This window comes from Acidovorax sp. GW835-FHT14B10 (genome assembly GCF_058793725.1).
This window is the reverse complement of record NZ_JBXAGC010000001.1, coordinates 1-55,001: the sequence shown is the minus strand read 5'-3', so window position 1 is coordinate 55,001 and position 55,001 is coordinate 1. Positions and strand designations below refer to the sequence as shown.

General features: G+C 62.6%; 57 protein-coding genes, 1 tRNA gene and 2 pseudogenes (1 of these 60 running past the window's edge). 24 read left to right on the top strand and 36 right to left on the bottom strand.

The features are described from left to right. A protein-coding gene (locus AC1Q5S_RS00300) for a [protein-PII] uridylyltransferase (RefSeq protein ID WP_492238198.1) crosses the window boundary here: on the top strand, nt 1–2,334 show its 3' portion. The gene continues 258 nt to the left of window position 1, outside the view; only the last 2,334 of its 2,592 coding nucleotides appear in the window; its start codon lies beyond the left edge, outside the window; it ends in the stop codon at nt 2,332–2,334. Nucleotides 2,335–2,389: 55 nt separating this feature from the next. On the opposite strand, the gene AC1Q5S_RS00295 is transcribed toward AC1Q5S_RS00300, so the two are convergent. The 11 genes from AC1Q5S_RS00295 to aceA form a co-directional block, all read right to left on the bottom strand. Beyond that, the gene (locus AC1Q5S_RS00295; protein WP_287877402.1) at nt 2,390–2,707 is read right to left on the bottom strand and encodes a single-stranded DNA-binding protein; all 318 of its coding nucleotides are present in this window, start codon (nt 2,705–2,707) and stop codon (nt 2,390–2,392) included. A 106-nt stretch (nt 2,708–2,813) separates the two neighbouring features. Next, a tRNA-Pro gene (locus AC1Q5S_RS00290) sits at nt 2,814–2,890 on the bottom strand. A 30-nt stretch (nt 2,891–2,920) separates the two neighbouring features. Next, the gene (locus AC1Q5S_RS00285) at nt 2,921–3,343 is read right to left on the bottom strand and encodes a MerR family transcriptional regulator (protein WP_303833512.1); all 423 of its coding nucleotides are present in this window, start codon (nt 3,341–3,343) and stop codon (nt 2,921–2,923) included. Between the two features lie 92 nt (nt 3,344–3,435). Continuing rightward, entirely contained in the window at nt 3,436–3,768 is a 333-nt protein-coding gene (locus tag AC1Q5S_RS00280) for an integration host factor subunit alpha (protein WP_034712216.1), read from the bottom strand. 20 nt (nt 3,769–3,788) lie between these two features. Further along, entirely contained in the window at nt 3,789–6,236 is a 2,448-nt protein-coding gene (gene pheT / locus AC1Q5S_RS00275; RefSeq protein ID WP_422202715.1) for a phenylalanine--tRNA ligase subunit beta, read from the bottom strand. 121 nt (nt 6,237–6,357) lie between these two features. Next, nucleotides 6,358–7,410 carry a phenylalanine--tRNA ligase subunit alpha gene (gene pheS, locus AC1Q5S_RS00270; protein ID WP_303833510.1) on the bottom strand — a complete coding sequence of 351 codons (1,053 nt, stop codon included), beginning with the start codon at nt 7,408–7,410 and terminating at the stop codon, nt 6,358–6,360. Between the two features lie 101 nt (nt 7,411–7,511). Further along, on the bottom strand, nt 7,512–7,871 hold the full coding sequence (rplT, locus tag AC1Q5S_RS00265) for a 50S ribosomal protein L20 (RefSeq protein WP_027475500.1): 360 nt from the start codon (nt 7,869–7,871) through the stop codon (nt 7,512–7,514). Nucleotides 7,872–7,895: 24 nt separating this feature from the next. Beyond that, nucleotides 7,896–8,099: a 50S ribosomal protein L35 gene (gene rpmI / locus AC1Q5S_RS00260; RefSeq protein WP_024814879.1), complete on the bottom strand. Its 204-nt coding sequence runs from the start codon at nt 8,097–8,099 to the stop codon at nt 7,896–7,898. 172 nt (nt 8,100–8,271) lie between these two features. Further along, a complete protein-coding gene (gene infC, locus AC1Q5S_RS00255; protein WP_092696646.1) occupies nt 8,272–8,877 on the bottom strand; it encodes a translation initiation factor IF-3 in 606 nt (201 codons plus the stop codon). Between the two features lie 80 nt (nt 8,878–8,957). Then, nucleotides 8,958–10,877 (bottom strand): threonine--tRNA ligase, encoded by a 1,920-nt coding sequence (gene thrS / locus AC1Q5S_RS00250; protein ID WP_422202716.1) that lies wholly within the window; start codon nt 10,875–10,877, stop codon nt 8,958–8,960. Nucleotides 10,878–11,158: 281 nt separating this feature from the next. Then, complete coding sequence (gene aceA, locus AC1Q5S_RS00245; RefSeq protein ID WP_303833508.1) at nt 11,159–12,490, bottom strand: isocitrate lyase; 1,332 nt, start codon at nt 12,488–12,490, stop codon at nt 11,159–11,161. A gap of 487 nt (nt 12,491–12,977) precedes the next feature. On the opposite strand from aceA, the gene AC1Q5S_RS00240 reads away from it, so the two are divergent. Beyond that, nucleotides 12,978–13,940 carry a DMT family transporter gene (locus tag AC1Q5S_RS00240; RefSeq protein WP_303833507.1) on the top strand — a complete coding sequence of 321 codons (963 nt, stop codon included), beginning with the start codon at nt 12,978–12,980 and terminating at the stop codon, nt 13,938–13,940. Here the strand turns inward: AC1Q5S_RS00240 and rraA are convergent. Then, nucleotides 13,926–14,438 carry a ribonuclease E activity regulator RraA gene (rraA, locus tag AC1Q5S_RS00235; protein WP_303833506.1) on the bottom strand — a complete coding sequence of 171 codons (513 nt, stop codon included), beginning with the start codon at nt 14,436–14,438 and terminating at the stop codon, nt 13,926–13,928. The two genes, AC1Q5S_RS00240 and rraA, sit on opposite strands and share 15 nt — an antisense overlap. A gap of 282 nt (nt 14,439–14,720) precedes the next feature. Between rraA and AC1Q5S_RS00230 the strand changes: the two genes are divergently transcribed. The 8 genes and pseudogenes from AC1Q5S_RS00230 to hemP all read left to right on the top strand — a co-directional run bounded on the left by AC1Q5S_RS00230 (nt 14,721) and on the right by hemP (nt 18,691). Further along, nucleotides 14,721–15,053 carry an SWIB/MDM2 domain-containing protein gene (locus AC1Q5S_RS00230; RefSeq protein WP_086912608.1) on the top strand — a complete coding sequence of 111 codons (333 nt, stop codon included), beginning with the start codon at nt 14,721–14,723 and terminating at the stop codon, nt 15,051–15,053. 349 nt (nt 15,054–15,402) lie between these two features. After that, nucleotides 15,403–15,540: a hypothetical protein gene (locus AC1Q5S_RS00225; RefSeq protein ID WP_492238197.1), complete on the top strand. Its 138-nt coding sequence runs from the start codon at nt 15,403–15,405 to the stop codon at nt 15,538–15,540. An 86-nt stretch (nt 15,541–15,626) separates the two neighbouring features. Further along, nucleotides 15,627–15,944, top strand: a pseudogene (locus tag AC1Q5S_RS00220) (alpha-hydroxy-acid oxidizing protein); the annotation flags it as partial. A 112-nt stretch (nt 15,945–16,056) separates the two neighbouring features. After that, on the top strand, nt 16,057–16,329 hold the full coding sequence (locus tag AC1Q5S_RS00215; RefSeq protein ID WP_303833505.1) for a (2Fe-2S)-binding protein: 273 nt from the start codon (nt 16,057–16,059) through the stop codon (nt 16,327–16,329). 100 nt (nt 16,330–16,429) lie between these two features. Continuing rightward, nucleotides 16,430–17,116, top strand: coding sequence for an energy transducer TonB (locus tag AC1Q5S_RS00210; protein WP_303833504.1), 687 nt, complete (start codon nt 16,430–16,432; stop codon nt 17,114–17,116). A 25-nt stretch (nt 17,117–17,141) separates the two neighbouring features. Then, a complete protein-coding gene (locus tag AC1Q5S_RS00205) occupies nt 17,142–17,858 on the top strand; it encodes a MotA/TolQ/ExbB proton channel family protein (protein ID WP_303833503.1) in 717 nt (238 codons plus the stop codon). Between the two features lie 3 nt (nt 17,859–17,861). Beyond that, entirely contained in the window at nt 17,862–18,272 is a 411-nt protein-coding gene (locus AC1Q5S_RS00200) for an ExbD/TolR family protein (RefSeq protein WP_303833502.1), read from the top strand. 203 nt (nt 18,273–18,475) lie between these two features. Continuing rightward, entirely contained in the window at nt 18,476–18,691 is a 216-nt protein-coding gene (gene hemP / locus AC1Q5S_RS00195) for a hemin uptake protein HemP (protein WP_303833501.1), read from the top strand. 291 nt (nt 18,692–18,982) lie between these two features. Here the strand turns inward: hemP and AC1Q5S_RS00190 are convergent, their stop codons facing one another. Beyond that, nucleotides 18,983–19,390 (bottom strand): GlcG/HbpS family heme-binding protein, encoded by a 408-nt coding sequence (locus tag AC1Q5S_RS00190; RefSeq protein ID WP_026436152.1) that lies wholly within the window; start codon nt 19,388–19,390, stop codon nt 18,983–18,985. Nucleotides 19,391–19,607: 217 nt separating this feature from the next. Here AC1Q5S_RS00190 and AC1Q5S_RS00185 point away from each other — a divergent pair, with 217 nt between their 5' ends. Continuing rightward, nucleotides 19,608–20,303, top strand: a complete 696-nt coding sequence (locus tag AC1Q5S_RS00185; protein WP_303833500.1) for a Bax inhibitor-1/YccA family protein — start codon at nt 19,608–19,610, stop codon at nt 20,301–20,303. 308 nt (nt 20,304–20,611) lie between these two features. On the opposite strand, the gene rlmD is transcribed toward AC1Q5S_RS00185, so the two are convergent. The 3 genes from rlmD to AC1Q5S_RS00170 all read right to left on the bottom strand — a co-directional run bounded on the left by rlmD (nt 20,612) and on the right by AC1Q5S_RS00170 (nt 23,009). Next, the gene (gene rlmD / locus AC1Q5S_RS00180) at nt 20,612–22,075 is read right to left on the bottom strand and encodes a 23S rRNA (uracil(1939)-C(5))-methyltransferase RlmD (RefSeq protein ID WP_303833499.1); all 1,464 of its coding nucleotides are present in this window, start codon (nt 22,073–22,075) and stop codon (nt 20,612–20,614) included. 81 nt (nt 22,076–22,156) lie between these two features. Beyond that, on the bottom strand, nt 22,157–22,450 hold the full coding sequence (locus AC1Q5S_RS00175) for a hypothetical protein (protein WP_303833498.1): 294 nt from the start codon (nt 22,448–22,450) through the stop codon (nt 22,157–22,159). Between the two features lie 91 nt (nt 22,451–22,541). Further along, complete coding sequence (locus AC1Q5S_RS00170) at nt 22,542–23,009, bottom strand: Lrp/AsnC ligand binding domain-containing protein (protein WP_303833497.1); 468 nt, start codon at nt 23,007–23,009, stop codon at nt 22,542–22,544. A 132-nt stretch (nt 23,010–23,141) separates the two neighbouring features. On the opposite strand from AC1Q5S_RS00170, the gene putA reads away from it, so the two are divergent. Next, nucleotides 23,142–26,927: a trifunctional transcriptional regulator/proline dehydrogenase/L-glutamate gamma-semialdehyde dehydrogenase gene (gene putA / locus AC1Q5S_RS00165; protein ID WP_303833496.1), complete on the top strand. Its 3,786-nt coding sequence runs from the start codon at nt 23,142–23,144 to the stop codon at nt 26,925–26,927. Nucleotides 26,928–27,029: 102 nt separating this feature from the next. On the opposite strand, the gene AC1Q5S_RS00160 is transcribed toward putA, so the two are convergent. The 9 genes from AC1Q5S_RS00160 to mads1 all read right to left on the bottom strand — a co-directional run bounded on the left by AC1Q5S_RS00160 (nt 27,030) and on the right by mads1 (nt 39,531). Then, a complete protein-coding gene (locus tag AC1Q5S_RS00160) occupies nt 27,030–28,100 on the bottom strand; it encodes a DUF6352 family protein (RefSeq protein WP_422202721.1) in 1,071 nt (356 codons plus the stop codon). A gap of 217 nt (nt 28,101–28,317) precedes the next feature. Beyond that, on the bottom strand, nt 28,318–28,935 hold the full coding sequence (locus AC1Q5S_RS00155; protein ID WP_492238196.1) for a 2'-5' RNA ligase family protein: 618 nt from the start codon (nt 28,933–28,935) through the stop codon (nt 28,318–28,320). A gap of 227 nt (nt 28,936–29,162) precedes the next feature. Next, nucleotides 29,163–29,360 (bottom strand): transcriptional regulator, encoded by a 198-nt coding sequence (locus AC1Q5S_RS00150; RefSeq protein ID WP_015039749.1) that lies wholly within the window; start codon nt 29,358–29,360, stop codon nt 29,163–29,165. 62 nt (nt 29,361–29,422) lie between these two features. Continuing rightward, a complete protein-coding gene (locus AC1Q5S_RS00145; RefSeq protein ID WP_015039748.1) occupies nt 29,423–30,598 on the bottom strand; it encodes an RNA/DNA-binding domain-containing protein in 1,176 nt (391 codons plus the stop codon). Beyond that, nucleotides 30,580–33,249, bottom strand: coding sequence for a TrlF family AAA-like ATPase (locus tag AC1Q5S_RS00140; protein ID WP_492238195.1), 2,670 nt, complete (start codon nt 33,247–33,249; stop codon nt 30,580–30,582). Before AC1Q5S_RS00140 ends, AC1Q5S_RS00145 begins: the two co-directional genes overlap by 19 nt. Continuing rightward, on the bottom strand, nt 33,246–34,457 hold the full coding sequence (locus AC1Q5S_RS00135; protein ID WP_492238194.1) for a GIY-YIG nuclease family protein: 1,212 nt from the start codon (nt 34,455–34,457) through the stop codon (nt 33,246–33,248). Before AC1Q5S_RS00135 ends, AC1Q5S_RS00140 begins: the two co-directional genes overlap by 4 nt. Then, nucleotides 34,450–36,504: a DEAD/DEAH box helicase gene (locus AC1Q5S_RS00130; RefSeq protein WP_492238193.1), complete on the bottom strand. Its 2,055-nt coding sequence runs from the start codon at nt 36,502–36,504 to the stop codon at nt 34,450–34,452. Before AC1Q5S_RS00130 ends, AC1Q5S_RS00135 begins: the two co-directional genes overlap by 8 nt. Beyond that, entirely contained in the window at nt 36,501–39,272 is a 2,772-nt protein-coding gene (locus AC1Q5S_RS00125) for a class I SAM-dependent DNA methyltransferase (protein WP_492238192.1), read from the bottom strand. Before AC1Q5S_RS00125 ends, AC1Q5S_RS00130 begins: the two co-directional genes overlap by 4 nt. 58 nt (nt 39,273–39,330) lie before the next feature. After that, nucleotides 39,331–39,531, bottom strand: a complete 201-nt coding sequence (gene mads1, locus AC1Q5S_RS00120; RefSeq protein ID WP_010378957.1) for a methylation-associated defense system helix-turn-helix domain-containing protein MAD1 — start codon at nt 39,529–39,531, stop codon at nt 39,331–39,333. A gap of 328 nt (nt 39,532–39,859) precedes the next feature. Between mads1 and AC1Q5S_RS00115 the strand changes: the two genes are divergently transcribed. Both AC1Q5S_RS00115 and AC1Q5S_RS00110 read left to right on the top strand, forming a co-directional pair. After that, nucleotides 39,860–40,228, top strand: coding sequence for a helix-turn-helix domain-containing protein (locus tag AC1Q5S_RS00115; RefSeq protein WP_492238191.1), 369 nt, complete (start codon nt 39,860–39,862; stop codon nt 40,226–40,228). After that, nucleotides 40,225–40,584, top strand: a complete 360-nt coding sequence (locus tag AC1Q5S_RS00110) for a helix-turn-helix domain-containing protein (protein WP_492238190.1) — start codon at nt 40,225–40,227, stop codon at nt 40,582–40,584. The genes AC1Q5S_RS00115 and AC1Q5S_RS00110 overlap by 4 nt, the downstream gene beginning before the upstream one ends. 245 nt (nt 40,585–40,829) lie before the next feature. On the opposite strand, the gene AC1Q5S_RS00105 is transcribed toward AC1Q5S_RS00110, so the two are convergent. From AC1Q5S_RS00105 to AC1Q5S_RS00060, 10 genes are all read right to left on the bottom strand, one after another. Beyond that, entirely contained in the window at nt 40,830–41,060 is a 231-nt protein-coding gene (locus AC1Q5S_RS00105) for a type I toxin-antitoxin system ptaRNA1 family toxin (protein ID WP_492238189.1), read from the bottom strand. A 62-nt stretch (nt 41,061–41,122) separates the two neighbouring features. Next, on the bottom strand, nt 41,123–41,395 hold the full coding sequence (locus AC1Q5S_RS00100) for a hypothetical protein (RefSeq protein WP_492238188.1): 273 nt from the start codon (nt 41,393–41,395) through the stop codon (nt 41,123–41,125). A gap of 2 nt (nt 41,396–41,397) precedes the next feature. Next, entirely contained in the window at nt 41,398–42,969 is a 1,572-nt protein-coding gene (trbL, locus tag AC1Q5S_RS00095; RefSeq protein ID WP_492238187.1) for a P-type conjugative transfer protein TrbL, read from the bottom strand. Beyond that, on the bottom strand, nt 42,966–43,235 hold the full coding sequence (trbK, locus tag AC1Q5S_RS00090) for an entry exclusion lipoprotein TrbK (protein ID WP_492238186.1): 270 nt from the start codon (nt 43,233–43,235) through the stop codon (nt 42,966–42,968). Before trbK ends, trbL begins: the two co-directional genes overlap by 4 nt. 15 nt (nt 43,236–43,250) lie before the next feature. After that, nucleotides 43,251–44,036 carry a P-type conjugative transfer protein TrbJ gene (gene trbJ / locus AC1Q5S_RS00085; RefSeq protein ID WP_033996778.1) on the bottom strand — a complete coding sequence of 262 codons (786 nt, stop codon included), beginning with the start codon at nt 44,034–44,036 and terminating at the stop codon, nt 43,251–43,253. Between the two features lie 265 nt (nt 44,037–44,301). Then, entirely contained in the window at nt 44,302–44,673 is a 372-nt protein-coding gene (gene traJ, locus AC1Q5S_RS00080) for a conjugal transfer transcriptional regulator TraJ (RefSeq protein WP_309258639.1), read from the bottom strand. Between the two features lie 319 nt (nt 44,674–44,992). After that, nucleotides 44,993–45,271 carry a TraK family protein gene (locus tag AC1Q5S_RS00075; RefSeq protein WP_309258638.1) on the bottom strand — a complete coding sequence of 93 codons (279 nt, stop codon included), beginning with the start codon at nt 45,269–45,271 and terminating at the stop codon, nt 44,993–44,995. A gap of 717 nt (nt 45,272–45,988) precedes the next feature. Then, a complete protein-coding gene (repC, locus tag AC1Q5S_RS00070; RefSeq protein ID WP_015039731.1) occupies nt 45,989–46,858 on the bottom strand; it encodes a replication protein C, IncQ-type in 870 nt (289 codons plus the stop codon). Then, the gene (locus tag AC1Q5S_RS00065; protein ID WP_284448461.1) at nt 46,848–47,723 is read right to left on the bottom strand and encodes a helicase RepA family protein; all 876 of its coding nucleotides are present in this window, start codon (nt 47,721–47,723) and stop codon (nt 46,848–46,850) included. Before AC1Q5S_RS00065 ends, repC begins: the two co-directional genes overlap by 11 nt. A gap of 3 nt (nt 47,724–47,726) precedes the next feature. Then, complete coding sequence (locus AC1Q5S_RS00060) at nt 47,727–47,960, bottom strand: Plasmid-related protein (RefSeq protein WP_015039729.1); 234 nt, start codon at nt 47,958–47,960, stop codon at nt 47,727–47,729. A gap of 90 nt (nt 47,961–48,050) precedes the next feature. Between AC1Q5S_RS00060 and AC1Q5S_RS00055 the strand changes: the two genes are divergently transcribed. Together AC1Q5S_RS00055 and AC1Q5S_RS00050 are read left to right on the top strand one after the other, a co-directional pair. Next, nucleotides 48,051–49,061: a LuxR family transcriptional regulator gene (locus AC1Q5S_RS00055; protein WP_492238185.1), complete on the top strand. Its 1,011-nt coding sequence runs from the start codon at nt 48,051–48,053 to the stop codon at nt 49,059–49,061. A gap of 103 nt (nt 49,062–49,164) precedes the next feature. After that, nucleotides 49,165–49,410 (top strand): helix-turn-helix transcriptional regulator, encoded by a 246-nt coding sequence (locus AC1Q5S_RS00050; RefSeq protein ID WP_026437060.1) that lies wholly within the window; start codon nt 49,165–49,167, stop codon nt 49,408–49,410. Between the two features lie 57 nt (nt 49,411–49,467). Here the strand turns inward: AC1Q5S_RS00050 and merR are convergent, their stop codons facing one another. Further along, nucleotides 49,468–49,902, bottom strand: coding sequence for a mercury resistance transcriptional regulator MerR (merR, locus tag AC1Q5S_RS00045; protein WP_003131969.1), 435 nt, complete (start codon nt 49,900–49,902; stop codon nt 49,468–49,470). A gap of 71 nt (nt 49,903–49,973) precedes the next feature. Between merR and merT the strand changes: the two genes are divergently transcribed. The 8 genes and pseudogenes from merT to AC1Q5S_RS00005 all read left to right on the top strand — a co-directional run. Continuing rightward, nucleotides 49,974–50,324 (top strand): mercuric ion transporter MerT, encoded by a 351-nt coding sequence (merT, locus tag AC1Q5S_RS00040; RefSeq protein WP_003131974.1) that lies wholly within the window; start codon nt 49,974–49,976, stop codon nt 50,322–50,324. A 12-nt stretch (nt 50,325–50,336) separates the two neighbouring features. Then, complete coding sequence (merP, locus tag AC1Q5S_RS00035; protein WP_003131987.1) at nt 50,337–50,612, top strand: mercury resistance system periplasmic binding protein MerP; 276 nt, start codon at nt 50,337–50,339, stop codon at nt 50,610–50,612. Nucleotides 50,613–50,683: 71 nt separating this feature from the next. Beyond that, nucleotides 50,684–52,369: a mercury(II) reductase gene (merA, locus tag AC1Q5S_RS00030; protein ID WP_003158917.1), complete on the top strand. Its 1,686-nt coding sequence runs from the start codon at nt 50,684–50,686 to the stop codon at nt 52,367–52,369. Nucleotides 52,370–52,386: 17 nt separating this feature from the next. Beyond that, complete coding sequence (merD, locus tag AC1Q5S_RS00025; protein ID WP_000995360.1) at nt 52,387–52,752, top strand: mercury resistance co-regulator MerD; 366 nt, start codon at nt 52,387–52,389, stop codon at nt 52,750–52,752. Continuing rightward, nucleotides 52,749–52,985, top strand: a complete 237-nt coding sequence (gene merE / locus AC1Q5S_RS00020; RefSeq protein WP_003132004.1) for a broad-spectrum mercury transporter MerE — start codon at nt 52,749–52,751, stop codon at nt 52,983–52,985. Before merD ends, merE begins: the two co-directional genes overlap by 4 nt. Then, on the top strand, nt 52,982–53,971 hold the full coding sequence (locus tag AC1Q5S_RS00015; RefSeq protein WP_003132006.1) for a DUF3330 domain-containing protein: 990 nt from the start codon (nt 52,982–52,984) through the stop codon (nt 53,969–53,971). The genes merE and AC1Q5S_RS00015 overlap by 4 nt, the downstream gene beginning before the upstream one ends. 129 nt (nt 53,972–54,100) lie before the next feature. Next, a complete protein-coding gene (locus tag AC1Q5S_RS00010; protein WP_011239984.1) occupies nt 54,101–54,661 on the top strand; it encodes a recombinase family protein in 561 nt (186 codons plus the stop codon). 2 nt (nt 54,662–54,663) lie between these two features. Next, a pseudogene (locus AC1Q5S_RS00005) lies at nt 54,664–54,924 on the top strand (DUF4158 domain-containing protein); the annotation flags it as partial. Nucleotides 54,925–55,001: the final 77 nt, after the last annotated feature.

Here is a 55,001-nt window from a genome sequence, read left to right as displayed (position 1 = left end):
GAAGGCAGCACGCCCGAGGCAGGATGCGAGCTGCGCACCCGGCTGGAAAGCTTCATTGGCAGTTGCTGGGATGCGGGCCTGGAAATCGGCTCCAGCGTGCGCACGGTGGCAGAGTGCCTGGCCGAGGCAGCGCTGGATGTGACGGTGCAGACCTCGTTGCTGGAGGCGCGCCTGGTCTGTGGCAACCCAGCCCTGTTTGCGCGCTTTCGCCAGCAGTACGGCGCCCAGATGGACGCGCAGGCCTTTCTGGTGGCCAAGACGCTGGAAATGCACCAGCGGCATACCAAATACGAAAACACGCCCTACGCGCTGGAACCCAACTGCAAGGAGTCGCCCGGAGGGCTGCGCGACCTGCAGATGATCCTGTGGGTGGCGCGCGCCGCAGGCCTGGGCAGCACCTGGAAAGAGCTGGCGGCCAGCGGCCTGGCCACGGCGTTCGAGGTGCGCCAGATCGAACGCAACGAGGCCCTTCTGTGCCTGATCCGCGCCCGCCTGCACGCCGCCGCCGGCCGGCACGAGGACCGGCTGGTGTTCGACCTGCAGACGGCCGTGGCCGAATCGTTTGGCTACCGGTCGCAAGCGCCCGATGGCACGCGCTTAGCCCTGCGCGCCAGCGAAACCCTGATGCGCCGCTATTACTGGGCGGCCAAGGCCGTGTCGCAGCTCAGCCAGATCCTGCTGCTCAACATCGAAGAGCGCCTGAGTCCATCGACCTACGAACCGCGGCCGATCAACGCGCGCTTTTTCGAGAAAGCCGGACTCATCGAAGTGGCCAGCGATGACCTGTATGAGCGCGACCCGCACGCGATCCTGGAGACCTTCCTGCTCTACCAGACCACGGTGGGGCTCAAGGATCTCTCGGTGCGCACGCTGCGCGCGCTGTACAACGCACGCGGCGTGATGGACGGCGCCTTCCGGCGCGACCCGGTCAACCGCGCCGCCTTCATGCGCATCCTGCAGCAGCCCTCGGGCATCACGCACGCCATGCGGCTCATGAACCAGACCTCGGTGCTGGGGCGCTACCTGTGGGCTTTTCGCGGCATCGTGGGACAGATGCAGCACGACCTGTTCCACGTCTATACCGTGGACCAGCACATCCTGATGGTGCTGCGCAACATGCGCCGCTTCTTCATGGCCGAGCACGCGCATGAATACCCGTTCTGCTCACAGCTCGCCGCGGGCTGGGACAAGCCCTGGATCCTGTACATCGCCGCGCTGTTCCATGACATCGGCAAGGGCCGCGGTGGCGACCATTCGCTGATAGGCGCCACGGAAGTGCGCCGCTTTTGCCGCCAGCATGGTGTGGCCCGGGAAGACGCCCGGCTCATCGAGTTCCTGGTGCGCGAGCACCTCACCATGAGCACCGTGGCGCAAAAACAGGACCTGAGCGACCCCGACGTGATCGCCGCCTTTGCGCAGCGCGTGGGTGACGAGCGCAAGCTCACGGCCATGTACCTGCTCACGGTGGCCGACATCCGCGGCACCAGCCCCAAGGTCTGGAACGCCTGGAAAGGCAAGCTGCTCGAAGACCTGTACCGCGCCACCTTGCGCACCCTGGGCGGGCGCGCACCCGACGCGGCGGCCGAAATCGAGGCCCGCAAGCGCGAAGCGTTGGTGCTGCTGGCACTCAACGCCCTGCCCTTCGAGGCCCACAAAGCGCTGTGGGCCACGCTGGATGTCAGCTACTTCATGCGCCACGAGGCCACCGACATCGCCTGGCACACCCGCCACCTGTCTCGCCATGTGGGCGCGACCCACCCGGTGGTGCGCGCACGCCAGTCGCTCGCGGGCGAAGGGTTGCAGGTAATGGTGTACGCCCCCGACCGGGCCGACCTTTTTGCCCGCATCTGCGGCTACTTCGATCGTGCGGGATTCAGCATCCTGGATGCGCGCGTGCACACGGCCAACAATGGCCACGCACTCGACACCTTCCAGGTCGTTGCCTCCAACCAGCCCGGCCATTACCGCGAACTCACGCACATGGTCGAAAACGATCTGGTGCGCGCCATCGAAACCGGGGGACCGCTGCCCGACCCCGCCGCCCGGCGCGTGTCACGCCGTGTCAAGAGCTTTCCGGTGGCGCCCCGCGTCACGCTGCGTCCGGACGAAAAAGCACAGCGCTGGCTGCTGGCCATCTCGGCGAGCGATCGCGCCGGCTTGCTCTACCTGGTGGCTCGCATCCTGGCCCGCCACCAGTTGAGCGTGCAGCTGGCCAAGGTGAGCACGCTGGGCGAACGTGTCGAGGACACCTTCCTGATCCAGGGCCCGGAACTGCAAAGCAACGCCCGGCAGATCGAGATCGAGACCGAGTTGCTGCAAGCCCTTTCGGCCTGAGTGACGGCCCATGGCCTGAGGGGTGGCGGTCGATTCCCCCGCCGCCTCCAGGCGATCACGCCCTGCGGCCGTCGCCTGCGTCGCAAGCCGTCAGCACACGGTGTGCCACCATGTCCAGCGCGGGCCGGGTGTTGCCCTGCTTGTCTGTCCATACCCGGGGCGTAAGGCCGCCGGCCAGGGCAACGGGCTCGCCCTCACCCAGCGCCTGCAAGGCAGCGCACAAGGCAGGCTCGAAGCCGATCACATTCACGATCAGCGTTTCACCATCACCGCTGGTGGCCAGCACCTTGGCCACGGCAAAGGGCTTGCCCGCCTTGTCGGTGCGCAGTTCTACCGAACCAAAAAGCTTGCCTGCAACGAGTCCACTGATCATGGGATTTCCGGTAGGGAAGGATAAGAACAAGCCAAGACCCGCGGGCCCCGCGCCTGCGCACAGCAAAAAAGCCCAGAACCTTTCGGCTCTGGGCTTTTGCTGTCAATGGTCGGCGTGGCGGGATTCGAACTCGCGACCCCTTGCACCCCATGCAAGTGCGCTACCAGGCTGCGCTACACGCCGACAAGACTTAGATTATATACAGATAATTCATCAGTCCCGGGAAAGCAGTGCACGAATTTCAAATAATTCCTGGCGCACCCCATGGCTGTCGAGCCAGACGCTGGCGGAATCGGCGCACAGGCCTTCCATGGCGTCGTCGGTCACGACACCGTGCACCGATTCCGGCACCTGCGGTGGTGCGTCATCGTGCGCAGAAGATGCCGGTTCCTGCAAGCGATTGCGGGCCCCGCTGATGGTGAAGCCCTGGTCATACAGCAGATCACGGATGCGCCGGATCATGAGCACCTCGTGGTGCTGGTAATACCGGCGGTTGCCGCGGCGCTTCATGGGCCGCAGCTGGGTGAATTCCTGCTCCCAATAGCGCAAGACATGTGGCTTGACGCCGCACAGCTCTGCCACCTCACCAATCGTGAAGTACCGCTTGGCGGGAATCGAAGGAAGCGGGGTGCCCATAGGTGCTGGTTCGGACGGAAAGCTGGCTAGCGTACTGCAGACAGGCTGCGAACGCCAGAATGAAACAACCATGGAGTCAAGCTGTTCACGCTTCACCCGGCCACCGAAGCAGCCGACTGGATCTGCTCCTTGAGCTTGCTGCTGGCATGGAAAGTCACCACCCGGCGTGCCTGGATGGGGATGGCCTCACCCGTGCGCGGGTTGCGCCCCGGCCGTGGCGCCTTGGTCCGGATCTGGAAATTTCCAAAACCCGAGAGTTTGACGTCCTTGCCATCCACCAGGCGCTGGGCGATGAGGTCGAAGAAAGCGTCGATCATGTCCTTGGACTCGCGCTTGTTCAGCCCGATCTGATCGAACAGGAGATCGGCCAGCTGCGCCTTGGTCAGCGCAGGGGTTTCGATACTGTCTACCGCAAATTCAATCACGCAGGTGCTCCCGTTCCAGATCAAACACGCAACCGTCCACCGGTGTCGGCCACCCAGCGGGCCACCACCGCTTGCACCGCAGCCTCGATCTCGGCTTCGGTCAGCGTGGCCTCGTCGCGTCCCAGCGTGAGGCGCACCGCCAGGCTTTTTTCGCCGGCAGCCAGGCCGCCTGCGGGCGCAGTTTCACCGGCGCGCAAAGGCTTGGGACGGTACACGTCAAACAGCACGGCAGAGCGCAACATGCCGCCGGGGATGGCCGCCGTGATGGCATCCATCACCTGCGCATGCGTCACCCGCTCGGCCACCACCACGGCCAGATCGCGCTCGACCGCCTGGTGCTTGGCCACGGGCTTGAACTGGGGCACCACGCGCTGCAGCACGGCATCCAGCTCCAGCTCGAACATCACCGGCGCCTGGGGCAGATCCCACGACTGGCGCCACCGCGGATGCAGCTCGCCCACGAAGCCGATGGGGCGCCCGTTCACCAGCACGCGGGCGCACCGCCCGGGGTGCATGGCGGGGTGGCTGCCCGGCTCGAAGGTGGCGCGCAGCGGCGCCAGCAAGGCCTCCACATCGCCCTTCACATCAAAGAAGTCGATGGCCTGTTCCTTGCGGCCCCATTGCAATGCATCGTTCGGGCCATAGGCCAGGCCGGACACGCGCATGGGTTGATGGAAGCCTTCCACCGTGGTGTCCGTGTTGCGCACGCCGGCGTCGCGCAGGAACACCCGGCCCAGCTCAAACACGCGCACGCGCTCGGCCTTGCGGTCCAGATTGAACTTCAAAACCTGTAGCAAAGAACCCAGCAAACTGGAACGCATGACGCTCATGTGGCTTGCAATCGGGTTGAGCAGCCTGATGGGTTGCGCATTGCCAGCCAGCTCCAGCTCCCAGCACTCTTCCACAAAGCTGAAGTTGATCGTTTCCTGATAACCCAGCCCCGCCAGGGCGCGGCGCACCGCAAACGGGCTGCGCGTGGCCTCGGGTGAAAGCTTGGGAGTGATGGGCGCCAGCGGCGGTGTGGTCGGCAGGTGGTTGTAGCCCACCATGCGCGCCACTTCCTCGATCAGGTCTTCCTCGATCGTGATGTCGAAACGGAACGATGGCGGCGTGACGGTGAGTGTGCCGTCGCCCTGCACCACGGGCAGCCCCAGGCGCTGCAATGCATCGGCGCACTGCACCTGCGTGAGCGGCATGCCGATGACCTTGGCAGCACGCGCCACGCGCAGCGTGACGGGCGGAAGCACGGGCAGGTTCACCGCCTGGTCGTCCATCGGGCCGCACAGGGTGTCGGGCGTGCCGCAGATGTCGATGACCAGCTGCGTGATGCGTTCGATGTGCTCCACCGTCAGGCTCGGGTCCACGCCGCGCTCGAAGCGGTGGCCCGCATCGGTCGAGAAGTTGAAGCGGCGCGAGCGCCCTGCCACGGCCTTGGGCCACCAGAAGGCGGCCTCGATGTAGATGTGCCGGGTGTCGTCGGACACCGCCGTGGCGTCGCCACCCATGATGCCAGCCAGCGATTCGACCTGGCGGTCATCGGCGATCACGCCCACCTTCTCGTCCACCGTGATGGTGTTGCCATTGAGCAGCTTGAGCTGCTCGCCCGGCTTGCCCCAGCGGACTTGAAGGCCGCCATGGATCTTGTCCAGGTCAAAAATATGCGAGGGGCGGCCCAGCTCGAACATCACATAGTTGGAAATGTCCACCAGCGGCGACACGCCGCGCTGGCCGCAACGGGCCAGGCGGTCCAGCATCCACTGCGGGGTGGCGGCGCGCGTGTTGACGTTGCGCACGATGCGACCGGAAAAGCGGCCGCACAGATCGGGGGCGCTCACCTTCACGGGCAGCTTGTCGGACAGCTTCGCGCCCACAGCAGGGAACGACGGTTGCTGCAACGGCGTGCCCGTGAGTGCCGACACTTCGCGCGCAATGCCATAGACGCTCAGGCAATGCGCCAGATTGGGCGTGAGCTTGAGGGTGAACAGCATGTCATCCAGATTCAGGTGCGCGCGGATGTCCTGTCCCATGGGCGCCGAAGCATCCAGCTCCAGCAGGCCGCCGTGGTCTTCCGACAGCTTGAGCTCGCGCGCCGAGCACAGCATGCCCTGGCTCTCCACGCCGCGCAGCTTGCCGACCTTGATCAGGAACGGCTTGCCGTCGTCGCCCGGTGGCAGCTCTGCGCCCACCAGCGCGCAAGGCACCTTGATGCCCACGCGGGCATTGGGCGCACCACACACGATGTTGAGCAAGGCGCCCTGCCCCACGTCCACCTGGCACACGCGCAGGCGGTCGGCGTCAGGGTGCTGCACGGCCTCTTTGATTTCGCCCACGACAATGTGGGTAAACGGCGGCGCGACGGGGCGCAACTCTTCGACCTCCAGGCCGGCCATGGTCAGCGTGTCGGCCAGTTCTTGGGTGGTCAGCGGTGGATTGCAGAATTCGCGCAACCAGGACTCGGGGAATTGCATAGGAGATTCTTTGGCGTTAGCTCTTAAAAATATAGCTGGTTGCGCTTTTTAACAATAGATTTCAGTATAAAAATGCTTTGAAACCCAATGAATGCAGGCGCTGGCAGCTCACTTTTTTGCGTTATTGAAACTGCGACAGAAAACGGATGTCGCCATCAAAGAACAAACGCAGATCGTTGACGCCGTAGCGCAGCATCGTCAGGCGGTCAGGCCCCATGCCGAAGGCGAAACCGATGTACTTTTCGGGGTCGAGTCCCATGTTGCGCACCACATTGGGGTGCACCTGGCCGGAGCCCGCCACCTCCAGCCAGCGGCCGGCCAGCGGGCCTGCCTGGAACTGGATATCGATCTCGGCGCTGGGCTCGGTGAACGGGAAGAAGCTGGGCCGAAAGCGCAATACAAGATCATCGCTTTCAAAGAAAGTGCGGCAGAAGGCCGTGAAGATGACCTTCAGGTCCTTGAAGCTCACGTTCTCGCCAATCCACAGGCCTTCGCATTGGTGGAACATGGGCGAATGCGTGGCATCGCTGTCCACGCGGTAGGTGCGGCCCGGCACGATGACGCGAATCTCGGGCATCGGCTGGCCCGCGTCCAGCAGCGCGCGGTGCTTCTTGACATGCTGCACGGCATGGCGCACCTGCACGGGACTGGTGTGCGTGCGCAGCAGGTTGGGCGCGCCGGGAGCACCGCCCTCCACATAAAAGGTGTCGTGCATGGACCGCGCGGGATGGTCCTCGGGCGTGTTCAGTGCAGTGAAATTGAACCAGTCGGTCTCGATCTCGGGGCCTTCGGCCACGTCAAAACCCATGGAGCCGAAGATGCCCTGGATGCGTTCGAGCGTGAGCGATACCGGATGCAAACCGCCCTGCCCGCGCTGGCGGCCCGGCAGGCTCACATCCAGCGCCTCGGCCTGGAGCTGCACCTGCAGTTCCGCATCGGCCAGCGCCTGGCGGCGCGCCGTGAGGGCCGCCTCGATGGCCTGCTTGGCGACATTGATGGCTGCGCCGCGAGATTTTTTTTCCTCGACGGAAAGCTGCGCCATGCCCTTCATGAGCTCGGTCACGCGACCCGACTTGCCCAGAAACTGCGCCTTGGCGTTTTCCAGATCAGCGGGGGTGACGCTTTGGGCAAACAGTTGCGCCGCGCTTTCGACCAGGGAATCCAACTCGTTCATATCGACTCTTGAAAATGAACAAGGGCTAGTGCCTTTTCAAGCCCTAGCCCTTGCTGTTATTGCGCAAGCGGCTATCAGAACGATAGCCACTCATCGTGAACTCAAGCAGCCAGCTTGGCCTTGACTTGGTTCACGATGCTGCCGAAGGCAGCCTTGTCGTGCACGGCGAGGTCGGCCAGCATCTTGCGGTCGATCTCGATGGAAGCCTTCTTCAGGCCGTTGGCGAACTGGCTGTAGGTCAGGCCCAGTTCACGGGCAGCGGCGTTGATACGGGCGATCCACAACTGGCGGAACACGCGCTTCTTGGTGCGGCGGTCACGGTAGGCATATTGCCCAGCCTTCATTACCGCCTGTTTGGCGATCCGGAAGACGTTACCGCGGCGACCACGGAAACCCTTGGCAAGGGCGAGAACTTTTTTGTGACGGGCACGGGCCGTTACACCACGTTTGACGCGAGGCATGTATGTACTCCTTGTTCGTCGTTATTAAATGCCCATGCCGGGCAGCATTTGTGCAACCGAGGCCATATTGGTCTCATGCACAGCAACCGCACCACGCAAATGGCGCTTATTCTTGGTGGTCTTCTTGGTCAGGATGTGACGCTTGAAGGCTTGACCGCGCTTGACGGTGCCACCTGGACGAACGCGGAAACGTTTTTTCGCGCTGCTCTTGGTCTTCATTTTGGGCATGTGAATGCTCCTTTTCGTTGTGCTCGTGAGGCGTTTGCAAACCGATCTGCAAACTTGTTGGCCCCGAGCCACTTTTATCGAAAGACTTTCGCCTCTCGTTCGGCAGTGCCAAAGCACCACCTGATTGAACGCAGCCCCCTCGCGGTTGCAGCGCTCAAATTCTCCAATCCATTCAGGCCGAAGTGCCCGACGCCGGAGCAGCTTCTGCCACCGGCTTGGCTGCAGGCTTCTTCTTGCCCGGGGCGATCATCATGATCATCTGGCGGCCTTCCAGCTTGGGAAACTGCTCGATGATGATGGAATCTGCCAGTTCGTCGCGGATGCGGTTCAGCAAGGCCAAGCCCAATTCCTGGTGCGTGATTTCACGGCCACGGAACCGCAGCGTGATCTTGCACTTGTCACCATCCGCCAGAAAGCGGCGGATGTTGCGCATCTTGATGTTGTAGTCGCCATCGTCCGTACCCGGACGGAACTTGACTTCCTTGATCTCGATGACCGTCTGCTTGGCCTTGGCTTCCGCAGCACGCTTTTGCTCTTGATACTTGAACTTGCCGTAGTCCATGAGGCGGCACACCGGAGGATTGGCGGTGGCGGCAATTTCCACCAGATCCACGTCCAATTCACCGGCCATGCGCAAGGCCTCCATGAGACTGACCACGCCCAAAGGCTCATTCTCAGGACCAGAAAGACGAACTTCCGGGGCCATGATTTCACGGTTCAGGCGGTGCTTGCGCTCTTCACGGTGGCGACGATCACGAAATTCAGTAGCGATGGCTATCTTCCTTGAATCAAAATGCTACAAAATCAGTAGCTAACACCGCACAACGGGCGCACGCCAGAGCATGTTTTCATTCAAAATCACACTTTGGAAGCGATGTCCTGGGCGATCAGCTCTGCGAACGCTTCAACGGACATCACGCCGAGGTCTCGATTGCCCCGGGCGCGCACTGCGACGGCACCTGCTGCCTTCTCCTTGTCACCAGCGACGAGTATATAAGGCAGCTTTTGCAACGAATGCTCGCGTATTTTATACGTAATCTTCTCGTTGCGCAGATCGAGCGCCACCCTAAGGTCTTGATGGGGCAGCGATTTTTGCAGTTTTGCGGCAATTTCGCGACAGTAGTCGGCCTGTGCATCGGTGATGTTGAGCACCGCAATCTGCACCGGCGCCAGCCATGTCGGCAATGCGCCCGCGTGCTGCTCGATCAAAATGCCGATGAAGCGCTCCAGGCTGCCGACGATGGCGCGGTGCAGCATCACGGGCCGGTGGCGCGCACCGTCCTCGCCCACATATTCGGCATCCAGTCGCTCAGGCATGGAAAAGTCCACCTGCATGGTGCCGCATTGCCACTGCCGGCCGATCGCATCCTTGAGCGTGTATTCGATCTTGGGGCCGTAGAAAGCGCCATCGCCCGGCGCAATTTCGAACTCGCAGCCCGACGCACGCAGGCTCTCCATCAGCGCATGCTCGGCCTTGTCCCAGCTCTCGTCGGAACCAATGCGCGCCTCAGGGCGCGTGGCCACCTTGTAGATGATGTTCTCGAAGCCAAAGTCCTTGTAGACCTTCTGCAGCAGCGCCGTATAGGCCGTGCACTCGGGCAGGACATGGTCTTCGGTACAAAAGATGTGCCCGTCGTCCTGCGTGAAGCCGCGCACCCGCATGATGCCGTGCAGCCCGCCCGTGGGCTCGTTGCGATGGCATTGGCCGAACTCACCGTAGCGCAGCGGCAGGTCGCGGTAGCTCTTGATGCCCTGCTTGAAGATCAGGATGTGGCCGGGACAGTTCATCGGCTTGAGCGCATAGTCGCGCTTCTCCGATTCGGTCGTGAACATGTTGTCGCGGTATTTGTCCCAGTGACCGGTCTTTTCCCACAGCGTCTTGTCCAGCAGCTGCGGCCCCTTGACTTCCTGATAGCCGTTGTCACGGTAAACGCGGCGCATGTACTGCTCCACCTCCTGCCACACCGTCCAGCCCTTGGGGTGCCAGAAAACGACGCCCGGCGCATGGTCGTCGATGTGGAACAAGTCGAGCTCGCGGCCCAGCTTGCGGTGGTCGCGCTTTTCGGCCTCTTCCAGCATGGTGAGGTACTGCTGCAGCTCGTCCTTCGTGGCCCAGGCCGTGCCATAGACACGCTGCAGCATCTCGTTGCGGTGGTCGCCGCGCCAGTAGGCGCCCGCCACTTTCATGAGTTTGAAGAACTTGAGCTTGCCGGTGCTGGGCACGTGCGGGCCCCGGCACAGGTCTTCGAAATTGCCTTCGCGGTAAAGGCTCACATCTTCGTTGCTGGGAATGCTGGCAATGATCTCGGCCTTGTAATGCTCACCCAGGCCCTTGAAATACGCCACGGCCTCGTCGCGCGGCAGTACACGCCGCACCACGGGCTCATCCTTGGCTGCAAGCTCGGTCATGCGCTTTTCAATGGCAACCAGGTCTTCAGGGGTGAAGGGCCGTTTGTACGAAAAATCGTAGAAAAACCCGTTCTCGATCACCGGGCCAATCGTGACCTGCGCGTCAGGAAAAAGCTCCTTGACCGCATAGGCCAGCAGGTGGGCGGTCGAATGGCGAATCACCTCCAGGCCGTCGGCATCCTTGGCGGTCACGATGGACAGAGGGCTGTCCTGGGTGATCTGGTGGCTGGTATCAACCACCTTGTCGCCGATCTTGCCGGCCAGCGCCGCCTTTGCCAGGCCAGAACCAATCGAAGCAGCCACCTCGGCCACGGTGACGGGGCCGGGGTATTCGCGCTGGGAACCATCGGGGAGCGTGATGTGAATCATGGGAATCCTTGTCAAATCTTTTCAGGTGGGATGCGCTTGCCTGGCCCAGAAAGCAAAAAAGCGCGGTACAGGTCCGCGCTTTGGAAAGGGGAGAGGTGAATCCCGAGCAGGCGCGAACGGCCGGCCTCAACGGCCGGTGAACATCTCCGATGTAGTTCGCGGTGTCATAACCAGCATGCCTTTCTCGCCCTTGTGCATTGATCGGTGGCGCATTTTACCCTCTGCCAACAAAAAAGCCCGAAGCGGCAGCTTCGGGCTTGTGCGCTATGGCGCCAGGGGAATCAGTGGAACTGCTCTTCTTCGGTGGAGCCCGTCAGGGCCTTCACGGAAGACGAACCGCCCTGGATCACCGTGGTCACGTCGTCGAAGTAGCCTGCGCCCACTTCCTGCTGGTGCGACACGAAGGTGTAACCCTTTTCGCGGGCGGCGAACTCGGGCTCCTGCACCATGTTCACGTAGTGCTTCATGCCTTCGCCGCGGGCGTATGCATGGGCGAACTGGAAGGTGTTGAACCAGTTGATGTGGATGCCGGCCAGCGTGATGAACTGGTACTTGTAACCCAGGGCCGACAGCTCTTCCTGGAACGAGGCGATTTGCGAGTCGTTGAGGTTCTTCTTCCAGTTGAACGATGGCGAGCAGTTGTACGACAGCAGCTTGCCGGGATTGGCGGCCAGCACGGCCTGGGCGAATTCACGGGCGAAGCCAATGTCGGGCACGCCGGTTTCGCACCACACCAGGTCGGCGTAGGGAGCGTAGGCGATGCCACGGCTGATGGCTTGCTCCAGGCCATTCTTGACGCGGTAGAAGCCTTCTTGCGTGCGCTCGCCGGTCAGGAAGGGCTTGTCGTTGGCGTCGTGGTCAGAGGTGATCAGGTTGGCGGCTTCCGCGTCGGTGCGGGCCAGGATGATGGTGGGCACGCCCATCACGTCGGCGGCGAAGCGGGCAGAGATCAGCTTCTCGCAGGCTTCCTGCGTAGGCACCAGCACCTTGCCACCCATGTGGCCGCACTTCTTCACGGCGGCCAGCTGGTCTTCGAAGTGCACGCCGGCAGCACCGGCGGCGATCATGTTCTTCATCAGCTCGAAAGCGTTCAGCACGCCGCCAAAGCCGGCTTCCGCATCGGCCACGATGGGCAGGAAGTAGTCGATGAATTCCTTGTCGCCGGGGTTGATGCCACGGCCCCACTGGATTTCGTCGGCGCGCTTGAAGGTGTTGTTGATGCGGCGCACCATGGTAGGCACCGAGTCGTAGGCGTACAGCGATTGGTCGGGGTACATGGTTTCCGACGTGTTGCCATCCGCAGCGACTTGCCAGCCCGACAGGTACACGGCTTCGAGGCCTGCCTTGGCCTGCTGCATGGCCTGGCCGGCGGAGATCGCGCCAAAGGCGTTCACATAGCCCTTCTTGGCACCGCCGTTGACCTTCTCCCACAGCTTTTCCGCGCCACGCTTGGCCAGCGTGTGCTCGATGGGCAGCGAGCCGCGCAGGCGCACCACGTCAGCAGCGGTATAGCCGCGCTTGACACCCTTCCAGCGAGGGTTTTGGGCCCAGTCTTTTTCCAGGGCGGCAATTTGCTGTTCGCGGCTCAGTTGTTCGTTGAAGGATTGGGGCATGGGTCACTCCAGGGGTTGTTGAAAAAAACCGGGCTGCATTTGCCAGCCCATGGGAAGTACTTTAAGTCTTCTATAAGACCAGTACAAGCTCTTATGTCTTATATAAGATATAAATTTTTCTCTTTAAAAACAATGAGTTAAATATCATATTCCTCAATATGAAAATTGATTTCTCATATTGAGAAAATTTACGACGCCGCAGTTCGTTCAAATTTTGAATTGTGAAATCATAATTTTGTATTGTGATAAATCACACGCCGCCTCAGAGAACCTGTCGGCAACTCCCTCGCACTGGGCTGCGCCCCAATCTAGGCCGGTATGGTTTCATCCGTGAGACACGGCAACACCCGCACCTTCTTCACAAGCCCCCTCGTCGCATCGGAATCCCCCATCTCACACGCCCCGGCACAAAGCATCTCCGGCCAGGAATGGGGAGGCGTTTCGTCGGGCATGATGCGCAGTCCTGATTTTCCAGCCGCCAAGACGCATGAATGCCCCCAGCCGCCCCATCGCCTATCTGTGCCTGGCACTGAGCATGGCCCTGGTAGGCAGCTACGTGGCACTGACCAAGCCGCTGGCGGCGGCTTTGCCGGTGTTGCTGCTGGCCTGGATGCGCTTTGGCATCGGTGGGCTGGCCATGGTGCATTGGCTGAAGAAGCCCGCCGACGAACCGCCCCTGACACCCCAGGTGCGGCGACTGCTGTTTCTGGAGTCCTTCCTCGGCAATTTCCTGTTCACCCTCTGCATGATCTATGGCGTAAGCCTGACCAGCGCCGTGTCCGCAGGCGTGATCATGGCCACCATTCCGGCGGCTGTGGCCGTGATGAGTTGGGCATTTCTGCGCGAGCGTGTGGCACCGCGCACCTGGGTGGCGGTGGCCTGTGCCGTGGCAGGTGTTGCGCTTTTATCGCTATCAAAATCAGAGCTACCAACAAATGCAGAGCATCCGCTGGATGGTAAAAACACCTCAAACCTTGCCTGGCTCGGGCAATTGCTGCTGGTGGGCGCCGTGGTGTGCGAAGCGGCGTATTCGGTCATCGGCAAGAAACTCACGGGGGCGCTCGGCCCCAAACGCATCACTTCGCTGATCAACCTGTGGGGGTTTGCGCTGTCCACCCCGCTGGGCCTTTACATGGCCTGGGGATTCGACTTTGCCGCAGTGGGCTGGGGCACCTGGCTGCTCCTGGTGTTTTATGCACTGGCGGCCTGCATGTGGACCGTGTGGCTGTGGATGACGGGCCTGAAGGCCGTGCCGGCGGCACAAAGCGGCATATTCACCGTGCTGTTGCCCGTCAGCGCCGCACTGGTGGGTGTGCTGGTGCTGGGCGAATCCTTTTCGGGCCTGCAATTGCTGGCGTTTGGCATTGCGCTGGCCAGCGTGCTGCTGGCCACCCTGCCCACGCGCGCGGCGCTGCGCGTGGGCCTCCAGGTCGATTCAAGCCACAAGTGACCGGGCGCTGACAACGATGCCGTCGGCGTCCGCGCAGAGCCAGTCGCCCGGACGCACCCACACGCCCTGGATCTGCACGGCCACATCACGCTGGCCCTCATTGCGCTTTTCGGTGGGCAGGGGCATCAGGCCCAGGGCGCGGATGCCCACGGCGGCTGCATGCAGTTCGGCTGCATCGCGCACACAGCCATCCACCACCACGCCAGCCCAGCCATTGCGGGCAGCGGCGGCGGCCAGGTTGCCGCCCACCAGGGCGCGCCGCAACGAGCCCCCGCCATCCACCACGAGCACGCGGCCCAGACCGGGAGAATCCACCGCTGCCTTGACGAGGGTGTTGTCCTCAAAACACTTCACCGTTGCCACCGCACCGGCAAAGACCGCCACGCCGCCGTAGCTGTGGAATACGGGCGGCAGCACGCGAAATGCACCACTGTCGTCGCCCTTGTGCGCATCACAGAGATCACAGGTGCTGAGTGCCATGGAAGAAGGGGCGGTCATGTCGGGAAACCTTTCACACGGGAAGTTGCAGGGGACGAAGGCGCGGCGCCGTCATGGCGTCGGTAGATTGTCGCGCCGCGCGGGAAAGCACCGGAATCCGAAGCATGGGGCATTCGCAATGCGTCCTCTGCGGCCGGTACACAGTGCGCCACCGCAACAAATCGAGGTAAAAAAAGGCCGGACCCGCTTGGAAACGTGTTTTTTTCCCAGTAGCATCACCGTGCCAGTGGGAAAGTCTCGCTTTCGCTGGTGAAAATTTACTTCCAACAAGGACAACCCGACATGGCAACTGCAAAAAAAGCTCCGGCAAAAGCCGCTCCCGCAGCCAAGGCGCCCGCCACCAAGGCCGCCGCGCCCGCCAAGAAGCGCACCCCCAATGCCGCCTTCATGAAGGCGCTGACGCCCAGCCCCGCGCTGGCCGCCGTGGTGGGCTCGGCACCGCTGCCGCGCACGGAGATCATCAGCAAGCTGTGGGTGTACATCAAGGCCCACAACCTGCAGGATGCTGCCAACAAGCGCAACATCAATGCAGACGCCAAGCTCAAGGAGCTGTTTGGCAAGCCGCAAGTCTCGATGTTCGAACTGGCCGGCCTGATTGGCAAGCACGTCAAGTAAGAAGCTTTCCCTCTTGCTGCAAAAAAACCGGCCTGGCCGGTTTTTTTTCGCCTGAATGCCAGAAAAGTGCCATGCGCCAACACCAATGCAAATGAGAACAACCCTCATTTAATGCAACATAAGGAAGCACGACGACGCACAGCCATCCCCATCTAGCCACTGCCTCTCGCCTGCTCTTGGCGCACCTGCGCGCCACCTGCACCCCCATCCAACGGAGGCCTCTTGGCTCAATCACGCCCCCTGCACAGCGACAACCTGTGACACTGCCTCGTTTCCACGTACACCAAGTCATGCAGCCAGCAGGCTGCGCTCCTTTGTGACAGGGGCCAGGCATCCCATGGTTGTGTGCATGCGTGGCTTCTCGCTGGGCCGGGCGGGTGACATCTACATCGACGGCATGAAAGACGCGCCGCTGATCGAACGCGACACCTTCAACCAGGGCCGTGTGGAAGTGCTCAACCTGCTGCGCATGTGGGCCGACGCATGACGCGGCATCCATCTGCGCGATAACGCGCCAGCGGCATGGTCCGATGGCATGTTTTCAGATATTTACTCACCTTTTAATAGCATCTTGCACTTGCTGAACAAGCGCCAGTTGCTATTTTTGCTTGCATGACCCGGACTCCCGCCCGACACCAGGTTTCCTCGGATATCGCCATCCGGCGCGGCACCGACATCGTGAAGGCCATGGCGCCCGGCGCGTCGGCCGTGCTGGTGGGGCGCCCCGCCGTGTGGGGCCTGGCCCATGCGGGCGCCGCTGGCGTGCCCCATATGCTGCGCCTTTTGCGCGACGAGCTGGAGATTGCCATGGCGCTCACGGGCTGCGCCACGCTGGCGGAGGCATCACCGGCACTGCTGGATGCCGATGCCATCGCCGACAGCAGGGGGTGAAAAAACTTTCTCCCTCTTTCTCCCTTCTGGCGGAATTGGTTTAGTGCAAATACGATAGATTCGCATTTATAATTCCAACCATCCACAACAGCCAGCCAAACTGCCTGCCGCCATGATCGTCTGTGTTTGCCGCCGAATTTCCGACCGTGAGATTGCCCGCCATGCGCGTGCCGGCATGAGTTTCGACGAGATCCAGTTCGAGCTGGGCGTGGCCACCCAATGCGGATGCTGCGAAAGCTGCGCCCGCGATGTGGTGGCGCAATGCAGCGCAACCCGTCCGGTGGCCGCCCTGCACAATGAGGTGACGGCGCAACCGGTCCAGCTTGCCAGCTCCATTCGGGAAAGCAAGGCATGGAACTCCTCTCTACACTCGCAGGCAGCCTGATCCTTGTGGCCGGTTCGGCCTGGTGGGTCTTCCGTCAATAATTCACGTGTTTTTTGGCGGTAGCGCTTATCCATAAAGCGCTTGAAGCTATCATTTTTATATGCCCCAACCAGACCGTTTTACCCCCGTCGGGGGAGTGAGCCGCAATGCCGTGATCGTGGGTTCGGTGGTGCTGCTGCATGTGGCAGGCCTGTGGGCCCTGCAATCCGGGCTGCTGCGCAAGGCTGCAGAGGTCATCGTCCCTGCGGAACTGCTGAGCGAATTCATCGCCCCGCCAGCCCCCAAGGTGGCCCCACCGGCACCACCTGCCCCACCGCCGCTCAAGGCAGCACCCAGGGTGCAGGCCCCGCGCCCGGCGCCCATGCCCGTGGCCATTGCCGACCCCACGCCGACCCCGAATGCCCCCGTTGGTGCCACCACGCCCCAACCTCCGGCACCTCCCATCGAAGCCCCGGTAGCGCCACCGGCACCTCCTGCACCACCCGCGCCACCCGCACCGGCCCGCATCGAGAGGCCTTCCAGCGATGCCGCCTACCTCAACAACCCCAAACCCAGCTATCCGGCTATCAGCAAACGCATGGGCGAGCAGGGCAAGGTGGTGCTGCGCGTACTCATCGGCACCGATGGCCTGCCGCAAAAAGTGGAAATCAGCCAATCCAGCGGCTACGACCGTCTGGACCGCCAGGCCCAGGACGCCGTGATGCGCTGGCGCTTCGTGCCCGGCAAGCGCAATGGCGTGCCCGAGACCATGTGGAATCTGGTGCCGATCAATTTTGTTCTCGAATAACCCAATCACTTTTCAGGGAGTTTTCATGGAATCGCAATTCGGCATCGCCAACGTATGGACACAGGGCGACTTCGTCACCCGTGCCGTCGCCATCCTGCTGCTGGCCATGTCGCTGGCCTCGTGGATCGTGATTCTCATCAAGGCGCTGGACATCGTCCGGTTCAAGAAACACGCCCGCTCCGCGCAGGACTTCTGGCACAGCGAAGACTTTGCCGCCGGACTGACCAAGCTGGGCAACGACCCTGCCAACCCGTTTCGCCACCTGGCGCTGGAAGGCCGCGAGGCCACGGCCCACCATCGCAATACCAAGGCGCATCTCCACGACAGCCTGGACGTGAGCGACTGGGTCACGCGCTGCCTGCGCAACTGCATCGACGAGTTCACGGCACGCATCCAGTCCGGCCTGGCCATCCTGGCCTCGGTGGGCTCGACCGCGCCCTTCATCGGCCTGTTCGGCACCGTATGGGGCATCTACCACGCATTGCTGGCCATCGGCACGTCGGGCCAGTCCACCATCGACAAGGTGGCCGGCCCCATCGGCGAAGCGCTGATCATGACGGCGCTGGGCCTGGCGGTGGCCATCCCTGCCGTGCTGGGCTACAACGCGCTGGTGCGCGGCAACAAGTCCATCCTGACCGGCCTCAACAGCTTTGCGCACGACCTGCATGCCTACTTTGTCACCGGCGCCCGGGTGAATGCCGGCGAACCCGGCAAGGTACTGCCCATGAAGAAAGGCAGCTAAGCCATGGCCTTCGGAACCCAGGACGACTCCAACGAGGTCATGAACGAGATCAACATGACGCCGCTGGTGGACGTCATGCTGGTACTGCTCATCATCTTCATCATCACCGTGCCGGTGATGAAGCATTCGGTGAACGTGGACCTGCCCCGCGCCACCAACCAGCCCGAGCTCATTCAACCCGAAACCGTGCGCCTGTCAGTGGCTGCCGACGGCCAGTATTTCTGGAACGGCGCGCCTGTGGCCGACGAAGAGCTGCCCACCCGCCTGCAGGCAGAAGCCACCAAAACGCCGCAGCCCGACCTGCACATCCGGGGCGACAAGGAGGTGCGCTACGAACGCGTGGCCCAGGCCATGGCAGCAGCGCAGCGTGCGGGCGTGCGCAAGATCGGCTTTGTCACCGAGCCGCAGCCGTAAACCAGGCACCACGGGGCAGTGAAGACCCCACGGTTTGTTGGAGCGACGGGCCGCTGGGGCAACCAAGGGCTCCCACCTGGCAGTACCGGGGCAGTGCGATATCCGCTCTGCCCCTTTTTATCCCTTTTCAGCAGAAATCACTTGACATGTAATTGCGAATCGTTATCATTAGCAAATCGAATCGCAATGCACCTGGATCCCTCATGCAAGCCACTTTGACCAAAGCTTCCTCACTGTGTTTCGCCGCTTCCGGGTTGGTGGCCTCTCCGCCAGCCATGCCCAGTTCACAGCTGGCTGATGCAGCGGCAGTGGACAGCAGCACGCTCTTCCAGGGCCATAAAACCGTGGCCATCCGCCACAACGGATCGGTGTACCGCCTGCAGGCCACCAAGCTGGGCAAACTGATTCTCACCAAATAAATCGAACCGCCAGCCAGCGCGCTCGCGCGCGCCACCCCGCAGCTGCCGTCTTTTCAGGGTTTCATCGTGGGGAGACTCCCGGGCTTGTCACAAGCCCGACAGGGTCTTATTTGCCAGCCAACGGGCGTGCCCGCGTAGCCAGGCTTTTTTTTCCAGCCCCCGCTGGCAGAAACTTTGGTGGCATCAAAAAACCGGTCCTTGAGACCGGTTTTTGGTTTAGGGAGTTTTCCACCTGCAGCGCTTGATGGCAAAGCGCAGGCAGCTATGAACCTAATAGCATTCCATCGCCCATCAAAGGCCCAGCGCCGCGATGCCTGCGCGTGCGACCTGCGCATCCTCGGAGGATTTCACGCCGCTCACGCCCACGGCACCCAGACATTGCCCGTCCTTCAGGATGGGCACGCCGCCTTCGAGCAGGCCTTCGATGGCAGGCGCGCTGAGAAACGCCGTGCGACCGCCATTGACGATGTCTTCATACACCTTGCTCTCGCGGCGGCCCAGTGCGGCCGTGTGGGCCTTGGCCGGCGCGATATGCGACGACACCGCCGCCGCACCATCCAGGCGCTGTAGCCACAGCAGGTGGCCACCATCGTCCACGATGGCGATGGTCACGGCCCATTGGTTCTTCAGCGCCTCGGCTTCGGCAGCCGCTGCGATTTTCTTGACATCGGCCAGTTCGAGTACGTGTTTGGTTTTCATGGTTGCACCGCAGTTGAGGGGGCTGGTGATCAGTGATCAGGCCACCCGAATGGAAACGGCAAGCATAGCGGCAGCTGGCGCCCGGCAAACCGCTGCATGGGGTGAAAGAATAATGACCTAAAGTGTCTGATCGGATGCGGTTATTGCTTTTCGTCAAGTCGTCGCCACATAGAATCCAGCGGTCTGCGTCGTGCAGGCCAACTAGGAGAGACACAAGATGAATGACCAAGTCACCACCCTGGGCCACTCTGCGGGCTATGGCATCTCGCAGGAGCAGCGCCACAAGGTGCTGCGCAATACCTACTGGTTGCTGGCCCTGAGCCTGCTGCCCACCGTGCTGGGCGCCTGGATTGGCGTGGCTACCGGCATCACCCAGTCGCTGCGCGGCGGCGTGGGCCTGATTGTCTTCATGGGCGGCGCCTTTGGCTTCATGTTCGCCATCGAGAAGACCAAGAATTCGGCGGCGGGCGTGCCGGTGCTGCTGGCCTTCACATTCTTCATGGGCCTGATGCTGTCACGCCTGATCGGCATGGTGCTGGGCTTCAAGAACGGCACCGACCTCATCATGACGGCCTTTGCCGGCACGGCGGGCGTATTCTTTGTCATGGCCAGCCTGGCCAGCGTGATCAAGCGCGACCTCTCGGGCATGGGCAAGTGGCTCATGGTGGGTGCACTGGTGCTGATGGTGGGCGCGGTCGTCAACGTGTTCGTGGGCTCATCGGCCGGCATGATGGCGATCTCGGTGGCCGCCATCGGCATCTTCAGCGCCTACATGCTGTATGACCTGAAGCAGATCCTGGACGGTGGCGAAACCAACTACATCAGCGCCACCCTGGCCCTGTACTTGGACATCTTCAACGTGTTCCAGAGCCTGCTGGCCCTGCTGGGCATCATGGGCGGCGAGCGCGACTGATTTACCGCGCGCATCTTGACGACTGCCAACAAGGCTCCTTCGGGAGCCTTGTTTATTTCTGCCTGACCCCGATCAGGCCTCAATAGCGCGGCGGGTCTGCCGATGATGCAGACGGCGACATGCGCGAGCACAAGATCGAGGGCACGCCCAGCGGTGCTGGGCAAGATGGACAGGCCCGAGCGCAGGGACCGCAACACCGACGTCGAAACCGAACCGCGCAACGGCCGCGGCCGCAACCGCAACCGCAGCCGACGGGCGAGCGAGCGCAGCCGCCGGTCGAGAGGCAGCCCCACCCCACCCCTTCGGGCTCACACCCGGTCAAACACCGCCATGCTCTCGACGTGGGCCGTGTGCGGGAACATGTTCACCATGCCCGCCGCCGTGCACCGGTAGCCCGCCAGGTGCACCAACAGCCCTGCGTCGCGCGCCAGCGTGGCGGGGTTGCAGCTCACATAGACGATGCGCTTGGGTGGCGTCCAGCCCTCAGCCCCCGCGGGTAGCGGGCCTGCGCCCTCGGCACCGATGCGTGCCTGCTCGATGTCAGCCAGTGCCTTGGCCAGTGCAAAGGCACCCTCGCGCGGAGGATCGACCAGCCACTTGTCGGCGACACCGTCGGCCACCAGCATTCCGGGGGTCATCTCGAACAGGTTGCGCGCGACAAAATCAGTAGTTGCCAGCGCTTTATGGTCCTGCGCCGCAGCCTGATTCGATGCATAGTTTTCGCGCGAACGCGCCACCAGGGCCTCGCTGCCCTCAATGCCCAGCACTTCGCGCGCCTGGGTGGCCAGGGGCAGCGTGAAGTTGCCCAGGCCGCAGAACCAGTCGATCACGCGCTCGTCTTTCTGCACATCCAGCAGGCGCAGCGCGCGCGACACCAGCACGCGGTTGATGTGCGGGTTCACCTGGGTGAAATCCGTGGGCTTGAACGGCATGGTGATGCCGAAGTCGGGCAGCGCATACGACAACGGTTCGCCGCCTTCGTCGAGCAGCTTCACGGTGTCCGGCCCCTTGGGCTGCAGCCACCACTGCACCTGGTGTTCGGCCGCGAAGGCGCGCAGCCGCGCGAGGTCGCCAGCGCTCAGCGGCTCCAGGTGGCGCAGCACCAGTGCGGTCACGCTGTCGCCGCAGGCCAGTTCGATCTGCGGGCAGGTGTCGCGCGCATCCATGCCGGCAATCAGCGCCCGCAAGGGCATCAGCATGGCGTCCACATGCGGCGGCAGCACGGGGCATTGCGCCATGTCGGCCACATAGCGGCTCTTGCGCTCATGAAAGCCGATCAGCACCTGGCCCTTCTTGATCACATGGCGCACCGACAGCCGCGCCCGGTAACGGTAGCCCCAGGCCGGACCCTCGATGGGGCGCAGCATGGTCTGGGCCTTCACCTTGCCCAGGTGCCAGAGGTTGTCTTCCAGCACCCGTTGCTTCACGGCCACCTGGGCGCCGATGTGCAGATGCTGCATCTTGCAGCCGCCGCAAGCGCCGGCGTGCAGACCGAAATGCGGGCAGCCGGGGCGCACACGCTGCGACGATTCGCGGTGAATCGCCACCAGGCTGGCCTGCTCCCAGTTGTTCTTCTTGCGGTGGGTGTTGGCAGTGACCAGCTCGAACGGCAGGGCACCATCGATGAAGACGACCTTGCCGTCGGGCTTGCGGGCGACGCCCTGGGCATCCAGGTCCATGGACTGGACCTGCAGCCAGCCCTCGGGCAGATCGCTCTGGGAATTCTGCGCGGTGGGTTCAAACGAGGGGGATAGTTCTTTCGGTTCGCTCATCCCCCGATTGTCTCAGGCCCCGGGGCTGCGCTTGGCCCCGCCCCTGAGAGATCGTAAACAGGCGCTGAGAAGTGGCCGGGTTCAGCCCCGGTCTGCGCGCGCAGGGCGCATGCCGCCCCCCACCGCGGTGGATGCCAGCGGCAGCTTGTTGATCGTGAGCTCACAGCCCTGGTCGTTCAGCGAGAACACCAGCGTTGCGCCCGGAGCCACCTGGGGAAGGGTTTCATGGATGTCACGCGACATGTCCACCGGAGGCACCGATGCCCGATAAACAATCTCCTGATTAGGCGCATACACCAGATAGCAGGCGGCTGCGGCCGACTGACTGGCGAGGGCGGCTACCAGCGCAACAGCAGCGTACGGAAATGCGGACATGGTCTTCTCCTCGATCTGGTGGAAATGCTCATTCATTATGCGGTGAGGGCTGCACGCACTCCAAGCCCGTTGCCGCGCAGCCAGGCTGCCATTACCGCAAATGCAGATGGTTGCTGTGTTTGACCTCTTCCATCACCGCATAAGTGCGCGTCTCGCGCACGCCAGGCAGTTGCCACAGCACATTGCCGGCAAACACGCGGTAGGCATTCATGTCGGCAGCGCGGGTCTTGAGCAGGTAGTCGAAACCGCCCGCCACCAGGTGGCATTCCATGATCTCGGGGTGCACCTGCACGGCGGCCTTGAACTGGTCGAACACATTGAGCGTGGTGCGGTCGAGCAGCACCTCCACAAACACCAGCATTCCAGCGCCGAGTTGGATGGGGTTGAGCCGCGCCTCGTAGCCCAGGATGAAGCCATCGCGCGTGAGGCGCTGCACACGGGCCAGCACGGCCGTGGGCGAGAGGGCCACGGTCTCGGCCAGCTTGAGGTTGGCGATGCGGCCATCTTCCTGCAGGATTGACAGGATCTTGCGGTCAATGCGGTCCAGATTGATTTCCATGGCAGCAAACGTTAGTGAATTATTTTAAAGATACCGCATTCTTTGAATATTCATTCAGCCGAAGCCCAAGGATCATTGCCAACAACACACCCAACCCGTGTTGGGCCCGCACAACCACCGAAAGACTTCACCATGACGCAGCCCACCGCCCAGCCTTCCGCGCCGTTCGCCAACTTTGCCCCCCGCCCCCCGCTGAGCAACCCGCTGCGCGCCGCCATCACCGCCGCCACCCGCCGCCCCGAGCCCGAAGCCCTGGCCCCGCTGCTGGCCCAGGCCCGCCTGCCGCAGGACCAGGCCGCGTCGGCCCAGCAACTGGCCCTGCGCATTGCCAAGGCGCTGCGCGAACGCAAGGCCAGCGCCGGGCGTGCGGGCATCGTCCAGGGGCTGCTGCAGGAGTTTTCGCTGTCATCGCAGGAAGGCGTGGCGCTGATGTGCCTGGCCGAGGCACTGCTGCGCATCCCCGACAAGGCCACGCGCGATGCACTGATCCGCGACAAGATCCGCCACGGCCAGTGGGATGCCCACCTGGGCAAGAGCCCCTCCCTCTTCGTCAACGCCGCCACCTGGGGCCTGCTCATCACCGGCAAGCTGGTGGCCACGCACAGCGAGGGCAGCCTGGGCAATTCGCTCAGCCGCCTGATCGTCAAGGGGGGCGAGCCCCTGATCCGCAAGGGCGTGGACATGGCCATGCGCATGATGGGCGAGCAGTTCGTGACCGGCGAGACCATCGATGAAGCCCTGCGCAATGCCCGCACGATGGAGGCCGAGGGCTTTCGCTACTCGTACGACATGCTGGGCGAGGCCGCGCTGACCAGCGCGGATGCGCAGCGCTACTACCAGTCCTACGAACAGGCCATCCACGCGATCGGCAGGGCGTCCAACGGGCGCGGCATCTACGAAGGGCCGGGCATCTCCATCAAGCTCTCGGCCCTGCACCCACGCTACAGCCGCGCGCAGTTCGGCCGGGTGATGGACGAGCTGTACCCGCTGGTGCTGCGCCTGGCCACGCTGGCCAAGCAGTACGACATCGGCCTGAACATCGACGCCGAAGAAGCCGACCGGCTGGAGCTGTCGCTGGACCTGCTCGAGCGCCTGTGCCGCGAGCCCACGCTGGCGGGCTGGAACGGCATTGGTTTTGTGATCCAGGCCTACCAGAAGCGCTGCCCCTTCGTCATCGACTACGTGGTGGACCTGGCCCGCCGCACCCAGCGCCGCCTGATGGTGCGCCTGGTCAAAGGTGCCTACTGGGACAGCGAGATCAAGCGCGCCCAGATCGATGGCCTCACGGACTACCCCGTCTACACCCGCAAGGTGCACACCGACATCTCGTACATCGCCTGCGCGCGCAAGCTGCTGGCCGCGCCCGAAGCCGTGTACCCCCAGTTCGCCACCCACAACGCCCAGACGGTGGCCACCATCTACCAGCTGGCGGGCAGCAACTACGACGCGGGGCAGTACGAGTTCCAGTGCCTGCACGGCATGGGCGAGCCACTGTACGAGCAGGTGGTGGGCACCATCACCGCGGGCAAGCTGGGCCGAGAATCAGGAAAGGGCAGCCTGGGCCGCCCGTGCCGCATCTACGCCCCCGTGGGCACGCACGAAACCCTGCTGGCCTACCTGGTGCGCCGCTTGCTGGAAAACGGCGCCAACACCTCGTTCGTGAACCGCATCGCCGACGAAACCATTGCGCTCGATGAGCTGGTGAAGAGCCCCGTGCAGGTGGTGGACCAGCAAGCCGCGGCGGAAGGCGCCGCCGGCCTGCCCCACCCGCGCATTGCCACGCCCCAGGGTCTGTATGGCGCCCACCGCACCAACTCGCGCGGGCTGGACCTGTCGAACGAAAACACGCTGACCGAACTGAGCGCCGCCCTGCAAGCCACGGCTGCCCATGTCTGGACGGCTGCCCCCCTGCTGGCCGCTGACGTGCCCGCAGGCCCCACCCAGCCCGTGCGCAACCCCGCCAACCACAGCGACGTGGTGGGCCAGGTGCAAGAAGCCACCACCGCCGACGTGGACCAGGCCCTGACCCATGCCCAGGTCGCCGCAGCCCCCTGGGCCGCCACGCCACCCGCTGAACGCGCCACCACCCTGCTGCGCGCCGCCGACCTGCTGGAAGCCCGCATGCAGCCCCTGCTGGGCCTGCTGATGCGCGAAGCCGGCAAGAGCGCCAGCAACGCCGTGGCCGAGGTGCGCGAGGCGGTGGATTTCTTGCGCTACTACGCGGCCCAAGTGCAGAGCACGTTTGACAACGCCACCCACATCCCGCTGGGCCCCGTGGCCTGCATCAGCCCCTGGAACTTCCCGCTCGCCATCTTCATGGGCCAGGTGGCGGCAGCGCTGGCCGCAGGCAATCCCGTGCTGGCCAAGCCGGCCGAGCAAACCCCGCTGATCGCCGCCGAAGCGGTGCGCCTGCTGTGGCTGGCCGGTGTGCCCCGCGCCGCCGTACAGCTGCTGCCCGGCCAAGGCGAAACCGTGGGCGCCCGCCTGATTGGCGACGCCCGCGTGATGGGCGTGATGTTCACCGGCTCCACCGACGTGGCGCGCATCCTGCAACGCACCGTGGCCGGGCGGCTGGATGCCGCAGGGCGCCCCATCCCGCTGATCGCCGAAACCGGCGGACAGAACGCGATGATCGTGGACTCGTCCGCTCTGGTGGAGCAGGTGGTGGGTGACGCCGTGTCGTCCGCCTTCGACAGCGCCGGCCAGCGCTGCTCGGCCCTGCGCGTATTGTGCGTGCAGGACGACGCTGCCGACCGCGTGCTCGAAATGCTGCAAGGCGCCATGGGCGAGCTGCGCGTGGGCAACCCCGCCGAGCTGCGTGTGGACGTGGGCCCGGTGATCGATGCCGAAGCACAAGCGGGCATCACCCAACACATCGAGACCTTCAAGGCCAAGGGCCATCGCGTGTTCCAGCACCCGAACCATGTTTCGGCAGCGGGCGCCCAGGGCACCTTTGTGCCCCCCACACTGATCGCGCTGAACCACATCGGCGAGCTGCAGCGCGAAGTCTTTGGCCCCGTGTTGCACCTGGTGCGCTACGCCCGCAACGACCTGGACCGGCTGCTCGACCAGATCAACGCCACCGGCTACGGCCTGACGCAGGGCGTACACACCCGCATCGACGAAACCATCGCCCGCGTGGTGAACCGTGCCCATGCGGGCAACGTCTACGTGAACCGCAACATGGTCGGCGCCGTGGTGGGCGTGCAGCCCTTTGGCGGCGAAGGCCTGTCGGGCACGGGCCCGAAGGCAGGCGGACCGCTGTACCTGCTGCGCCTGCTGTCGCAGCGTCCGGCCGATGCACTGGCTCGCACCTTTGCCGACGCCGACCGCGCCATGCCACCCGAGGATGCGGTGCGTGAACGCCTGCTGGCACCCCTGGCCACCTTGCAGCAATGGGCCCAGCTGCAAGGCCAAGCGGCACTCGCCAGCACCTGCCAGCGCTTTGCGCAGCAAACCCAAAGTGGCACCGCCCGCACCTTGCCCGGCCCCACGGGCGAGCGCAATGTCTACACACTGGCCCCACGCGCCCGGGTGCTGTGCCTGGCGCAAAGCGTTGATGACCTGCTGGCGCAGACCGCCGCGGTGCTCGCCAGCGGCGGCACGGCCCTGTGGCCCAGTGCACAAGCCGACCTGCGCGCACAGCTGCCCACGCCGGTCCAAGCGCAGGTCATGCTGCAGGACAACACACTGAACGACGCCACGCTGGCACTGGACGCCGTGCTGCACCATGGCAACACCGCATCCCTGCAGGCCGTGTGCACCGCACTCACCCACCGCGCCGGGCCCATCGTGGGTGTGACCGCGCTGCAGCCCGGCGCCGCAGACATCCCGCTGGAGCGCCTGCTGATCGAACGGGCCCTCAGCGTCAACACGGCAGCAGCAGGGGGCAATGCGAGTCTGATGACGATTGGCTGAGCGCCCGGCACCGGGCTGCCATCCATCGGCGAGAAAATTGGAAGCAAATTAGCCGCTATAGCTTATAGATAAAGCGCTGGCAGCTATTTATTCAGTTGCATTTCAAGACGGAGACGCCAGCGGCAGATTGAGCAGCAGGTTCTGCGGCTTGATGCGCACCACCCCCTCGGCGTTGGTCGCCAGCCCCAGGTACACCGACTTGCCCGCGACATCGGCACGCATCTCGGCAGGATTGGCAAAGGTCAGCGTGAACAGGCTCACCAGGCGCGCCATGCGGTCGGCATCGACCGGGTGGCCCTGGTACAGGTCGTTGAGGATGGCGGTGGACTCCACATCCAGCCCCACATGCCAGCGCCAGGCGCTGTCGGTGACCTGGTGCACGGGCTCGATCTGCACCTGCACGCCCAGAAAGTGCTGTACCCAGCGCTCCAGCACCCGGGCCAGCGCCTTCAGGCCCGAGCGGGCGCTGGTCATCTTGAAGATCAACCCGTGGCTCAGGTCCTGCTTCAGCTCATGGGTCAGGTCCAGCAAAAACCGGTATCGCTCGCTGCCCTGCCAGTAGTGCGAGGCGTTGTCTGCACTGAGCACCTGCATATCGATGCGCGGCTGCAGCGCTCCGCTTTCCAGCAGAAGGCGCCCCATGTCGCCCAGTCCCGCAGTCTCGTTGAGCATGTCCAGCGTGGCACGGTCGCCCGCGATCATCTGCCCCTCGTGCAGGGTGATGCGCTGCGGCCGGAACAGCATCTCGGCGGCGCGGGCTTCGAAGGCATCGTTGCAGTCATCGAGCAAGTTGCGCAGCAGCGCCTGCACCACGGCGTCGATGAACACGGCAGGCACATTCACCGCTGCGCTGCGCATGAGCTGCAGGTAGTAGACCTCCAGCGTGCCCGCGTTCACCAACGCATCGCGAAAACGCAGGAAGACGGCGTAGTTCTCGCGCGCGTCGTCGTCCAGCAGTGCCATCAGTTCCTGCGGCGCCACAGGCCGCAAGGGCGATGTGGCCAGGGACTGGTGCAGGGCCATTTCGGCAGCGCACGACTCGGGCACCAAGGCAAGTTCGGGCCTTGCCAATACCCACCGAAAGTACGTTTCGGTCGGCACCAGCCAGCCGCGTGCGTTTCGCACGAGCGCGTGAAAGCCGCATGGGGGCCAGAAGTCTGTGGACGAATTCATATGGCAGTGCCTCCAGCTGGCACCCGTACGCAGGGAAGAAAAGTGTTCATAGAAGGTAAAGCGCGGTCCCCGGAGAGCCCCCTCGGGTCAGCGCATGGCGCGCGAAAAAGGGGCGAGTTCGGCATTGTGCCGACGGACGAGCACAAGAATGGCAAAAAGGGCTCTTGAGGCACCATGGCCAATCACCCGCGGTGGACGACGGAAAGCGCCAGCCACGTCACATGCACTGCGAGTCCTGCAACGCCCACCGTCCCAGCACCCGGTACGGCCCCGCAGAGCCGCGCAGGTTGTAAAGCAATTGGAACTCCCGCACCGTCCACCCCACGGGCTCCACCGGATGCGGCTCCACCACAGAGGGGCTGTACATCAGGGTCATGTGAGGCGTCACGGAAGGCACACCATGTGGCGCACTTGTCCCACCAGAGAATGCACTGTCCAGCGTTCCGCACAAGGAGCGGTGGAGTTCCAGAAAACCGGCCACACCGGCGCCATGGCCACACAACACCAGGGGACGCCTTGCGTTGCGCCGCTGAAAGCTCAGACAACGGTCCAGCCGCAGGGGGAATGCCGGGGCATCCACCTGTGCAGCTGCCAGGCGTGCAAGCCCGGCCTTGTGCTCTGGAAACTCAGCGTCCCACCCCAGGGACACCAGAGTGACATGCAATCGCTCCCTGCGCACCCTGCTGCCTTCCAGGTGGTGCAGAGCCATCTCCTGATCGCACAGGCGATCTGCCTTTAGCCCTGCGTCGGCGTCCGCAAGCACGGCAAAGAAAACATGGTGAGGAAGCCCCGGCGCAGACGCGATACCGGGTTGCACGGGCTGGACGTCGGGCATGAAACGCCTCCTTCAACGAGCCAAGCACCTTAGCGCGCGAGCCGGGCCCCGTCCAGCTTCCGCAGCCCTGTCGTCAGGCTGCAGGCTTCGCGCAGGCGCAAGGTCGTCTGCCGCACGGCACTGTCACTTCATTCCCACTCGATCATCTATAATCATAGAAACGTGTTAAACATCAATAGCTTACAATCAAAACTTCAACTAATGCCATGAACAATGCCATGCTCAGATCAAGAGGATGAACACTGCCTTCGCTGGTGACGGGCAATGGCCTCCTCCAGGGTCTCCCCGGGCTGCCATCCGTACAGGTCGCGGACGCTCTTCGTTCTGGCATGGCCGGGAGGCTCGAACTCGTAGCCGGCAGCAGCCATCTCGGCTGCCATGTCCTCCGTGATGAAGAAGGGTTCGTTCTCGTCGTGCTGTTTCATACTGACACCATAGTGACTTTCCAAAAAGCCAGAAGCCGCCCGCCTACTACCCAACCGATCAATCAAGATCCTCCGGCCGCCTCCAGCGCACTGGGACGCGCCACGATGGCCTTGAACAGGTTGCCGGCCCGATCATCGATAAGTTCGATCTGCGGCCATGCCCTTAGTGAGCGCAGCAGCCCGCTACCCAATCCGCGATAAGGCAGGAGCTTGGCGGCAAAGGACGCCAGGATGGGGTTGCGCATATTGGAGTTGCCGGCCTTGATGTTCTCGATAGTCAGGTTGTTGGGCAGGTGGCCAGGGCTGATGATCTCGACACGATCAGCGAAGACCAGTACGCGAATCGGCGCGCTGACGAAGTAGTCGCGGTGAATGAGGGCGTTGGCGACCAGTTCTTCCCAGACGATGCGGGGAATCTCAGGCTGCCCCTGGGAGTTGAAGCCCTGCTCGCCCTGCGCGGCGCGGGTGTTAGCGATGATAAAGCCCAGCGTCTGCTGGAACACGTCGGCCAGCTTGCCGGCGATGTCGCGGCTGTCGATGTAGCGTTCGTCCTCAATCTGGGTGCCAACAAAGGCGACGGCCTTGACGATGAAGGCGGGTAGCGCGTAGTGCGGTGATTTGGCAAACAGCAGACCGCCCGCCACGTTGAGCTGTCCCTGATTCATCAGGTTCATGTTGGTCAGCAACTGCGGCAGCGGCTGGTTATGCTGGGCGAGCGGCTCACCGAATTGCTGCTCGAAGAAGGTTTCAAAATAGGGCAGGTCCACATCGCCCGCGCTCAAGCCCGCCACGGGCGTTTCGTCGGCGTGCACCAAGCCCGCCTGCTGGAACAGGCGCTGCAATTCCTCGCGCGAGGTCGCGCGGCGCTTGTCCGAGCCGTTCTTCACCCAAATCGCGCCGTTCTTGTCCATGTAGGGCTTGTTGACGCCTTCAGCGATGGACAGCACCAGCACCGTGCCTGCCGGGTGGGGCACGTTTTCCGTGAGCGGGTTCACGGCGGGACGCACGACCTGTGAAGCCACGTTGGCGATGAGCATGTTGAGACGAGCAACGTCGGCGCCGGATAGGCCGCGCACCGAACCGTCGTCGTTCACCCCGATGAAGATGCGACCACCAGCGGTGTTGCTGAAGGCAACAATCTCCGCTGCCAAGGCGTCGGCATTGTTCATGTCCGTCTTGAACTGCTGCCGACTGTCCTCGCCCCGGCTGAGCAGGTCGATCAGCTCTGTGGTTTCCATAGGTTGTAGACCTCTTTGCGACGGTTGAAGGCTTCCTGGCCTCCTTCCATGATGTTGATGATGGCGTCCTGCACCGGGCGGGCGTCGATGCTGCCGCTTCGCGTGGCGACCTTCTCGTCCTGGTATTGGCAGGCGTGCACCTGTTCCGCGTCACCCAGCACCGGGAAGTTGGCGTTGTGGGTGGCGAAGATGAATTGGGCGTGAGGCTTCATTTCCCGTAGCAGCTTGATCACATCGTCGTAGATGGTCTGGTTGTCCAGATCGTCTTCCGGTTGGTCGATGATGATCACGTCGTTCTGGCGTTGGCTGAGCACGTACAGCAACAGCGCCGAAGCGCGCTGCCCGAGAGAGTGGTGCTTCAACTCTTTGCCGCGATAGCGGATGACGAAGCGGTTGGGCACCTGCCAAGTGACGAACTCGGTCAGGTTCTGCATGAAGGTCTTTTCGAAGACCTCGGGGGTGCTGCCGGCCTTCGCCAAGGCTGCCGGCAGGGCACGCAGGAGGCCGCCGAAATCGGCATAGTCCTCCATCACTGCGCGCAGCGTGGTTTCGCGGATGTTGCTGCCCTTGAAGAGCTGTTGCATGAAGCTGATGGCGGCTTCCTTGTCGCCCTTGAAGTCCGCTTCGATCTGCAGGGCGGTGTGGCCAGCGTTCACGCGGTCCAGCTCTACCTTGATGGTGTTGAACTCGCGTAGCCATAGTTCATTGAGTTTGTCGATCTCGGCAAACAGCGCGTCGCGGATGCTGGTCTGCTGTGATTCCTGCTTGGCCAGCGCCTGAAGCATTTGCTCCGCCTTGGTTTTGCGCTGCTGCTGGGCCAGGAAGTCGTCCGGCTGGATGGCAGTCATGCCGGTTTGCTTTAGCTCCTGAGCCAGTTGGCGCTCAACTTGTGCAAACTCCTCCTGAAGGTTCTTGCTTGCACCTTCAAATTCGCCCTGTTTGGTCTTGAGTCGAGCTGCAATGGCTCGCGCGTCTTGCTCGATCTGCTTGAGCTGATCGACCTTGGCAACGAGGTTGGAGAACTCGGCGTAGTAGGCCGTGAAGAAATCCGGGTTCTGCTTGGAAACGTAGCTCGTTGCGTTCCGCAGCTCGTCCTCATGCTCGGCAATCAGACTTCCTAGAGCGAGGATGAAGCTGTCTGCCCGCTCCATCATGCGCGCGAGCGCTGTGGCGTCCTGCTGGAAGCCAAGTCGCTTTTGGAGCTTATCGGCGACACCGTGCTCCGCGAACTTGGTCAGACGGAAGTTGGCATCATTTAGTTGGGTCTCGAAGTCGCGCTTGAGTTCGGCCGTGTTGCTGAGCTTGAGCCAGCGCTGAGCAGCGTCACGCACGCGCTGGCGTTGAACCTCTATTTCGTCACGCAGCACACGCAGCTTCTCGCCAACCAGCTTTTCCACCAGATCGGTCTCGAAGCCTTCGCCGGTGCTGGAAAGGTCCTTCTGGCCGAAGTAGATCGGACGGCGCAGTACGGTCTCCCGAATCGACACGCCGGGTTGCAACTTGCCGCCCAAATAGACATTCGGGGCTTCGCGGAAGATGCGGGAGATGGTGAATTCCTGTCCGTACACGTCACATGCTGTCAGCGTCACCTTGCCGCCACTGCCAAGGGTATGGCGGATCAACTCATCCTTGTACTTGGTGTCCTGCGCCTTCTCGCCGCGTGGAATGTCGAGGGCGTAGCGTACTGCCTCCAGGATGGATGATTTGCCGCTGCCCCGGATGCCGATCAACGTGTTGAGTTCGGAAGAGAAATGCAGCACTTGCCCGTCGAGGATGCCGCCGTCGAAGCGGATGCTGCGGATGTGCGACGCTTGATGTTTGGGCGGCTCCATGGCTACCCGCCCAGCGGGATCGCTCAAGGCAAACTTGACCGCCTCGAAGGACAGTTCGCCCAGCTTCAGGTAGCTGGCTTTGCCTCGACCGATTTCATCGACACTCTTGGGGTCGCTGCCTTCCAGTTCGGCGGGGTACCAGCTCTGTAGCCAGCTTTGAATCTTGGTGCGGCAGGGTTTGTCTTTGCCTGCGCCGTCGTGCGTGCGTACCTTCTGAAAAGCCAGCGTTCTGCGTCGGAAGAACTCGTTTTGCCCCAACTCAGTAAGCCGGCCGCCATCCAGCTCCGCCCACAGGCCACTCGGGGCTTCGACATGGGCGAAGACAAGGAAGAAGTCCCGGTGATAGCCTTCCAGCTTCTTGATGGTCTCCAGAAGCGACCATGAAGTGCGCCCGTACTCCTGCTCGTACTGCGCGGGCGTTTTACCTTCGAATGCGCTGGTCAGAAAGGGGTTGATGTAATTGTGTTCATCGATCCATTCGTCGGAGAACACAACAAGCGTGTGGATGCCATTAGCCCCGTCATTGACCGACAATTCAACGCCTGGCAGCAGCGCAATACCCTTCTTCTGGGCCGTCTTGCGCAGTGCTTTGAATTCTTCGAAGTCGAACTTGTTGTGGTTGGTGATGACGCCCAATCGGATGTCCGCTTTCTCCAACGCATCCACATAGTTGCTGTTGTAGAAGTTGTCATCGCCCGTGAACTTGAATTCTCGGTCCGCTCGGGTATGCAGATGAAAGTCAGCACGGACCCACTGCGCCCCTTCTGCAAAGACCATGGATCGAGCCTCTGACTGCTTCGGTCGCAGACTTTCCATCATGGTTCATCCTTATAGTGAATCCGCGCGTAGCCCACCAGTCGAGCGGTCTGCGGGTCATAGATAAACTCGGTGATCGATCCATCTCGAATGCGCTGAACCGCCTCGTCGATCACATGAAGTGGCACTAGGAACCATTCCTCAGGCTGCACAGGATGACCGAAGCGGTCATTGATGGTGATGTTCAACCGCGCGGGGGCGAACAGCCTGTGGAACAGGTTCTCCATCCGGGTGCGGTTGATGCCCGCGAGCTTGTAGGTCGCCACCACTTCGACCTTCGCCAGCAGGTAGGTGGCGTCGTGCTCGGCGTTGGCGATGCGCGTCTCCACCCTGCCCCCGGTCACGCCGACCTTGTGGATGATCTCGCGGTGCTGCGCGACATAGGGATGATCGGAGAGGGAGCGCAGGACGTAGATCGTGCCGCTTTCGACATCATCGGCTTCAAGCTCCCCGCCGAAGGAGAGTTGCCCGCTCTCGGGCGAGGCCAGCCGCCGCGCGGCGGGGTCGTTGTAGAACGCACGTTGGAGCGAGCGCAGCAGCAGATTGCTTTCGGTGCCGTTGGAAAAGATGAGGCGTAGGCGGCGATCTACTTCCCCTGCGGTCGTCTTCAGCGGCTCGCCGACCTCGGCAACGTAGAGCGTGATGCCATCGAGAACGAAAAAGTCCCCGGCTTCAATCGCGCGGCGGCCCGCTTCGATGGACTGGGACTGGCGCATACCGGTTTTGACCTCCGATTGCACGCGCTCGAACAAGGGTCGAAAGGTCTCGAAGTCCTCGCAGGGCTTGCGATCCGCGATCTCCTCGGCGGCACGCTTGTCGGCGCTGGTGCGGACATGGCGTAGAACTGTGATGTCGTCCGCTTCCGCTACGCCCGCCAGCTCTGCAGCCAGGTCGTCGATGTCGATGGCTTCATCTGCCGAAGCGGCAACGGCAGGCGCAGCGGCAAGCAAGCCCTGATGGTCCAGCGGCTCTAGCAGGGCGCGGCAGTCCGGGAGCGCGCGCAAACGGTCCAGACGCACGGCGTAAAGGCGCTCGAATATGTCGCGGTCCTCACCGTGCTGCGGCGCACGGCCGTGCTTTTCGGTGAAGCGTTGGATTTCCTCGAAGCCCGCGATGACGCGCTCCTCACTGGCCGGCCGTCCGCCCTTCTTCTCAGGAGGTGCGAACTCGGCAAGCTCCGCAGCGAGTTCGTCAAGATCAGAGTTACTCATAGCGTCCCTCCGCCTTGAAGCGCATGAAGGCGGCCGCGCCTTCGGCCATGCGTCGCTCCCAGGCATCCTGGGAATCGAGCGCCGGAATGCGGCCGCGCTCCTTCTTGAACTGGACGGCGCGAACGGCCATCTCCCTCGCCTCCTCCGGCGTCAGGCTCGTGCGCTTGGCCGAGATGGCCGCCGCGACCTGCTTCAAGCTGTCTTCGCTCATGGTCTTGGCAAGGATGGCGTAGGCTTCCCCGAAAGGGTTGATGCGGTCGATCAGGTCGATGTCCAACTCGCGCACGTCCATCGCGAAGCGCCGCACGCCTTCGATCAGGGCGGTGTTGGGCGACCCATCGCCCTCGCCTTCGGTTACGAGCCGCTTGGCCTGTTGCGTCAGGTTGAGGGCGGCAATGGCGTGCTGACGCACGGCCTCCTGATCCTCGGCATCAAGCTCGGGATACTTGTCCTTGATGATCTTGCCCATACGAACCTGCGTCAGCTCCTCGGGCACCAACTCCTCATCGAACAGGCCGCGCTCGATGGTGGGCTTGTCCTGCACGAAGGCCGCGATGACTTCGTTCAAGTCTTCCTGACAGATTCGCGCCGCCTCCTTGCTCTTGGGCTCGGCGAGGCCCTTGATCTCGATTTGGTACGCCCCTGTCTGCTCATTGACGCCGACATTGCAGCGGTCCGAGTCGTAGCCACCCTCGCCGTAGTTAAAACCCGGCGTCGGGCCGCTCTCGGGGTTCTTGGGCTTGAACTCGAAGCGCGGAGCAAGAACCTGCTCCATCAGCAGGCTGGCTGCGATGGCCTTCAACGTATCGTTGACGGCCTCGGTGACAGCTTCCTCGGCTGCATCCGGCTCGGCGATCAGGTTGGTGAACCTCGCGCGGGTCTTGCCGGGCGCGTCGCGGGTAGCTCGGCCGATGATCTGCACGATCTCGGTCAGGCTGGCGCGGTAGCCCACGGTCAGCGCATGTTCGCACCAAATCCAATCGAAGCCTTCCTTCGCCATGCCCAGCGCGATGATGATGTCCACATGGTCGCGGTTGTTCTTCTGCGCCGGGTCTTTGAGCGCGGCGGACACGCGGTCGCGCTTGGCAGCATCGTCATCGACGAGATCGGCGATCCGCAGCACGCGGCCATCGGGGCGCTTGACACGCTGGAAGCCGGTCGCAGGGTCGATACCTTGCCACTCCCCCAACGCCTCGATGATGTGCTCCACCTCGCGCATCTTGTCCTTCGTGCTTTCACGCGAATTGACGTTGGGGATGTGGATGATGGTCTTCTCGGCGGGATCGAGGACATTGAGGATGTCATCGACGTAAGGCCCGCTGTAGAAGAAGTAGCCGATGTCGAGTTGCTTGAGGTACTCGTAGCCGTTGAGCTGCTCGTAGTAGGTGTAGGTGACGGTATCGAACTTCGACTCATCCTGCGGTGCGAGCACGGCCTCGGCGTCGCCACGGAAGTAGGAGCCGGTCATGGCGACGATGTGCGTCTTGCCCCGCGCGAAGAACTGCCCCAGGTGCAAGCCGAGTTTGTTGTCCGGGTTCGCTGAAACGTGGTGAAACTCATCGACCGCGATCAGGCGGTCGTCGAACGCCTCTACGCCGTAGGCATCGACCGCGAAGCGGAAGGTCGCATGGGTACAGACCAGCACCTTGTCGTCGCCTTCGAGGAATGCGCCAAGCGACTTGACCTTGCCGCCGTTGTCGTTGCCTGGCGCGTTGCACAGGTTCCACTTGGGTTCGACCTGCCAGTCGGACCAGAAGCCGTACTTCGACAGCGGCTCGTCGTTGAAGCTGGCACCGATGGACTTCTCCGGCACAACGATGATGGCCTGCTTCAAGCCCTGGTTCTTGAGCTTGTCGAGTGCCACGAACATCAGCGCACGGCTCTTGCCCGATGCGGGCGGCGACTTGATAAGCAGGTATTGCTCGCCCCGCTTCTCGTAGGCCCTCTCCTGCATGGGCCGCATTCCAAGAGCATTGGCCTTGGTCGATGCGCCGTTTCGGGCGTAGGTGACGGAAACGGACGGTACGGACTTGATCTTGTCGCTCATGCGTTGGCTCCCGCTTTGCGCTTCTTGCCCTTGGCCGGTGCAGCCGAAGCGGTCATTTTGGTATAGAGGTCAAACAGCTTTTCCAGCCGCTCAGTGTCGTTCTTGAAGCGCCGACCGATGTAGATGCGCTCCAGCACTTCGTCGTTGCGCTCATGGGCGGCACGCAGGTCAGCGGGCATGTTCTCGGGGTCGTACAGGTCCGCGATGGTCGCGGGGAAGTGATGCTCCCGCGCCAGCAGGATGTCCTCCGCGCAGCGCGTGAGATCGGCCTTGTTTTTCTCGGTCAGTGTCGGCACTGGGAATGTGTGCCAGCCGAGAGTGTTTGAATAAGAAAAGTCCATTCTCATGCGGACGCATACAGTAGCAATCCAGACCAAATGCATACGGCTAGCCACGATACCGAGCAACCACGTTTCAGGCCTGTAGATCACCGCAGCCCGATCAGAAATTACTGTCGCATCATCGACAATCCCTACAGGCAGGTACGGGCGGCGTTCGGAAGAAACGCGAGGAACAATCAGCGCGCTCCCAGATCGATGAGGCGCGAAGACAAACCGATGGGGCGTGTCTGCATTCGCGTTCGCCTGCTGCCCCTTACTTTCGGCTCTGAGCTTTCGTACGTTCTCAAACCGCTCACAAATTTCGGGCACTAAGCGTGCGTCATTAACTTCCTCATCTTCAACCCACAGGCAGAAGCGTGGCACGCCATTGATGAACTCAGTGGAGCCGACATACGCTCTTATAAACCGAGCAGCTTCGGGGCGTGCCGCAACAAGGCCCTCCTTCGTGGCCCTGTCCAATATCAGGTTACCGCCATCTGTAGGCTTGTTTCCGTAGTCCATCCGAGGCAAGCCATTTAAGGGTCTAGGAGCCTTTTCAACGATGATGTTTCCGACTGGAATCAGGTAAGGTCCGATGCTGTCTACGACGCGCTTTTCATCACCCTCAAAAAGAGTTTTCTTGCTCGAACGCGCGGATGCGATGCCAACAATAACTACAGTCACGCCCGCGTTTGCGGCCGCCAGATTGCTCCAGTGAAAGGGTCGGTAAGCGAAGGATATTTCCAGGCCTTGACCAAAGATCAGAGGCCATAGCATGGCGACTTGCTCGCCTTGACAAATCGACTTAGTGGCGACAAACGCACAGCAACAATCGGGTACGGCGTGAAGATAATCTGCAGCCTTCAAGTACCAAGCGGCGACATAGTCCAAGTCCTTGAAACTAGGCGCGCGACCAGAGAATAAGGCCGCCAAGTCGTCTTGCTGCTCCTTGTCTCTCCATCGACTGCCGAGATAGGGGGGATTGCCACAGATATACGTCTCGCCCCCCTCGTTCTCGAAGTCGATCTCGGCTTGATCTAGCGGCGTGCGAAAAAGATCATCGGCCTGCACCTTCACTCCGGTACCAGCTGGCGGGCAAATGCTCAGCCAGTCCAGCCGCAGCGCGTTGCCGCAGGTGATCCAGTTCTCATTGCGCAGTGGCAGAAACTCGGCCAGGGCCAGCTTCTGGCCCCGATACAGCACATCGCACTGATACTCAGCAATGACCAGCGCAAGGCGGGCGATTTCCGCCGGGAAATCGCGTAGCTCGATCCCGCGAAAGTTGGTGACCGGGATTTCTGATGCACGATCCGGCTCGCCGCGCCGCCGGTTGATCTCGGCCTCGATGGCGCGCATTTCCTTGTAAGCGATGACCAGGAAGTTGCCCGAACCGCAGGCCGGGTCGAAGACCCTGATCTTGGCAATGCGTTTGCGCAGGTTGAGCAACATGCGGGCGTTATCATCCGCTTCCTCCAGCTTCTCCCGCAGGTCGTCGAGGAACAGCGGATTGAGGACTTTGAGGATGTTGGGGACACTGGTGTAGTGCATCCCCAGCTCGCCGCGCTCCTCGTCTTCGGCGACGGCCTGGATCATCGAACCGAAGATGTCGGGGTTGATCTTGGTCCAGTCCAACCCTCCGACGTGCAGCAGGTAGGACCGGGCGATCTTGCTGAACCGCGGCACCTCGTCGCCGCCGGAGAACAACTGCCCGTTGACGTAAGGGAAGTCTTCGGCCCACCGGGGAATCTTGGCTGCTGCCCGGTCGTCGCGCTTGGTGTTCATGGCGCGGAACAACGTGGCGAGAACCTCGTGCGTGTTCGATGAGTCCCTGGCGCTCATCTGCGCGACGGTTTCGGTGAAGCGGCCCTTGCCGACGAAGATGTCGGTGTCCTCGGCGAAGAAGCAGAAGATCAGCCGCGCCATGAACTTGTTCATGTCGTGGCGACGCTCCGCCGTGCCCCATTCCGAGTTGTCCTTCAGCAGTTCGACGTACAGGCGATTCAGGCGGCTGGTGGCCCGGATGTCGAAGGCGTTCTCGCTGATCTGGCGGACGGTGCTGATGCCCGCCAGCGGCAGGAAGAAGCCGAAGTGGTCCGGGAAGTCCTTGAAGGCGCAGGCAACGGTCTCTCCGCTGGTCAGGTCTTCGGCCTCGAAGTCCGTGCCGTCGGTGGCGAGGATGAACTTCGCCTTGGCCTTGGCCGTCGCCGGGCTGGCCTTGAGGGCGGCCAGCGTCTGCGTGACCCGCCCTGCGTCGCAGGTCAGGATGTGGATGTTGTTGGTTTGGAGAACACCGCCGAGGTCAGACTTGTTCGACGCCCCCGCGCGGAGGCGCTTGATGGTCGTCGCCTTGTTGCCAAAGGCTTCAAGGAAGGCGTAGGGGAACTCTGCGGGGTCAAAGGGCTGCTCCGCAAGGTCTGTAATGGCCTGTTCGATTTCTACGGCGTTCATGGGCGTGTAGCCCCCTCTCGGGGCGAGGCAGCCTGATTGCTGTCGTTTTTCGGGGCGCTCATGTCTTGTCCTGCGTTTTCTCGGCTATCTGCGCGGCAATCCAGCGATCCAACTCGCTGCGACGAAACCGCCAGGTGCCGCCCAGCTTGAATCCCGGTATCTCCCCCTGCTGGGCCAGCCGGTAAACGGTCTTCTTCCCTGCCTTGAGGTAGACCGCCACTTCATCCAGCGTGAGAATTTCGCTATCAGGTTGGTTCATGTCAGGCGGCTCGCTTGGTGTCGCGCGGCGAAGTCTTCCAAAGTTTGGCCAAGTTTACCATCTGATCCACCCAAATGAACCCCGAATCTCATGTGCGCGAAGCCATAGATTCGGCCGGCGCCATGCGTTGCGGCAGGCTCGCTGCACCGGCTCGATGGCAAGGCCATGTGCTTTAGCCACCAGGTCGTAGATGGTTTACGCCAGAAGGTGGTCGGCCTGTCTTTTTCCGGGGAAAACACGCAACGTAGTACTCTTTGGCCTTCACAGCCGTGCTCTCTGTGGCCTCATCTGGATGAGACGGGCTAGGCAAATCCGCGTGAGGTGTGCGATGGGAAGGAAGGAAACCGAGGAAGCAATTGCAGACAGCCGCGCCGGCCGTGTCTTGGGGCGGTTCGCCACAGTCGCCGAGCTGCTGGCCGACCTGAACGCTGACGACACCCCAAACATTCAGCAGGGCAGCGCCAACGTCTATGCCGACCTGGGCTATCCCGACGCCGGCGAAATGCTGGTCAAGACCCGACTCGTCACCAAGATCGGCGAGGCCATCAAGGCGCAACAGTTGTCGACCGAGCAAGCGGCTACGCTTCTCGGATTGACGCCGGCCGCGCTGCACGAGCTGCTGACCGGCCGCTTTCGCTCGCAATCGGTCAACGACCTGGAGCGCCTGGCATCCATGCTTGATGAGGCCAGCCGATGACAGGCTCGAAGAACCTGGAAAACTGGCTGCATGAGAAGGTCGGCCCGGCCTATGACACCTTGAAGGCCGACCCGACCCGCGCCGTCACGCCTGGCCAAGTGCGCTACACCCTGGCCGAGCTGCTGGCCGAGGCCGAAGCCGCCGGCGTGTATCCACTGCCGCCGGAACAACGCGAATGGGTAGATGCGCCGGTCGTTGGCCGTGAGCTGACGCCTTTCGACCCGGCCGAGACGCTGACCTCGGCCGAGGCGATCAGCACCTTCCTGGCCGAAGCCGAGGCCACAGCCGACCCGGCCTATATCGAACACGCACAGGCCGTCGCAGCGCGGGCGAAGGCCATGCACGGCATCGAGTAGGAGAGCTGGCCAGCATCGCCATTCCTGGCGGTGCTGCAGCTCGACGTGCGCCGTTCTGGTGCGCTGGATCTCATCGCTAGAAACGACGATGCGAGATCCACGCCAAGGGAGAAGGCCAGAGCGGCCGTCATCGTCCGATCTAGCGATGCTCGAGCACGCCAGCGCACATCGTCACCTTTGACGATGCAGGCCCGGAAATGACAAGGGCGGCCAATGGCCGCCCTTGCTGCTCCTGGTGCGCGTGCCTACGCGGCGCCGAGTGACTGCCGCACCGCGTCCAGGGCCTCGCGAAAGTCGGCAGGTGTCGCCTGGCCCGTCTCGGCCTGGTAAAACACGACCATGAAAGCGTTCGCCACGGCCTCGGCGAGCGGCCCGAGCTGCCGCGCCGCTTCCTGGTCTAGCCAGTCGAGCGCGGCGAGTTGCACGGCTGCATGATGAACGGCCTGCGTTGCATTGGTAGGATTCAGGGTTGCCATGATTCACCTCTCTAACAGGTGGGTTGTGGAAGTGTCGGCCGGCCCCACGCCGGCCGACGCGCTTATCGGCTGCCGGTGCCGTAGAAGCCGGCGGCCTCGGCCAGCGGCGTGTTTCTCGCGCTGCTGCCGTAGCTGCTGACGTTGCCGCCCGACCTGGCCGCCAGCTTGGTGGCCTCAACGACGGGCGGAGCAGGTCGATCAACAAAGGCCGCAACTTCTGCCGCCGGGTCTGCATCAGTCGATTGATCGTCGACCGGCTCAGCCTCAACCGCCTGCGCCTGGCGCTGCTCGGCAGCGGCAACGTCCAGGCAGTCGAAAAATCCTCTCGGCGTCATCGTCATACCTCCTTGTCGCGGTTGGCGAACGCGGCCACTTCATCATCAGGATCAGCAGCAGCCGAAACGGCCCCTGCCAGGCTGTTGCCGCCGAAGCTGGGCACATCCTCGACCGCCTGGTCTGTCTGGCTGCTCGCCCGGATCGCGGCGGCGATCTTCCCGCCGGTGGTGTCGGCGATGCGTTCGGCGGCGGCGTCGCGGATGCTGGCCGCCTTGGCCTTCGCAACGTCGCCAATGCCTTGCACCAGGTTCGCAGCCGTCGCAGCGACAAGGCCTCCCGCACCTCGGCCGGCTTGGCCGCCGGCGTCGCTGCCGCCGCCGGCCTTCGAGCTGGAGCCGGCTTTGTCGCCGCCCCTCGATTCGCCGCCGCTGCTGCCCGAACTGCTGGAGCTTCCAGAGCTGTAAAAGCCGGCAGCCTGGCCGAGCGGCGTACTTGTGCCGGCACTGGAACCGCCGCCACCAAAGCCCGCCGCCTGCGCGAACGATCCAGCATCGGAATCACCGCCAGCACCACCACCAAACATGGGCACTCCGCCCGATCCGCCACCGGCGCTAGCCCCTGCTTTCTCGAACGCCGCCCTAATCGCCGACATGCCGCCGGCGGCCGAGGCCGCACCGCCCATCACGGCCGCGCCAGCCACGCTGGCCGCTCCGGCGGCCATACTCGCCGCGCCCATAGCCGCACCGATGGCGGCACCTGCACCGAAGTTGCCAATGCCGCCAGCGCCACCGATCCCCGAGCCGGTGATGATGCCGGCGACAAGCGGGGGCACACGATTGACCAGCATGAGCAACGCCACGCAGAACACCAGCATCACGCCCAGCTCTTCAAAGTTCAGGGTGCCGGTGTTCATCCTGGCGTAGAAGCTGGAAAGCAGGTCGTTCCCGATGCCGACCAGGAGCACCATCGTCATGATCTGCGCGGCCACGCCCAGCACGGTCTTGTAGTAGTTGATCGCCATGTCGGAAGTCCAACGGCTTCCACCGAAGCCGAGGAAGAAGATTCCGGCGTACATCAGCAGCCAGCCTGATACGAGCAGCAGCAACATATTCACGGCGACAACAGCCAGCAGGATCAGGATGCCGACGCTCAAGGCCACACCGATGAAGCTATCCACGGGCGACCAGATCGACGAGTTCCTGAATGCCTGCTTCAAGATCATGAAGCCGATATCCACAATGCCCGAGGGTGTCACCGACGCCACCCCGGACGCCTGTTCGCCGATCCGGGCCAGTGACTGGATGATCGAGTTGGCGAACGCCGGGCCGTTGCGCAACAGCCAGAGGAAGAAGCCGAAGAACAGGATGAACCTGATGAACTCTGCGAAGAACTCGCCAATGTCAGCCTTGCGCAGCGCCATGAAGCCGAAGGTGAAAACCAGCGAGATCGTGCCCAGCGTCCAGAACAGGAACATCGCGGCATTCATCACCACCGTCTGCCAGGACGTGGCTCGCGTGGCGAACTCCATCACCACCTGGTCAAGCATCCCCTGATTGGTGAGTTGGGCCGATGCGGCGGTGGAGTAAAGCGCGAGGGCGACGCCGATCAGCGCCGCCTTGTGCAGTGTTTTCATGGCTTCGCCTCCTTCTGGTCTTTCGGGTCGGCCAGTTCGAGCCAGTTCATGGGCCTCTCGGTCGGCGCGATGCCGCCGGCAGCCGGCGACCGGCGCGAGCACAGCCCGGCGAATTTCTCGCGCGTGACCCTGTCCTCGATCTTCTTGATCGCCTCGATCTGGCAATTGGTGTCATTGACCTCGGGCATGGGCGGGATGGCCGGCTTGTTGTCGCAACCAGCCACCAGCACCACCACGAGGCCGGTAAGCAGCATCGTTTTCTTCATGGTGCAGGGCCTCCGTCAGCGGGTCAGTTCGAGCCAGTTTCTCGGGTTGGCCGTCCGCTCGATCCTGGACTCCCGGGAAGTCGCGCCGGCGGCCTGCTGTTGCGCCTCTAGGTCGGCCTGCGCCTGCATCCTGGCCGTCGCGGCGTTCTGCTGTGCGATCAGCAGGCCACGGATTTGCAGAAGCTGGTTTGCCTGGTTGGCGGCGAGCTGGTTGGCGTAGCCGATGGCCTGCATCTGCCCGGTCGCGCCCTGCGCGGCGGACTGGAGCCGTTCGAGCTGGCGAGCATCGGCGGAAAGGTTGCGCTGCTGTTGCTCCAGGCCCTTGAAAAGCGCGTCGTTCGCCTTCTTCTGACTCTCGCTCGCCAGGCTGCGGTTTTGCTCCATCGCAGCGCGCTCGGCATCCGAGCACCCAGCGGCCGAGAAGCAAGGCGAACCACGGTAATAGGCCACATCCTGGAACTTGCCCAGGTACGCATCGATGCTGCCGAGCTGATTCCGGTAGTAGTTCAGCGTGTCGGTGGCGGCCATCAGTCCGTTGATGGTGGACTGCGCCTGGTCCCAGATATAGGCGGCCGGAGCCATGGTGTTTTGCAGCATGTTTTCGTACTGCTGCAATTGAGTCTGGTACTGCTCGATCTGCTTGAGCGTCTGCGCCACCGACTCAATGGCGGTCATGACGTTCTGCACCAGGTTGCCGCCGTCGATGACGGGGATGCCGGCCTGCGCCGGGGTGACGATGATGCTGCCGGCCAGAGCGGCGGCGAGCGCGGTTTTAGCCGCTAAAAAACGGACGTGCTTCATGGTCGCAATCTCCATTCGATGAAAGAAAGGCAATGCCTTGACCAAGCTCGCGCTTGCCCACGGCAAGGTTTCATCGAAGAGCTACGCCACTAGCTAATCGGTATCGCCCTTGGCACTGAGGCCCGGGCTTCGGTGGTTCTGCTCTTGGCCTTTACGGGGTGTCCCTGGCCTTATGCGTCCTCCCGAGAGTTGATAACGCTCAGGCCGGCGGCCTGGAAGTGCCTCGTGTCACGTCCGGCACACGGAAATTTAGCCGCTAAAACTCTCAACGGTCGGCCCTCGGCTGCACCACCGATTTCATAAGCCGACTCATTTCACCCTGAGTAGCTTCGATCCGAGCCAACAGGGCGAGGATCGTTGCATCGCCGAAACGGGCAGTGCGCGGATCGTCGGTTAGCCAGAGCTTGAGCAATCCGCCCAGCCGGCCAAGGTCGCCATTCACCCGCACCAGCTCGCGCACGTAGTGGTAGTCCATGACTCCCTTGACCTGGTAGCCCTGGCCTACGTCGCGCAGATAGCGCGCCACGCTGATCCCCGCCATCTTGGCGTTCGCCTCAATCAGTTCGCGTTCTTCTGGAAGGCAGTACACCTTGATCGGTGAGCTGCCCTTCCTGGTGATTCGTTTCTCGTCGCCCATTTGTCCTCCAACCGGCGGTAGCCGGCACCCTCGCAGAGCAGGATGCCCGTTGAGCGCCCCGCGCGAATAAGGGGCAGTGAAGAAGGACAACCGGCTTGCCGGTGGGCCTACTTCACACATCCTGCCCGCCTTACGGCGTTGTTTTTGCCTCGTATGACTCATCGAGTTTCGCGCTGTAACCGCACCATCGCTTCGCAACAGCGCGCCAGCAGCGGGAAAACCAACGGAAATTGCCAACGTCCGTGTGCTTGCAGCGATCCAAGAGGCTGGTAATAGCGTTTCAGCCATGCGCTTGCAGCGATTGAGCATGGGACTTTGCTTACTTCGTGCCCTGACCCGTGGAGCCAGGCGGCGCATTGGTGATGTGCTGGCGAACGTATTTCAGGAACGTCTCATAGCGGAAAGGGATTCGCCCGATCTCGCGCATGTGCTCCCAGATGATCTTGAGCGCGTAGCCGGCCTCCATCGCTTCCTTCACGTCCGCGCGCGCCGCCATGAAAGCGGCCAGGTAGTCCCTACGCTTTATTTGTGAGGTCTTCTGCTGAAGAGCGAGCCGTGCGGCCAGCTCGTCGGGATAGCTGCTTTCTGTCGTCGCCATGTCCGTAAACCTCCGTTATCAACTGAACTACTCCGAAGGTTACGGAGTGCCGGCCGACACAACATTCCAATAATTGGCCGAAATGGTTGACATGGAGCCGATGACACAGGCACGCCTATCGAAACAGGGATGGCAGCCCATTCAGCACGGAAGGTTAGACGCCAAGAGGGAGGCCGGGAGAATCTCCCCGCCGCTCGGCCCCTCAAGTGTCAAAGAGTGGATCGCATCGTCAGAACCGGCGATGCGAGTTCGAGCGCCGGGCGGCCGTCATCGTCGGAACTGGCGATTGGGCCCTCGGTGCATCGTCGGATGTCGATGGAAGACCGTGGCCCGAACGTGGCCAGCCTCGCCGGAAATAGCGATGCTGCAGCTCGACGTGCGGCGTGAAAGAAAGCCGGCCTCATGACGTGGCCGGGAATCGAATTGAACTGTTGTATGTTGTAGTGCGCTACAACATACAACATACAACACCTGCCTATTGACACTTGAGGGGCGCAGCGTTTTAGCCGCTAAAAAGACCGACCGGAGCTGACCACCCTTCTGGCGTACAACTCAACGGCCGAAGGCCGACCATCGGCAAGGGCTTGGCGTCGCCCTAAAGGGCGGCGGCAAGTGCCGCGCCTAGTGGATGATCTTGGAAGATCATGGATGGAATTTGCGAACTAGCCGCAAACCCGCGCCGTCGCTGTGTTTTACGGTTCGAGGCGGGGAACGTTGCTACGGGTGAAGGGGAACATTGCTACGGAGCTTGGGGAACGTTACTACGGGCTTCGGCCTGCCAATTTCCCACTTCCCTGCCGCATACTCGCTGACCTTCCAGCCCACGGTGGCAAGCTCGGTCAGAGCCTTGCGGGCCTTCTGGCGACGCTTCTTCATGGCCTCGGCGTTCGCCTCGTCCGGCCAGACGTAGCCAGTAAGGGTATCGAGTTCCACGCGCCCGGCTTTGCCGGGATCGATCCAGCCGCATAGCCGTTGGTGAATCAGGCGGGCCGGGTCGGTTTGTAGCGCCCGCACCTCGGCCATCTCGATGCGGGTATACGGGCGCCGCCCAAGAATCGCCTCCGCAATCTGGGGATTCAGCGCGACGAATAGCCGTCCGTCTTCCTCGTCGAAGGCGTAGCTCATCAGGTGAAAAGACCTTTGCCTACTCGCTTTGGTGACTACCACCGTCACGTTTGCCATGCGCAGCAAACACGCCTTGATCGCCCTGATATTGTCGCCGCCATCGGTCAAGCCGATTTCCGCTAGCAGGCTTGTCATGCTCTCTCGCACGACAAGCGCATCCTGCCCTGCCGCGTCGAACTTCGGCTCAAGGAATAGACGGAGTTGCTTCGGCAAGTCCGCTGTTGGCTCTGGCGTCAGGATGATGCCCTTCGGCCCTCCAAGAGCCACAAGACCTTGCAGCAGCCGCATGTCATCAGCACCAAGAGGCTCGAAGCCGACGAACCGCGCTAGTTCATTTTCGGCGTAGTGATACGTCACATCGAGCTTGAGCTTCTTCCGTTCGCCGCGCTTGAGACTGCGGAACAAGCCGGGGACCAAGCAGTGCATTGGATCGTGCCTGGCATGGGTGAGGTCAAAAGCCATCGCCTCGCCTCCGACTATCACGTCTTTCCTCATTCCTGCTGGCCTCATACAGCTCCACCGGCACCAGCACGCCGCCGGCGTGCCGCATGTACCAGCGATCAAGCGGCGTGGCGTCGTAGTTTTGCTTGCTGACGCCGAAACGCACGAAGTAGCCGCGCCGCTCATCGCCGATGGGTTGCCGGTCATGGGCGCGGTCGCTGAGGCGCTTCGCCTCGTCCTCAGTCATGCGGGCGACGTAACCGCACCACCTGGCGTTGTCGATCAGCGCGGACGCGCCACGCGCGGCCTGCTGCTGGTCGGTCTGCCCTTCGCGGGCGCTTCCCTTGCTGACGTGGTGCAGGTAGAGCACGGATGCGCCCGTGGTAGCCGCGACCTGCTCCAGAACGGCCACGAGGTGGGCCATGTTGCCGTTGCTGTTCTCATCGAGGGCGTGGATGCGGCTCAGGGTGTCCAGCACGATCAGCCTCGCCCCGGCGCTGTATTCGATGACGCGGCGCAAGTGAGCCTCGTCCATGACGTTCAGGCGCTTGCCCATGATCGGCTCAAGCGCAAGGTTCTCTGCGATGGCTTGGCGTGCCGCGTGTCCGAGGTGCTGGCCGATGGCGTGAATGCGCCGCACAAGCGCGGGCGGTGGGTCTTCCCCGGCCAGATAGACCACTCGCCCGGTGTGCGCGGGGGCAAGGCCCACAAGATCGCCGCCGGCAACACTGCATGCGATGCTCATGGCCGCTTCCAGCGCCCAGAAGCTCTTACCCGTGGCTCCTGGAGCAACGAGCGCACCGACGGTTCCCGCAAGGAAGCCCGGCCATATGAAATCCAGAACCGGCGGTTCGCACTCAAACGCCGCCAGGACATCAATCGCCACGACTCAGTTCCCCGTTCCGTACAGGGATTCGTCGCTCAGCACCTCGGCGATCTGCGAGGTTCGGAAGTAGACCCGCCGGCCGATCTTCAAGCGGGCCTTGTTGATCCGCTGCGTCCATTCGTTCGTCGCACGCAAGCTGATCCGCAACCCATCAGGCGAACGATCCAGGACAGTGGCGAGCTGCGCGATGCTCAGCAGCGGGCCGAAGCGTTGCAGCAGCGTGTCTTCCATCGTCATTGCGTAAACCTCCGTTATCAACTGAATTGCAACGAAGGTTACGCAGCGCCAGGCTTGATGGCAGCTTATTAGTTGGCGATAATGGTTGACATGGAGAACGAAGAGCACGCAAAGAAGCGCCTTGGTCGCTACTACATCCCCATCTGGGAAGGCTGCGACCCCACCGTTTCTCAGTCCATCAAAGATTTCCGCGAACGTTGGAAGCCATACTCCACGTCTTCGCGACGCTACCCCATCGGGCGACTGATCCAGGAAGTGATCGATCCTGCTGTAGCCGCCTACATGGCAACCCTTCCAGTACGCTACTCGGGCTACGTCCCCGGCGCCGGCACGGGTGTGGGCTTCAGCGCGATCATTGGACTGGTAGGACTTGACGCGATGGTTCGCGTGCAGCGCCAGTTGCTACGCCAGTTCATCAAAACGGAAGACCGACAGACACCAAGGGATCATCGCTTTACCGCGACCCTCGAAGCCTTGATCGAACTGGTTTGCTGCTGTGCCAGCAAACGCCCGCAAACGTCTGCCCCCACTCAGGGCGTCAGTCTCAATGCGCAACGGAAACACGGCTTCTGCGACTTCTGCGGAGAGCTGACGGAGTTTTCCGCGTTCATGGCCAAGGTTGCGGAGCAGCAGGTTAACGATGCGGAGCTTGAGAATCGCAAGAAGCTTGAACTTAGTCACAAGTATTGCGAGGGGCATCGACCCAAGCTAACGAATGGCGAATGGAACCCCGCATACAGACAGGCGAAGCGATCACTCGCGCAGTTTGAACTTGAGCTGGCCAGGCTCAGCCAGCAATGCGCGAAGCCGGCAACGCCGCAAGTGAAATCGGGCGATCAACTCGTTGACGGCTACTTCTTCCACTATGTCATGCGCCAGACGTTGCAACCGGCAGACAAGGCGGAACTGCGCAACCAGGCGCGGCTGATGGTGGACTCGAAGCTATCCGATCGCAAGAAGCAGATCTTGATGCTCCAGTGGTCTGGACTCAATCAATCGGAGATTGCGCGAAGGTTGGGCATCGAGCGCCAAGCGGTATCGAAGGCGCTGGCATCAATCCCCGCAATGTTTCACTTGAAGAAGAAGCGCCCCATCCGCTGATTTCTTTTGGTGTCAACCAAAAAAGTCAATCATTAGGCCGAAGCGATCCGCATTGACAGGCACCATCAGGCACATATTCGCAAGTGACTGAAGAGGCCAGGGGATGCAGGCAACCACAAGTAAGACACTCATCAACCGGAAGAAGCTACTGGCGATGATTCCGCTGTCTGAGCGCACGATCTTCAACATGGAACAGCGCGGGGAGTTCCCGCGCCGGATCGCACTCACCAGCCGAAACGTCGCCTGGGACTTGGCAGAAATCGAGGAATGGATCGAGGCACGCAAGTCATCGGGCACGCAGGCCATGCGGCCCGGCTTCACCCCGTCGGTCGCAGCCACCGCTTTTTAGCCGCTAAAACGCCGCGCCCCTCAAGGGGTCGTCTCAGAAAACGGAAAATAAAGCACGCTAAGGCATAGCCGAACCTGCCAAGCTTGCTCCACCCTGTAGTGACGCGATCAGCGGGCAGGAAACGTTCCCCCTTCGCGCATGGCAGGCGCACACCAACTCAGACAGCACGGCCTCCATGCGCGCCAGGTCAGCCATTTTCTCGCGCACGTCCTTGAGCTTGTGCTCGGCCAGACTGCTGGCTTCCTCGCAATGGGTGCCATCCTCCAGCCGCAGCAGCTCGGCGATCTCATCCAGGCTGAAGCCCAGCCGCTGGGCTGATTTCACGAAGCGCACCCGCGTTACATCCGCCTCGCCATAGCGGCGGATGCTGCCATAGGGCTTGTCAGGCTCCAGCAACAAGCCCTTGCGCTGATAGAAACGGATGGTCTCCACATTGACCCCGGCCGCCTTGGCGAAAACGCCAATGGTCAGGTTCTCCAAATTGTTTTCCATATCGCTTGACTCCGTACATGAGTACGGAAGTAAGGTTACGCTATCCAATTTCAATTCGAAAGGACAAGCGCATGTCTGAACCAAAAACCGGGCGCGGCGCGCTCTTCACTGGAGGGCTTGCCGCCATCCTCGCCTCGGCTTGCTGCCTCGGGCCGTTGGTTCTGATCGCCTTGGGGTTCAGCGGCGCTTGGATCGGCAACTTGGCGGTGTTGGAACCCTATCGCCCCATCTTTATCGGCGTGGCGCTGGTGGCGTTGTTCTTCGCCTGGCGGCGCATCTACCGGCAGGCAGCGGCCTGCAAACCGGGTGAGGTCTGCGCGATTCCCCAAGTGCGAGCTACTTACAAGCTCATTTTCTGGATCGTGGCCGCGCTGGTTCTGGTCGCGCTCGGATTTCCCTACGTCATGCCATTTTTCTACTGATCGGAGTTCACCATGAAGAAACTGTTTGCCTCCCTCGCCCTCGCCGCCGTTGTTGCCCCCGTCTGGGCCGCCACCCAGACCGTCACGCTGTCCGTACCGGGCATGACCTGCTCCGCCTGCCCGATCACTGTCAAGAAGGCGATTTCCAAGGTCGAAGGCGTCAGCAAAGTTGACGTGACTTTCGAGACACGCCAAGCGGTCGTCACCTTCGACGATGCCAAGACCAGCGTGCAGAAGCTGACCAAGGCAACCGCAGACGCGGGCTATCCGTCCAGCGTCAAGCAGTGAGTCACTGAAAACGGCACCGCAGCACAACGGACGTCATTGTCTGGCGCCACAAACGATAAAGGATCTGTTGCATGACCCATCTAAAAATCACCGGCATGACTTGCGACTCGTGCGCGGCGCACGTCAAGGAAGCGCTGGAAAAAGTGCCAGGCGTGCAGTCGGCGCTGGTGTCCTATCCGAAGGGCACAGCGCAACTCGCCATCGTGCCGGGCACATCGCCGGACGCGCTGACTGCCGCCGTGGCCGGACTGGGCTACAAGGCAACGCTAGCCGATGCGCCACTGGCGGACAACCGCGTCGGACTGCTCGACAAGGTGCGGGGATGGATGGCCGCCGCCGAAAAGCACAGTGGCAACGAGCCCCCGGTGCAGGTAGCGGTCATTGGCAGCGGTGGAGCCGCGATGGCGGCGGCGCTGAAAGCCGTCGAGCAAGGCGCGCAGGTCACGCTGATCGAGCGCGGCACCATCGGCGGCACCTGCGTCAATGTCGGCTGTGTGCCGTCCAAGATCATGATCCGCGCCGCCCACATCGCCCATCTGCGCCGGGAAAGCCCGTTCGATGGCGGTATTGCGGCAACTGTGCCTACGATTGACCGCAGTAAGCTGCTGGCCCAGCAGCAGGCCCGCGTCGACGAACTGCGGCACGCCAAGTACGAAGGCATCCTGGGCGGTAATCCGGCCATCACCGTTGTGCACGGTGAGGCGCGCTTCAAGGACGACCAGAGCCTTACCGTCCGTTTGAACGAGGGTGGCGAGCGCGTCGTGATGTTCGACCGCTGCCTGGTCGCCACGGGTGCCAGCCCGGCGGTCCCGCCGATTCCGGGCTTGAAAGAGTCACCCTACTGGACTTCCACCGAGGCCCTGGCGAGCGACACCATTCCCGAACGCCTTGCCGTAATCGGCTCGTCGGTGGTGGCGCTGGAGCTGGCGCAAGCCTTTGCCCGGCTGGGCAGCAAGGTCACGGTCCTGGCGCGCAATACCTTGTTCTTCCGTGAAGACCCGGCCATCGGCGAGGCGGTGACAGCCGCTTTCCGTGCCGAGGGCATCGAGGTGCTGGAGCACACGCAAGCCAGCCAGGTCGCCCATATGGACGGTGAATTCGTGCTGACCACCACGCACGGTGAATTGCGCGCCGACAAACTGCTGGTTGCCACCGGTCGGACACCGAACACGCGCAGCCTCGCGCTGGACGCAGCGGGGGTCACTGTCAATGCGCAAGGTGCCATCGCCATCGACCAAGGCATGCGCACGAGCAACCCGAACATCTACGCGGCCGGCGACTGCACCGACCAGCCGCAGTTCGTCTATGTGGCGGCAGCGGCCGGCACCCGTGCCGCGATCAACATGACCGGCGGCGATGCGGCGCTCGACCTGACCGCAATGCCGGCCGTGGTGTTCACCGATCCGCAAGTGGCGACCGTGGGCTACAGCGAGGCGGAAGCCCACCACGACGGGATCGAGACCGACAGCCGCACCTTGACCTTGGACAACGTGCCGCGTGCGCTCGCCAACTTCGACACACGCGGCTTCATCAAGTTGGTTATCGAGGAAGGCAGCCATCGGCTGATCGGCGTACAGGCGGTCGCGCCGGAAGCGGGTGAACTGATCCAGACGGCGGCTCTGGCCATTCGCAACCGCATGACGGTGCAGGAACTGGCCGACCAGTTGTTCCCCTACCTGACGATGGTCGAGGGGTTGAAGCTCGCGGCGCAGACCTTCAACAAGGATGTGAAGCAGCTTTCCTGCTGCGCCGGGTGAGAAAAAGGAGGTGTTCAATGAACGCCTACACGGTGTCCCGGCTGGCTCTTGATGCCGGGGTGAGCGTGCATATCGTGCGCGACTACCTGCTGCGCGGATTGCTGCGCCCGGTGGCGTGCACACCAGGCGGCTACGGCTTGTTCGATGACGCCGCCTTGCAACGGCTGTGCTTCGTGCGGGCGGCCTTCGAGGCGGGCATCGGCCTCGACGCGCTGGCGCGGCTGTGCCGGGCGCTGGATGCGGCGGACGGCGACGAAGCGGCCGCGCAGCTTGCCCTGCTGCGTCAGTTCGTCGAGCGTCGGCGCGAAGCGTTGGCCGATCTGGAAGTGCAGTTGGCCACCCTGCCGACCGAGCCGGCACAGCACGCGGAGAGTCTGCCATGAACAACCCCGAGCGCTTGCCGTCCGAGACGCACAAACCGATCACCGGCTACCTGTGGGGCGGACTGGCTGTGCTGACTTGCCCCTGCCACCTGCCCATCCTCGCTGTCGTGCTGGCCGGCACAACCGCCGGTGCTTTCCTCGGCGAGCATTGGGTCATCGCGGCGCTCGGTTTGACCGGCCTGTTCCTTCTGTCCCTGTCGCGGGCGTTGCGGGCATTCAGGGAAAGAGAATGAGCGCTTTCCGGCCGGATGGATGGACGACGCCGGAACTGGCCCAAGCGGTCGAGCGCGGGCAGCTTGAACTGCACTACCAGCCCGTCGTCGATCTGCGCAGTGGTGGGATTGTCGGCGCGGAAGCCCTGTTGCGCTGGCGTCATCCGACGCTTGGACTATTGCCACCGGGCCAGTTCCTGCCCGTGGTCGAATCGTCCGGCCTGATGCCTGAAATCGGCGCTTGGGTGCTGGGCGAAGCCTGCCGCCAGATGCGTGACTGGCGAATGCTGGCATGGCGACCGTTCCGGCTGGCCGTCAATGTTTCGGCGAGCCAAGTGGGACCGGACTTCGACGGGTGGGTAAAGGGCGTGCTGGCTGATGCCGAGTTGCCCGCCGAGTATCTCGAAATCGAGCTGACCGAATCGGTCGCGTTTGGTGATCCGGCGATCTTCCCCGCCCTGGACGCCTTGCGGCAGATCGGTGTGCGCTTCGCCGCCGATGACTTCGGGACGGGGTATTCCTGTCTGCAACATCTGAAGTGCTGCCCAATCAGCACGCTCAAGATCGACCAATCGTTTGTCGCCGGGCTCGCCAACGACCGCCGCGACCAAACCATCGTGCACACCGTGATTCAGCTTGCGCACGGGCTGGGCATGGATGTGGTGGCTGAAGGCGTGGAAACATCGGCGAGTCTTGATCTATTGCGACAAGCGGACTGCGACACAGGACAAGGCTTCCTGTTCGCGAAGCCAATGCCGGCGGCGGCATTCGCCGTCTTCGTCAGTCAATGGAGGGGTGCCACCATGAATGCAAGTGACTCGACCACCACCAGTTGCTGCGTGTGCTGCAAGGAAATCCCGCTCGATGCCGCCTTCACCCCGGAAGGCGCGGAATACGTCGAGCACTTCTGCGGGTTGGAGTGTTATCAACGCTTCGAAGCGCGTGCCAAGACAGGGAACGAAACCGATGCCGATCCGAACGCCTGCGACTCGCTACCGTCAGATTGAGGCATACCCTAACCGGATGTCAGGGTAGACTGCCTCACAACGTCAGAATAGAGTCGGTTGTGTTATTTATTGACACTAGCTGAAAAAGGTCATAGATTTCTTCCTGACATTTTCGTCCAGGGAGGCATCTTGCAGGGTCAACGCATCGGCTACGTCCGGGTCAGCAGCTTCGACCAGAACCCGGAACGGCAACTTGAACACGTCGAAGTCGGCAAGGTGTTCACCGACAAGGCGTCGGGCAAGGACACCCAGCGGCCCGAGCTTGATTCGCTGCTGGCCTTCGTGCGCGAAGGCGACACCGTGGTGGTTCACAGCATGGATCGCTTGGCGCGCAACCTCGATGACTTGCGCCGCCTCGTGCAAAAGCTCACCAAGCGCGGCGTGCGCATCGAGTTCGTCAAGGAGAGCCTGACCTTCACCGGCGAGGATTCGCCGATGGCGAACCTGATGCTGTCGGTCATGGGGGCGTTCGCTGAATTCGAGCGGGCCTTGATCCGCGAGCGGCAGAGGGAAGGCATCGCGCTCGCCAAGCAACGCGGAGCCTACCGGGGCCGCAAGAAAGCGCTGTCGCCCGAACAGGTAGCCGATCTGCGGCAGCGGGCCGCCGCCGGCGAACAAAAAGCGAAGCTGGCCCGCGAGTTTGGTGTCAGCCGGGAGACCCTGTATCAATACTTGAGAGCGGATCAGTAAATATGCCACGTCGTTCCATTCTGTCCGCCGCCGAGCGGGAAAGCCTGTTGGCGTTGCCGGATACCAAGGACGACTTGATCCGATACTACACGTTCAGCGATACCGACCTCTCCATCATCCGGCAACGGCGCGGGCCTGCGAACCGCTTGGGCTTTGCAGTTCAGCTCTGCTACCTGCGCTTTCCCGGCATCCTCCTTGGCGTCGATGAGCCGCCGTTTCCGCCCTTGCTGAAACTGGTCGCCGACCAGCTCAAGGTCAGTGTCGGGGTCTCCTCGTTTTCAGTGCAATAAGTGACGGTACGCAAAGCTAGCACTGGCGCGGGGGTGGTCTGGGTAGACCG

Bases quoted from the DNA above. Each gene is read 5' to 3' on its own strand.
- trbJ (WP_033996778.1), bottom strand. From the start codon at position 44,036: ATGAAGCACGTCCGTTTTTTAGCGGCTAAAACCGCGCTCGCCGCCGCT.
- trbL (WP_492238187.1), bottom strand. From the start codon at position 42,969: ATGAAAACACTGCACAAGGCGGCGCTGATCGGCGTCGCCCTCGCGCTT.
- AC1Q5S_RS00015 (WP_003132006.1), top strand. From the start codon at position 52,982: ATGAGCGCTTTCCGGCCGGATGGATGGACGACGCCGGAACTGGCCCAA.
- AC1Q5S_RS00115 (WP_492238191.1), top strand. From the start codon at position 39,860: ATGGGAAGGAAGGAAACCGAGGAAGCAATTGCAGACAGCCGCGCCGGC.
- merE (WP_003132004.1), top strand. From the start codon at position 52,749: ATGAACAACCCCGAGCGCTTGCCGTCCGAGACGCACAAACCGATCACC.
- AC1Q5S_RS00200 (WP_303833502.1), top strand. From the start codon at position 17,862: ATGGCCTTCGGAACCCAGGACGACTCCAACGAGGTCATGAACGAGATC.
- trbK (WP_492238186.1), bottom strand. From the start codon at position 43,235: ATGAAGAAAACGATGCTGCTTACCGGCCTCGTGGTGGTGCTGGTGGCT.
- AC1Q5S_RS00055 (WP_492238185.1), top strand. From the start codon at position 48,051: ATGGAGAACGAAGAGCACGCAAAGAAGCGCCTTGGTCGCTACTACATC.
- AC1Q5S_RS00150 (WP_015039749.1), bottom strand. From the start codon at position 29,360: ATGAAACAGCACGACGAGAACGAACCCTTCTTCATCACGGAGGACATG.
- AC1Q5S_RS00125 (WP_492238192.1), bottom strand. From the start codon at position 39,272: ATGAACGCCGTAGAAATCGAACAGGCCATTACAGACCTTGCGGAGCAG.
- AC1Q5S_RS00225 (WP_492238197.1), top strand. From the start codon at position 15,403: ATGCGTGGCTTCTCGCTGGGCCGGGCGGGTGACATCTACATCGACGGC.
- AC1Q5S_RS00110 (WP_492238190.1), top strand. From the start codon at position 40,225: ATGACAGGCTCGAAGAACCTGGAAAACTGGCTGCATGAGAAGGTCGGC.
- AC1Q5S_RS00060 (WP_015039729.1), bottom strand. From the start codon at position 47,960: ATGACGATGGAAGACACGCTGCTGCAACGCTTCGGCCCGCTGCTGAGC.
- AC1Q5S_RS00170 (WP_303833497.1), bottom strand. From the start codon at position 23,009: ATGGAAATCAATCTGGACCGCATTGACCGCAAGATCCTGTCAATCCTG.
- AC1Q5S_RS00295 (WP_287877402.1), bottom strand. From the start codon at position 2,707: ATGATCAGTGGACTCGTTGCAGGCAAGCTTTTTGGTTCGGTAGAACTG.
- hemP (WP_303833501.1), top strand. From the start codon at position 18,476: ATGCAAGCCACTTTGACCAAAGCTTCCTCACTGTGTTTCGCCGCTTCC.
- AC1Q5S_RS00145 (WP_015039748.1), bottom strand. From the start codon at position 30,598: ATGGAAACCACAGAGCTGATCGACCTGCTCAGCCGGGGCGAGGACAGT.
- AC1Q5S_RS00230 (WP_086912608.1), top strand. From the start codon at position 14,721: ATGGCAACTGCAAAAAAAGCTCCGGCAAAAGCCGCTCCCGCAGCCAAG.
- pheS (WP_303833510.1), bottom strand. From the start codon at position 7,410: ATGAACGAGTTGGATTCCCTGGTCGAAAGCGCGGCGCAACTGTTTGCC.
- rraA (WP_303833506.1), bottom strand. From the start codon at position 14,438: ATGACCGCCCCTTCTTCCATGGCACTCAGCACCTGTGATCTCTGTGAT.
- AC1Q5S_RS00215 (WP_303833505.1), top strand. From the start codon at position 16,057: ATGATCGTCTGTGTTTGCCGCCGAATTTCCGACCGTGAGATTGCCCGC.
- merD (WP_000995360.1), top strand. From the start codon at position 52,387: ATGAACGCCTACACGGTGTCCCGGCTGGCTCTTGATGCCGGGGTGAGC.
- AC1Q5S_RS00160 (WP_422202721.1), bottom strand. From the start codon at position 28,100: ATGAATTCGTCCACAGACTTCTGGCCCCCATGCGGCTTTCACGCGCTC.
- pheT (WP_422202715.1), bottom strand. From the start codon at position 6,236: ATGCAATTCCCCGAGTCCTGGTTGCGCGAATTCTGCAATCCACCGCTG.
- merA (WP_003158917.1), top strand. From the start codon at position 50,684: ATGACCCATCTAAAAATCACCGGCATGACTTGCGACTCGTGCGCGGCG.
- rplT (WP_027475500.1), bottom strand. From the start codon at position 7,871: ATGCCTCGCGTCAAACGTGGTGTAACGGCCCGTGCCCGTCACAAAAAA.
- AC1Q5S_RS00140 (WP_492238195.1), bottom strand. From the start codon at position 33,249: ATGATGGAAAGTCTGCGACCGAAGCAGTCAGAGGCTCGATCCATGGTC.
- AC1Q5S_RS00285 (WP_303833512.1), bottom strand. From the start codon at position 3,343: ATGGGCACCCCGCTTCCTTCGATTCCCGCCAAGCGGTACTTCACGATT.
- putA (WP_303833496.1), top strand. From the start codon at position 23,142: ATGACGCAGCCCACCGCCCAGCCTTCCGCGCCGTTCGCCAACTTTGCC.
- AC1Q5S_RS00155 (WP_492238196.1), bottom strand. From the start codon at position 28,935: ATGCCCGACGTCCAGCCCGTGCAACCCGGTATCGCGTCTGCGCCGGGG.
- rpmI (WP_024814879.1), bottom strand. From the start codon at position 8,099: ATGCCCAAAATGAAGACCAAGAGCAGCGCGAAAAAACGTTTCCGCGTT.
- AC1Q5S_RS00135 (WP_492238194.1), bottom strand. From the start codon at position 34,457: ATGAGTAACTCTGATCTTGACGAACTCGCTGCGGAGCTTGCCGAGTTC.
- rlmD (WP_303833499.1), bottom strand. From the start codon at position 22,075: ATGAGCGAACCGAAAGAACTATCCCCCTCGTTTGAACCCACCGCGCAG.
- AC1Q5S_RS00130 (WP_492238193.1), bottom strand. From the start codon at position 36,504: ATGAGCGACAAGATCAAGTCCGTACCGTCCGTTTCCGTCACCTACGCC.
- AC1Q5S_RS00175 (WP_303833498.1), bottom strand. From the start codon at position 22,450: ATGTCCGCATTTCCGTACGCTGCTGTTGCGCTGGTAGCCGCCCTCGCC.
- AC1Q5S_RS00240 (WP_303833507.1), top strand. From the start codon at position 12,978: ATGAATGCCCCCAGCCGCCCCATCGCCTATCTGTGCCTGGCACTGAGC.
- AC1Q5S_RS00075 (WP_309258638.1), bottom strand. From the start codon at position 45,271: ATGGCGACGACAGAAAGCAGCTATCCCGACGAGCTGGCCGCACGGCTC.
- aceA (WP_303833508.1), bottom strand. From the start codon at position 12,490: ATGCCCCAATCCTTCAACGAACAACTGAGCCGCGAACAGCAAATTGCC.
- AC1Q5S_RS00190 (WP_026436152.1), bottom strand. From the start codon at position 19,390: ATGAAAACCAAACACGTACTCGAACTGGCCGATGTCAAGAAAATCGCA.
- repC (WP_015039731.1), bottom strand. From the start codon at position 46,858: ATGGCTTTTGACCTCACCCATGCCAGGCACGATCCAATGCACTGCTTG.
- AC1Q5S_RS00210 (WP_303833504.1), top strand. From the start codon at position 16,430: ATGCCCCAACCAGACCGTTTTACCCCCGTCGGGGGAGTGAGCCGCAAT.
- AC1Q5S_RS00050 (WP_026437060.1), top strand. From the start codon at position 49,165: ATGCAGGCAACCACAAGTAAGACACTCATCAACCGGAAGAAGCTACTG.
- AC1Q5S_RS00185 (WP_303833500.1), top strand. From the start codon at position 19,608: ATGAATGACCAAGTCACCACCCTGGGCCACTCTGCGGGCTATGGCATC.
- AC1Q5S_RS00105 (WP_492238189.1), bottom strand. From the start codon at position 41,060: ATGGCAACCCTGAATCCTACCAATGCAACGCAGGCCGTTCATCATGCA.
- merR (WP_003131969.1), bottom strand. From the start codon at position 49,902: ATGGAAAACAATTTGGAGAACCTGACCATTGGCGTTTTCGCCAAGGCG.
- AC1Q5S_RS00100 (WP_492238188.1), bottom strand. From the start codon at position 41,395: ATGACGCCGAGAGGATTTTTCGACTGCCTGGACGTTGCCGCTGCCGAG.
- thrS (WP_422202716.1), bottom strand. From the start codon at position 10,877: ATGATTCACATCACGCTCCCCGATGGTTCCCAGCGCGAATACCCCGGC.
- AC1Q5S_RS00205 (WP_303833503.1), top strand. From the start codon at position 17,142: ATGGAATCGCAATTCGGCATCGCCAACGTATGGACACAGGGCGACTTC.
- mads1 (WP_010378957.1), bottom strand. From the start codon at position 39,531: ATGAACCAACCTGATAGCGAAATTCTCACGCTGGATGAAGTGGCGGTC.
- merP (WP_003131987.1), top strand. From the start codon at position 50,337: ATGAAGAAACTGTTTGCCTCCCTCGCCCTCGCCGCCGTTGTTGCCCCC.
- merT (WP_003131974.1), top strand. From the start codon at position 49,974: ATGTCTGAACCAAAAACCGGGCGCGGCGCGCTCTTCACTGGAGGGCTT.
- traJ (WP_309258639.1), bottom strand. From the start codon at position 44,673: ATGGGCGACGAGAAACGAATCACCAGGAAGGGCAGCTCACCGATCAAG.